Origin of the sequence: Arthrobacter sp. CDRTa11 (assembly GCF_026427775.1) — a bacterium.
GTDB lineage: Bacteria > Actinomycetota > Actinomycetes > Actinomycetales > Micrococcaceae > Arthrobacter.
Genome location: NZ_CP044532.1, coordinates 4,800,247 through 4,856,519, shown reverse-complemented (window position 1 = coordinate 4,856,519; position 56,273 = coordinate 4,800,247). Strand labels below are relative to the sequence as shown.

Below are 56,273 nucleotides of genomic sequence, written 5' to 3'. Positions count from 1 at the left end.
CCGGCCCAGGATTTCCTCCTCAATCCGGCGCGCCTCGGCGTCGACGTCGGCCTGGCTGGTGCTCTCCGGAACCGGCGGCTGGCCTTGCGCGGCTGGCCCTGTATCCACGGGTGGGGCAATGGCTGTTTCTCCCCTGAGTTTTTCGTAGGCAGAGATGTTGTCCACAGCAGTGCCGTACTTGGTGAGCAGCGCAGAGGCGGCCACCGTGCTTTTGACGAGCTCGTCAGTGCTCGGGCCCATCACGGATTCGGGTGCACGCAGCCGGGTCAGGGCCACCGGCGTCGGGGCGCCTTTCTCGTTCATGACGGTGATGACTGCCTCACCGATCCCTGCAGAGGTGAGGGTTTCTTCAAGGTCGTAGTCGCTGACCGGAAAGGTGGAAACAGTGGCCTTGAGGGCCTTGGCGTCCTCAGGGGTGAAGGCGCGGAGGGCGTGCTGGATGCGGTTGGCAAGCTGGCCCAGGACGGCGGCGGGCACGTCCTTCGGAGTCTGGGTGACAAAGAAGATGCCCACCCCCTTGGAGCGGATCAGCCGGACGGTGGTGGTGATGGCGTCCAGGAAGGCTTTGGAGGCGTCGCTGAACAACAGGTGGGCCTCGTCCAGGAAGAAGACCAGCTTGGGCTTGTCCAGGTCGCCGGCTTCAGGCAGGTCTTCGAAAAGGTCCGCCAGCAGCCACATCAGGAAAGTGGAGAAGAGCATGGGCTTGGTCTGCAGCGTGGGCAGCTCCAGGCAGGTGACCACTCCGCGGCCGTCAGGGGCTGTCCTGAGGAGCTCCGCGGTGTCGAATTCCGGCTCGCCAAAGAATTTCTCCAGGCCCTGGGCTTCAAGATTCACCAACTCGCGCAGGATCACCCCGGCCGTGGCCTTGGAGAGGCCGCCGAGTTCCTCCAGCTCGTCCTTGCCCTCGGCGGACGTCAGGAACTGGATCACCGAGCGGAGGTCCTTCAGGTCAATGAGTTCCAGGTTCTTCTTGTCCGCGAAGTGGAAGACCAGCTGAAGGCTGGATTCCTGGGTGTCGTTGAGTTCCATCACCCGGGACAGCAGGATGGGGCCGAAGGAGGTGACGGTGGCCCGGACGGGGATCCCGTTGCCGTCGCCGCCGAGGGCGAGGAACTCGACGGGAAAAGTCCTGCCGGCCCACACCTGCCCGATGCTGTCGGTGCGGGCTGACAGTTTCCCGCTTCCGGTGGCTGCCGTCGCCAGGCCCGAGAGATCCCCTTTGATGTCCGCCAGGAAAACCGGTACCCCTGCAGCTGACAGCTGCTCGGCCATCATGTGCAGGGTGACGGTTTTGCCGGTGCCGGTAGCTCCGGCCACCAGGCCGTGCCGGTTCATCATGGCCAGCGGCAGCCGGACCTGGGCATCCTTGTGCAGCTCACCGTCGATGATGGCCGCGCCGAGCTCGATGGTGGCACCTTCAAGGGTGTAGCCCTGCTGGATGGTGGCAACTTTTTCCGCGGTGGTCTTCTTCGCCATGCCGTTAGCTTAGCGGCGGCGGCGCGAGTTGATTGGTGAAACTTTCCGGAACAGGAACAGCCGTGTTCCGGGACGAAACCAAGTAGTGCCCGGCGGGGGCCTCCAGAAAACGAGTACTCGCGGAAAAAAGTCGAGTGGCGACTACGCGTGTGGGAGAACCATGCCCGCGCCTACGGTGAGACCACGTCGCGTCCACGGTTGGTCGCATTTGCCATGAGGGAGGGCCTTCCATGAAGTATTCAGCGGGTAGTCAGTTAGCCGGGCCGGGGAAAAGATTCCGGCGTGCGGGATTGAGGGGGGCGGCTGCAGTTGCTGCCGGATCCCTCCTCCTGGCAAGCGCCGGTGTGGTGTATGCGGACCAAATCCATAACACCCTTGATGCCGGTATTGATGCCGAGGCGGAAATCATGCCGTTGAATGCAGGCGGGGCGACCGGCGCCACGACGCTGGCTCTCTTCGCCACTGGCGAGGATGGCAAGAACGGTTGCAACCTCACGGGGCAAAACACCCTAACTCTCGGCCTTTCCTCCGGTGACGAGGGCGTAGCTACGGTGTCACCTTCGGAAGTAACCTTCACTTCGTGTGGATTCACCCAACCGCTCACCATCACGCCACTCACCGCCGGTTCGACCAGTGTGACGGCCAGGATCATCAGTAACTCCACCACCTATACGTTCGACGTCCTTCCTGCCAGCTTCACCGTCAACGTCACAGCCCCTGCCCCATCGAACGAGGCTCCCGTCCTGTCCATCAGCGGTGTCACCGCCGGGGCCTCCTATGACAAGGGCTTCGTTCCCGCCGCATTATGCGACGTATCCGATAAGGAAGACGGCGACAGTTCCTTCCCCGCAACCCTCGGCGCCGTCATCGGCGATGACTCTGCTGGCGGAATCGGGACCCAGGAAGCAAGCTGTGAGTACATCGACGATGGCGGACTCAAGGCCTCAAGCTCGGTGACCTACAGCATCGTTGACGCCACCGCCCCGGAGATCAGTTACACGCTCAGCCCCGCCACGGCAAACGGGCTGGCGGGCTGGTACCGGACGGCTGTGACCCTCACCTGGAGCGTTACTGAATCCGATTCGCTCAGCACACTGCGGCTGGACGGCTGCGACAACCTGACCATCTCAGCTGACCAGCTGCCCGCCAATTACACCTGCACGGCAACAAGCAGCGGCGGCACCAGCGGCCCGGTCACCGTGCCCATCAAGAAGGATGGAACCGCCCCCTCCGTCAGCTACACGAGCGCAACGGGAACCGAAGGCAACGACGGCTGGTACACCTCCAACGTGAACGCCCTGTTCACTGCTACGGATGCAACGTCCGGCCCGGCCTCCGCCACCCAGACTGTGACCTCCAGCGGCGAAGGCTCCACAATCGCCGTCCAAAGTCCCGCTTTCACGGATAACGCAGGCAACATGACCGCTGCCGGTGCTGCTTCGCACTCGTTCAAGATCGACAAGACAGCCCCGGTGGTTTCCTACACCTCAGCTGCCGGAACGGTGGGAACCAACGGCTGGTACAAGAGCGACGTCGAGGCCACCTTCACGGGGACCGATGGAAGCTCGGGCCCGCTGTCCGCAACGAAGGCCGCAACCTCGGCTACGGAAGGGGCCTCGGTCCTCATCGAGAGCCCGGCGTTCGAGGACGTGGCCGGCAACAAGACCCCCGCCGGTGCCGCCAGCCAGGCTTTCAAGATCGACAAGACTGCCCCCAGTGTTGCGTTGAGCTCCACGGTGGCCACCGGCTACTTTGGATCCACGGCACCGGCACCGGAGTGCGTCGGCTCGGATGGACTGTCAGGCCTGGCAAGCTGTGTGGTCACCGGCTACGAAACCAAGGTGGGTAACCACGTCCTCACGGCCACCGCGACTGACCTTGCCGGGAACACCGCCACGGCAACCCAGAGGTACAGCGTCCTGGCCTGGACCCTGAAGGGCTTCTACCAGCCGGTGGACATGAATGGAGTCCTCAATACGGTCAAGGGTGGAAGCACCGTACCGGCAAAGTTCGAAGTTTTTGCCGGTGATACCGAGATTACCGACCCCAGCAATATGGCCTTCTCGATGGCCAGGATCACCTGCTCGCTGGCTCTTCCTCAGGACGACATCGAAACGACCGCCACTGGCAGCACGTCGCTTCGGTATGATGCCACGGCCGGGCAGTTCGTCTACAACTGGAAAACGCCCACCGGCGCCGGCACCTGCTATCAGCTCACCATGAGGACACCTGACGGCAGTTCCATCAGCGCCAACTTCAAGCTGAAGTAGGCGCTGGCACTGTTGCACGGAAGGGGTCCGGCCGAATAGGCCGGGCCCCTTCCTTCGTTCGCGAGGGGTGTGACACCCGCCGCACTCGTCAGAACTGGGCGGCCTGCAGAAATATCCGGAGTACCGGCGTCGTTGTCCACAGTGTGCCCGGCCGCGAACTGGCCGGCAGCACTACGCAACGCATTTGAAAGGCCGGCACCGACGTGACTCTTCCCCTCTCCATTCTTGATCTGGCAACCATCGGCAAAGGCCAGACGGCGGCGGAGAGTTTCGCGGGCAGCGTGGCCATGGCGCAGCGTGCCGAGGAGCTGGGCTACCGGCGCATCTGGTACGCCGAGCACCACAACATGTCCTCGATCGCCTCCTCCGCCACCAGCGTGCTGATCGCCCACGTGGCGGCGCACACCGAAAGCATCAGGCTGGGCGCAGGGGGCATCATGCTGCCCAACCACTCGCCGCTGACCATCGCCGAGCAGTTCGGCACCCTGGAGACGCTGCACCCCGGGCGCATCGACCTTGGCCTGGGCCGCGCCCCCGGCAGCGACCAGAACACCATGCGCGCACTGCGCCGGGACCCGATGTCCGCCGACAGCTTCCCGCAGGACGTCCTGGAACTGCAGGGCTACCTCACCGGCCCCACCCGGATCCAAGGCGTGGAAGCAACTCCCGGCAAGGGCACCAACGTGCCGCTGTACATCCTTGGCTCCTCGCTGTTCGGCGCGCGCCTTGCTGCCCAGCTGGGCCTGCCCTACGCCTTCGCCTCCCATTTCGCGCCCAACGCACTGCAGGACGCCGTGGCCCTCTACCGCCGGGAGTTCAAGCCGTCGGCCCAGTTGGATGCGCCGCATGTAATCGCCGGCGTCAACGTGATTGCTGCGGACTCGGCATCCGCCGCCCAAGAAACTCTCCAAGCCACCAAACGTGCCCGCGTTTCGCTGTTCTTCGGCGCCGGACGGGAGTTCACCGACGACGAAGCGGACATGATCCTGGACTCCCCGCAGGGGCAGCACGTGGCGCAGATGATGACGTACTCGGCCGTCGGCACCCCGGACGCCGTGATCGAGTACCTGGATGAGTTCGCCAGGCACTCCGACGCCGACGAGCTCATCGTGGCGCACCAGAGCACCGATTTGGCCTCCAGGCTGCAGTCTGTTGAGCTGCTGGCCCGGGCTGCCGGCCTGGCCCGGGTGTAGGTCCGCCACTGAACAACACACTCCGCCGGCGGCGTGCAGCACCTCACGCCGGCGGTGCGTCCCGCCGTCGAACTTAACACGGCGGCAACGGTAGCGACATTCAGGCGAAACTGCCTCCGAGCAGGATGAACAGTGCCCCCTCTGGAGTTCTTTCATGGAATTCCGGGGAGGGGCACCACCCGGTAGCCCGCCAGGAAATCCAGCGGCTGCCTTCCCGGGCCAGGTTCTGCCTTAAGGGGTACATGGATGCCAACGCCTTTGAACCAGACCGTCGCGGACACCGCGCTGCTCACCAAATCCCTGCCGCTGGGCCTCCTGCGGGCCTTCGTGCAGTCGGACGCCGCCGACGACGGGCTGACGCCAACGCTGCTGGCCGAGCTGAAGGTGCTGGCCCGGGTGCCCGGCCTCCTCGTGGCCTGCAACTACGGCGGAACGCTGTGCGACGCGGAGGGCATCTCCACCGAAACACTTCCGCTGGGGAGCGCCGCGATTGCACTGCGGGCCCTGGCAGCCTTGCCCAATACGCATGCCGCCGTAATTTCCGGGCGCTCACTGCGTGACCTTGCCGCCGTGTCCCGGCTCCCGGCTGAAGTGCACCTCATCGGGTCCCATGGTGCGGAAGCGGACATGGGGTTCGCGCACACGCAGTCCTTGGCCACGGAAGCCGCCCTCCAAAGAGCGAGCACCGCACTGTCCGAGGCGGTGGGCTTCCAAAAGGGGATCTGGATTGAACGCAAGCCGGTGGCCGTCTCGGTGCACACCCGGCCTGCCTCGCCCGACGTCGTGCAGGCGGTCACTGACACGGCACGGGAGATCGCCCGCGCCCACGGGCTGTTCTTTATCGTGGATGGCTCGGTGCTGGACCTGTCAGTTGTGGAACCGTCGAAGGCCCCCGCGCTGGAGAGCCTGAGGTCCCGGCTGGGCGCCAGCGCGGCCATGTACGCGGGGGACGCCTACAGCGACGAACTGGCCATGGCTACGCTCCGCGGCCCGGACATGGGCCTGCGCGTGGGCCCGGGGAAGACGGCGGCCGGCCACCGGCTGCGCGACCCCGAATCCTTTGCCCGGGTGCTCGCGATCCTTTTTGAACTGCGCCGGGCCTGGCTCTTCGGTGAGGACGCCGTGGGGCTGGAGCGGCATTCAATGATTGGCAACGGGTCCTCCACCGCCCTGGTCACTCCTGACGCCAAAATCTGCTGGATGAGCCATCCGCTGCCCGATTCGGGCTCCCTGTTCGCCCACATCCTGGGTGGGGACGCCGCCGGGCATTTCTCGGTTGAACCGGTCAAGGCCTCGCAGGTGCTGGGCCAGCGCTACGTGGACAGCACCATGATCGTGGAGACCCGCTGGGCGGACGTGACCGTGACCGACTACCTCGAACCGGCGCCGGATGGCATCACCAGCCTGGTCCGTGTGCTGTCAGGCACCGGTGCGGCAAAGATCGTGTTTGCGCCGCGGCCGGACTACGCCAACGCCCCCTTCAGCATGGAGGCCCGCGGTGACGAAATCCACGTGGTGGGCACGTCTGACCCCATTATTCTCCTGTCACCCGGCGTCACGTTTGCCATAACTTCGGACGGGCGCCATGCCACCGCCACCGCATCGGTGAACCTGCAGGACGGGCCCATAGTCCTCAACATGCGCTGCGGCGACACCGAGCCGCAGCCCGCAGACCCGGGCGGCGAAACTCAACGCCGCGCCGGGGTGGCACATCACTCCCGCCGCTGGGTGCAGGACCTGGAGCTGCCCAGCGTCAAGCCCTCCCTGGTGCGCCGTTCGGCGCTGGTGCTGCGGGCCCTGGTGCACGCACCCACCGGCGCCGTGCTGGCCGCCCCCACCACGTCCCTGCCGGAAGGCATCGGCGGAACCCGCAACTGGGACTACAGATACTGCTGGCTGCGGGACGGATCCATGACCGTCAACGCGCTGGTGGATCTGGGCTCAACGGCGGAGGCCGCCGGCTTCCTCGACTGGCTGGGCCGCATCCTGGAGAACGCGCCCGGCCCGGAATGGCTGCACCCGCTTTACTCCGTGACGGGGGCGCCCTTATCCACGGAAGCCGTGATCGACAGCCTGCCCGGCTACGCCGGTTCCCGTCCGGTGCGGATCGGGAACGCCGCCGACCACCAGGTCCAGCTGGACGTTTTCGGCCCTGTCGCCGACCTCATCCACGCCCTCAGCGAGCGGGAAGGCGCGCTCGCCGATGACCACTGGGAGCTGATGGTGCAGATGGCGGCAGCCGTGCTGGCCCGCTGGCACGAGGCCGACCACGGCATCTGGGAGGCGCGGCGGGCGCCCCGCCATCACGTGTATACCAAGGTCATGTGCTGGGTGACCCTGGACCGTGCACTGCGCACGGCCGCCCGTCATGGCAGGGCGCCGGAACCGTCCTGGGCTCCCACGGCCTCCCTGATCCGGGACGAGGTCCTGCGTGAAGGCTGGGATGACTCCGCGCAGTCCTACACCGTCGCCTACGACAGCCCGGACCTGGACGCCGCCGTCCTGCACATCGGGCTCTCCGGCCTGCTGGACGTAAACGACCAGCGCTTCCTCGACACCGTCACCGCCGTCGAACGGGAACTGCGGGTAGGGCCCACAGTCTTCCGGTACAGGTACGACGACGGCCTGCCGGGCCTGGAGGGCGGCTTCCACATCTGCACCACCTGGCTCATTGAGGCGTACGTGGCGGTGGGCAGGATCGAGGAGGCCTGGGATCTTTTCGACCAGCTGGTGAACCTTTTTGGTCCCACCGGCCTGCTGCCGGAGGAATACGATCCCGGCACCGAAACGCATCTGGGGAACCATCCCCAGGCTTATTCGCACCTTGGATTCATCCGCTGTGCCAGGATCCTGGACGGGCATCAAGGCAAAAAGTAGTCGGCTTTCAGGTCCGGTACCTAGAGTGGAGGTAACCGGACGCTGCCACCGAGACGAGACCACCAGATGACTGCCCAAGCCCAAGGAGTGGGGTTCCGATCTGAACGCGGCCCTATTCTCATTGCCCTGATGCTGGCCACCGGCCTTGTGGCCATTGACGCGACCATCGTGGCCACGGCTGTCCCCTCCATCGTGGATGACCTCGGCGGGTTCTCGTCGTTTCCGTGGCTCTTCTCCGCGTACCTGCTGGCCCAGGCCGTCTCCGTGCCCATCTACGGGAAGCTGTCCGATATGGTTGGCCGCAAGCCCATCATCCTGGCCGGAATCAGCCTCTTCCTGCTGGGCTCCGTGCTCTGCGGCATCGCCTGGAGCATGCCGGCGCTGATCGCTTTTCGCGCCCTGCAAGGCCTGGGCGCAGGGGCGGTCCTGCCCGTGTCCATCACCATCGCAGGAGACATCTACTCCCTTGAGGAACGCGCCAAGGTCCAGGGTTACCTCGCCAGCGTGTGGGCCATATCCTCGGTGGTCGGACCGAGCCTGGGCGGCATTTTCTCCTCCCTGGGCCTCTGGCGGGGGATCTTCCTTGTCAATGTTCCGCTGTGCATCCTGGCGGGCTGGATGCTGTTGCGGACCCTGCACGAGAACGTCCAGCGGGCCAAACACCGCGTGGACTATCCCGGCGCGGTCCTCCTGGCCGGTTCTCTCAGCCTGCTTATCCTTGGCGCGCTTGAAGGCGGCCAGGCGTGGGCCTGGGATTCGCCGCTGAGCATCGGTGCTTTCGCCATCGGTGGTGTCCTCCTGATCGTTTTCGTGTTCGTTGAGCGGCGCGCGGCAGAGCCCATCCTCCCGCCGTGGGTGGTGTCCCGGCGCCTGCTGGCCTCCACAGCCCTGGTTTCCTTCGGCGTGGGATCAATCATGATTGGGCTGACGTCCTATGTGCCCACTTTTTTGGACGGGGCACTGGGCACATCCCCGCTGGTGGCCGGCTTGGCTCTTGCCGCCCTTACGCTCGGCTGGCCGATCAGTGCCTCGCAGGCCGGAAAGCTCTACCTTCGGATCGGGTTTAAGTCGACGGCCCTGATCGGCATCACAGTCACCATCCTCGGTGTGGCGATCCTGGCCCTCACTGCGGCGACTCCCAACGTGGCGCTGATCGCAGTCAGCTGCTTCGTCGTCGGATTCGGCCTCGGGCTGGTGGCCACGCCCACACTGATCGCGGCCCAGTCAAGTGTTCCGTGGAACGAGCGCGGCGTGGTCACCAGCACCAACCTCTTCGCGCGCTCCATTGGCAGCGCGCTGGGTGTTGCCGTCTTCGGAGCCGTGGCCAACGCCCTTTATGCCGGCACCCCGCCCGAAGCCGCAGGCGAGCACACCGTTGTGGTCGCCTCAAGTGCTGTCTTCCTGGCAGTCCTTGCCTGCGCGGTGCTCAGCATCGGCGCGGTGGCGGCAATGCCTGCCACGTCCCCTGGCAAAGCAGCCCCTGCCAAAGGAGACCACGTCAAAGCAGACTCCGTCAAAGCAGACCCCGGAGTGCAGGCCGAGGGGAATGAGGGGGCCGGCGATGCTGAACCGGATGCGGCCAGGCGCCGCACGCAGTGACCAGCTGCAGCAGCCAGCGATCAGCTAACGCAGTGACCAGCTAACGCGCCGCGGAGAAGATCGTGGGAGCAGTCCGTGTGCCGGTGGCCAGGTCAGCCAGGATCCTGCCGATCACCGGGGTGAATTTGAAGCCGTGCCCTGAGAACCCGGCACCAATAACCACCGGGCCGATCCGGTCCAGGACGAAGTCCTCATCCGGAGTTGTGGTGTAAGTGCAGCTGATGGCCTCGAACGAGTCCGCATCCACGCCGGGCAGCCACCTCCGGGCATAGTCCTGCAGCGCCGCCAGCTGCCGGGGTTCGGGTTGGAATGACCTCCTGTCCGGGTCCACCACAGGTCCCACGCCGTGCCAGCCCGCCTTGATCCCTTCGCCCGGGGTCTGCATCCCATAGACGGGGGAGTACCAGTCCTTGTAGGCCGCCCCGCTCCCCGGATAATGGTTGAACCCTGGCCACACAGCATGAGGGTCAGCAATACCGAAGTGAACCGGCTGCTCCTGCGTGACCCGGAGCCTGGGCAGCCTCAGCTGCGAAGCGCTGGTGGCACCGGCCAACAGTTTCTCCGTCCAGCCTCCCGCCGTCACTACTGCCTGGGCAGCCGTGACGGTCTCTGTGCCGGCGTCGGAATCCAGGGTGAGCCGGACGCCGTCGTCCACTATCTGCAAGTCCACCACTTTGGTGTGGTGCCGGATTTCGGCTCCCCGCGCCCCGGCGAGCTGCTGGAAAACCGGCAGGGCGGCCTCGGGGTTGAGTTGGCCGCCATCCGGCATGTAGAGCACCTGCTGGTCAAACCGGATCCCGCTCCAGCGTTCGGAGGCGGCGTCAACGCTGAGGAAATCGGCCCGGATTCCGGCCTCGGAGAGAGCAGCCTGTATCTCGGAGAGCACGGGATCCGGCCCATGGCTGACGATGCCGGTTCGGGTGAGGAGCCGCTGGCCGCTCTCCTGCTCCAGCTCGTCCCACAAGGCCAGTGATTCGGCCAGCATGGCCACATACTCGGGGCGGTGATAGCCGGGGTTGAGGTTGCGGGTGGCTCCGTGTGAGGCGCCCTTGAGATGGCCGGGTCCGAACTGTTCCAGCAGCGTGACCTGCCGGCCCCGGCGGGACAGGGCCCAAGCGGCAGCTGATCCCATGGCACCTCCGCCGATCACAACGGTATCCAGGATTGTTCCCATCAGTCCTCCAGGTGCTCAGGTGCTTGGGTGCTTGGGTGCTTGGGTGTTTGACTGATCCACTGCTCAGGTGAGCAGTTGGGCGAGCCCGATCATGGCGGGCACAGCCACCACGGTGGTGATCAGCACGGTGTCCTTGGCCACGATGAGGCCGGTTTTGTAGCGGCTGGCGGCAACAAAGACGTTCTGCGCCGTGGGGAGTGCTGAAATGACCACCACGGCGAACAAAGCGTGGCCTTCCATCCCCAGCGCAAACTTGGCAAACAGGTAGGCGATGCCAGGCTGCACCAGCAGCTTGAAGCCGCTGGCCAGCAACGTATCCAGGCGCCGTCCACCCACAGCCTGCAGTGGCCTGGACCCGTTTAGGCTCATGCCAAAGGCGATAAGCATGGCCGGAATGGCTGCGCCGCCAATCAGGTGGATGGGTTCCATCACCAGGGCGGGGACCTGCCAGCCGGTTCCGGCCACCACCAGCCCCAGGGCCGAGCCCACAATCATCGGATTCTTCAGGATCATCACCACAAAGCTCAGCGGTGTGGCCCGGTGCGAGCTTGTGCTGGCATCCAGGATCATCAAAAACAGGGGGCTGAAGAACGCCAGCTGGAAGATCAGCAGGGGTGCCACGTAACTGGCATCTCCCAGGACATAGACGGCGATGGGGATGCCCAGGTTGGCCGAGTTGACCAGGGATGCAGCCATGGACGACATCAGGGCTTCGGGCAGCGGGCGCCTGAGCCAAAATTTGATGATCGCGAAAAAGACCATGGCGGACGCGAAGGCAGCCACGGCTGTCACCAGCAGGGGCTCGGCGAAGACCTCCTGCAGGCGGGCCTTGCCGAGCGTTTCAAACAACAGCGCAGGGCTGGCCACAAAAAACGTGAGTCCGCTGAGGACCTGCCGTCCGTTCTCGCCCAGGAGGCGGCGCCTGCCCACGAACCAGCCCACCAGGATGATGACCCACACCACAAAGAAGCCCGAGAGTACGCCTACCAAGGAATGGCCTGTGGAGCGCAGGGGCAGGGTTTACCGGGACTCACGCTCCGGACTACAGGGTGGCGTTGTTCAGTGCGAAAGGAGGCCGCATCAATCCGGGCGTCAAGCCTTCGGCGGGATCATTGCCCAACTGGATAATCTTGTTGTCCTGGTCAACGTGGACAACCCGTGGCTGGTACGCCCTGGCTTCCTCGGTGGTCATCGCGGCATAGGTGATGAGGATGACGACGTCGTTCTCATGGACCAGGTGCGCAGCGGGTCCGTTGATGCCGATGACACCGGAGCCGCGCTCGCCGGCGATGGTGTACGTTTCCAGGCGCGCGCCGTTTGTGACGTCCACAATGGCCACGAGCTCGCCGGGGAGGATGTCGGCAGCATCAAGCAGGTCCAGGTCGACGGTGACCGAACCTACGTAGTGCAGGTCCGCGTGCGTGACGGTGGCCCGGTGGATTTTGGACTTGAACATTGTGCGATTCATAACTTGCCTAGTCTAGCGCCGGGGTCCGGATCGCGCTGTGACGCAGGAAACACAGGCGCCCGGCTATAACTGGCCACCTGCAAAGGCGGCGGGAAGGCGTGAGGTTGCTACCCGGCGTCGTCCGATTTTGCGACGGATTCGGCAGTCAGGGCGAGCATTTCGCGGGCAGCCAGGATGGCGGGCCTGCTGGCGCTGGCGCGCCTGACAGACGTGAAAATGGTCCTGAACGGGTTGGCCGGCAGCTCCAGCAACTGCGCCGTGGTGCCCCGCCCGGTCCAGACCAGGTCCGGCATCAGGGCCACGGCGTTCCCCGACTCGATCAGCCGGATCTGGGCCTGCAGGTCAGCTGTTTCAAACCGTACGTCGGGTTCAAAACCGGCGCTGCGGCACGCCTGCTCAGCCCAGTGCCGGGATGCTGCACCCCTGGGCTCCATCACCCATGCCATGTCCGCGGTGTCCTGGAGGGACGTGATCGGCGGCCGGCCGGCAGCCTGCGGTGGAACCGCCAGCCTGATGGCGTCAGTAGTCAGTTTGATGCGGTCCAGTTCGGGGTAACGGGGAGCGGCGTGACCCGGATACTGTTCGGCGATCACCAGGTCGAAGTCCCGGGCCCACGTTTCATGCAGCGCTGTTTCTGGCTCCCGCTGGGTCATCTCGATCCGGACCTCGGGGTAGGCGGTGGACATCCGGGACAGGGTGTCCGGCATCAGGGCCAGGGCCGCAGACTGGAAAACGGCGATCCGGACAGTGCCGGTGACTGTGGTCAGCGACGCTGCCAGGTCCGCCTCCGCCTGCTCCAGGGTCTCCAGCAACTGCGCGGTGTGGGCCACCAGGACTTCCGCCTGCGGAGTCAGCTGCACGCGGCGCCCCGTCTTCCGGAGCAGCTCCACGCCGGCCTCTTTTTCCAGGAGGGCCAGCTGCTGGGACACTGACGACGGGCTGTATTGGAGCGCCTCGGCCACTTCCGCGAGGGTGCCCCGGATCTGCAATTCACGGAGCAGCCGGAGCCGCCGGACGTCGAGCATGTGCTGGTCCTTCTCACGAATGGATATTTAGGCTAATCAATACCGGTTAGAAATAGTCACTTTATCTAATGCAATTGCGCTTGCATACTGTTGGGGTTGAGTTATCCCCGTCACAGGCCACGCACCGGGAGCCTAGATGGGGCCCCACCCAAGCAGGAGTTCCTGATGAGCACAAGAGATTTGACCCAGTCGATCATGCGGCGAAAGCCCCTGAACGACATCGAAGAAGAAAACAAGCACAGCGGGCTTTTTAAATCGCTCGGCCTCTGGCAGCTGACCGCTATCGGCGTCGGCGGCATCATCGGCGTCGGGATCTTCTCCCTTGCCGGGCTGGTCGCAGCAGGCAACGAAGACACTCCGGGTGTGGGGCCCGCCGTGCTCATTTCGTTCCTGATTGCAGGCCTGGCGTCGGCGGCCGCGGCGCTGTCATACGCGGAGTTCGCGGGCATGATCCCCCGTGCCGGATCCGCCTACACCTACGGCTACGTGGCTCTGGGTGAAGTGATCGGCTGGTTTATTGGCTGGGACCTGCTGCTCGAATACATCGCGATCGTGGCGGTGGTGGCCATTGGCATCTCCGGTTACTTCGAAGCCTTCCTTTCCGGCCTGGGAATTCACCTGCCCACCTGGATGGCGTCGACGCCGGATGAAGGCAAGGGCGGCATCATCAACATTCCCGCCATCCTGGTCTGCCTCCTGGTGACGTGGATCCTGAGCCGCGGCACAAAGGCCTTCGGCCGGTTTGAGTTGGTGGCCGTGGCCATCAAGGTAGTTCTGATCCTCTTCATCATCGGCCTTGGCGTCTTCTACATCGACACCAACAACTACAACCCGTTCATGCCCAGCGGCTTTGGTCCCGTCCTGGCCGGCTCTGCCACTGTCTTCTTCGCTGTCTTCGGTTACGACGCCATGAGTACGGCGGCCGAGGAAGCCACTGACGGCAAGAAGCACATGCCCAAGGCCATCGTCCTGTCCCTGATCGTGGCCATGCTGCTCTACGTTGCAGCAACCCTGGTCCTCACCGGAATGCAGAACTACAAGGACATCGACCCGGCTGCAGGCTTCGCTTCAGCCTTCACCAGCGTCGGCCTGCCTGTGATTGCCACCATCATCTCCGTGTTCGCCGTGCTGTCCATCCTTACCGTGATGCTGACCTTCCTGCTGGGCGTCACCCGCGTCTGGTTCTCCATGAGCCGCGACGGGCTGCTGCCGGGCTGGTTCGCCGGAACCGACAAGCACGGCACCCCTCAGCGCGTCACCTGGATTGCCGGAATTTCCTCGGCCCTGCTGGCCGGCGTTTTCCCCATCAAGGCCGTGGCCGACCTGACCAACATTGGTATCCTGGCCGCGTTCGTGGTGGTCTGCCTCGCCGTCATCGTGTTCCGCTACAAGAGGCCTGATGCGCCCCGGACATTCCGGCTGCCGTTGATGCCCTTCATTCCGGCCTTCGGCGTCCTGGCCTCTGCCCTGCTCATCTGGCAGCTGCCGGCTGACACCAAATGGCGGTTCGGCGTGTGGCTCATCATCGGCCTGGCCATCTACTTCTTCTACGGCCGCAAGCACTCTCTGATGAATCCCAACAGCCCGCGCCACGCAGAGGCCGAGGAGATGCACCGCCCCGTCGGCTGACCGACCCCAGGACGCTCTCTGACTTCCTGCAGGTATTTCGAAACGCTCTCTCACTTCCTGCAGGTTTCCACAGACGCTCTCTCAGTTAACGCGCATTTTGGACGAGCCCTCTCTCACTGTCCGTGGGGGAGGGCTCGTCCTATTGTGCGCTGGTTGGATTGGCGTCGTGACCAGCGGACGTGAGAGAGGGTGGCCTGAAAACCCACAATAAGTGAGAGAGCGTTGCCCCAAAACAGGCCAAAGGTGAGAGGGCGTCTAAGGGATTTTCTGACCGTTCGGACTGGAATTAATTACATTGGCTTTTCTAACCTGTATTGCTCAGAAAACATCGCTTTATCTTATGTGATCCAAGGCTCATACTGATGAGTAAGACCCCTCCGGACCAAGGAAAGAACGAGTACCAGCCATGACCAACATTGCAGTGAAGACCGGTGTGAATGCCGGCTCGGCCAGCTCCCCCACGCATGCAGATGTGCCGGAGGCGAAGGCGCTTGCCCAGGAGAGCATCGCGTTGGTGCGCCACTGGCTGACAGAGGCCTCGAAGGTGCCGGTGGACGCTTCCGCGGAGCAGCTTGCCGGCGTGCTCAAGGACCCCAACGGCCTGGAATTCACCGTGGGGTTTGTGGACGGCGTAGTCCGCCCTGAGGACATCCACGTGGCGGCCCGGAACCTCGCAGCCCTGGCCCCCAAGGTCCCCGCCTTCCTTCCGTGGTACATGCGCAGCGCAGTCCGCGTGGGCGGCACCATGGCCCCCGTCCTTCCGCAGGTTGTTATTCCGGTCGCCCGGCGCGTGCTCCGGGAAATGGTGGGCCACCTGATCGTGGACGCCACCGACGCCAAGCTTGGCCCGGCCATCGCGAAGATCCGCAAGGACGGCATCAAGCTCAACGTGAACCTCCTGGGCGAGGCCGTCCTGGGTGAACATGAAGCTTCCCGCCGGCTCGAAGGCACCCATACGCTGCTGGCGCGTCCGGATGTGGACTACGTGTCCATCAAGGTCTCCTCCACCGTGGCGCCGCATTCACCCTGGGCCTTTGACGAGGCCGTGGAGCACGTGGTGGACAAGCTCACCCCGCTGTTCGCCAAAGCAGCCTCCTTCCCCAAGGCCAAGTTCATCAACCTGGACATGGAGGAATACAAGGACCTGGACATGACCATCGCGGTGTTCACCCGGATCCTGGACAAGCCCGAGTTCAAGAACCTCGAGGCCGGCATCGTGCTGCAGGCCTACCTGCCGGACGCGCTCTCCGCCATGATCCGGCTGCAGGACTGGGCGGCCGAACGCCGTGCCCAGGGCGGCGCGCCCATCAAAGTCCGTGTGGTCAAGGGCGCCAACCTGCCCATGGAACAGGTGGAGTCCTCCCTGCACGACTGGCCGCTGGCCACGTGGGGAACCAAGCAGGATTCCGACACCAACTACAAGCGGGTCATCAACTACTCCCTCCACCCGGAGCGGATCCGCAACATCCGGATCGGCGTTGCCGGCCACAACCTCTTTGATATCGCCTTTGCCTGGCTTCTGGCCAAGCAGCGCGGTGTGGAGTCGGGCATCGAGTTCGAGATGCTGCTGGGCATGGCGCAGGGCCAGGCGGAGGCCGTCAAAAAGGACGTCGGCTCGCTGCTGCTCTACACCCCGGTGGTGCACCCGGCCGAGTTCGACGTCGCCATCGCCTACCTGATCCGCCGCCTGGAAGAGGGCGCCAGCCAGGACAACTTCATGTCGGCAGTCTTCGAACTGAGCGAGAACGAATCCCTGTTCGAGCGTGAGAAGCAGCGCTTCCTGGTCTCCCTGGAAAAGCTCGACGACGCCGTCCCGCTGCCCAACCGCCGGCAGAACCGCAGCCTGCCGCCGCAGCCGCTGCCGCACGATTCATTCAAGGACACCCCCGACACCGACCCGTCGCTGCCGGCCAACCGGGACTGGGGCCGGGCCATCCTGGGCCGCGTCCCCACATCCTCGCTCGGCAACGCCTCCGTTCAGGCGGCCACCATCACCGATGAGGAAACCCTCAACACCGTGATCGAAACTGCAGTGGAAAAGGGCAAAGCCTGGGGTGCCCTCTCCGGCGACGAGCGCGCTGAAATCCTGCACCGGGCCGGAGACGTCCTGGAGGCCCGCCGCGCGGACCTGCTCGAGGTCATGGCCAGCGAAACCGGCAAAACCATCGACCAGGGCGACCCCGAGGTCAGTGAAGCCGTGGACTTCGCCCACTACTACGCCGAGTCCGCGCGGAAGCTGGAAAAGGTCGACGGCGCAACGTTCGTCCCGGCCAAACTCACCGTGGTCACTCCGCCGTGGAACTTCCCTGTCGCCATCCCCGCAGGGTCCACCCTTGCAGCGCTCGCCGCCGGCTCCGCCGTCGTGATCAAGCCTGCCAAGCAGGCCTGCCGCAGCGGTGCCGTGATGATCGAGGCGCTGTGGGAAGCGGGCATCCCGCGTGACGTGCTCACCATGGTGCAGCTGGGCGAGCGGGAACTCGGGAAGCAGCTGATCTCCCACCCCGCCGTGGACCGGGTGATCCTGACCGGCGGCTACGAGACGGCCGAGCTGTTCCGCTCCTTCCGCAAGGACCTGCCGCTGCTGGCCGAGACCAGCGGCAAGAACGCCATCATCGTCACCCCCAGTGCTGACTTCGACCTGGCCGCCAAAGACGTGGCCTACTCCGCCTTCGGCCACGCCGGGCAGAAGTGCTCCGCCGCTTCACTGGTGATCCTGGTGGGCTCGGTGGCAACATCCAAGCGGTTCCGCAACCAGCTGATCGACGCCGTGACATCCCTCAAGGTGGGCTACCCGCAGGACCCCACCAGCCAGATGGGACCCATCATCGAGCCGGCCAACGGCAAGCTGCTCAACGCCCTGACCACCCTCGGTGAAGGCGAAAGCTGGGCGATTGAACCCCGCAAGCTGGACGGCACCGGCAGGCTGTGGAGCCCGGGCGTCCGCTACGGCGTCAAGCGCGGATCCTACTTCCACCTCACCGAATTCTTCGGACCCGTGCTGGGCGTCATGACGGCGGATACCCTGGAAGAGGCCATCGCGCTCCAGAACCAGATTGAGTACGGCCTCACCGCAGGGCTGCACTCGCTCAACTCGGACGAGCTAGCCACGTGGCTGGACACCATCCAGGCCGGAAACCTGTACGTGAACCGGGGCATCACCGGCGCCATCGTGCAGCGCCAGCCCTTCGGCGGCTGGAAGAAGTCTGCCGTAGGTCCCGGAACCAAGGCCGGCGGCCCCAACTACCTTGCAGGCCTCGGCGACTGGATCAGCAAAGAAAGCTCGCTCGGTTCACGGGTCACCAACCCCGGTGTCCGCCGGATCATCAACGCGGCCGGGAGTGCCGTGGAGCCTGCCGAGCTGGAATCCCTGCAGCGCGCCGTGGCATCCGATGCCCGGGCCTGGGCGGACGAATTCGGTACCGCCAAGGATGTCTCCGGCCTGAGCGCGGAGCGGAACATCTTCCGCTACCGGTCTCTGCCGGTAACCGTGCGCCTCTCCGAAGGTGCCCCGCTGGTGCACTTGGCGCGGACTGTGGCCGCGGGCGTTCTGGCAGGCTCAAGGCTCACCGTTTCCACCGCCGTCGAACTTCCCGCCCAGCTCCGCTCGGTGTTTACGGGACTTGATATTGACGTGACGGTGGAGTCCGACGCCGGCTGGCTGGCAACGGCTGCCCGGCTCGCCGCCGCCGGCAAGCTGTCCGGAGCCCGGATCCGCCTGATCGGCGGGAACTCCATCGCGCTGGCGGAAGCGACAGAGGGCCGTCCCGACCTGGCGGTTTACGCCCATGAGGTGACCGAATCCGGACGGGTGGAGCTGCTGCCGTTCCTCCATGAGCAGGCCGTCAGCATCACCGCACACCGCTTCGGAACCCCGAATCACCTCTCGGACGCGCTCATCTAGCCGCACTCATCTAGCCGATCAGCAGAAAGAGTCAGCGCACAACAAGGCCGGGCGGCCACCATATGGTGGCCGCCCGGCCTTATTGCTGATGCACTTGTTGCTGATGCACTTGTTGTCTTAGCAGCTGGCCCGCGCCGGATGCGCCGGGCTCAGGAAACTGTGGAAATTAGCCCAGGTACCAGCCTGGGGGTGTCCACGACGCGGGAACGCTATGGGCGGAGAAGTCTTCGCAGCGGGTGCACGTGTAGGCAACCTCGCCGAGTGTCCTTACTGCTCCGTCGCGCCGGAAGACAGGCGGGACGTAGGACTCAAGGTAGATAAATTCGTCGGTTCCGCACTTTTCGCAGGTGGGCTTGCCGACATATTCGGACTCAACGGCGATGCCGGAGCCGAGGCTTGAATAGCGGGTAGTCAGCGGGCGCGCCGAGTTGAGGGGGCGTGCGTGTGCTGTGTGGAATTGGGTGTTCTTGGCTGTCGTCATTGGCTGCCTATCTCGAGCACAGCCAGCCCATGGGCGGAGGGCGTGCTCGTGTTGTTGAACCGGCCCTCTGCTTGACCATGGAAAACCAGCATAGATTATGCGGGCTTCTTGTTCAATGGTTTTGCTGACCCCCGCGGCCGGCCCGCCGAGGAGCACGGTTTCAGGCGGACTTTTTCAGGGTCCGGCCAACGATGGCCTGCGTCAGGGCGTCAATCACCTCGGCGTTGGCCAGCGGGTTGCGGATCAGGGTGAAGTCGACGTCGCCTACGGGCGGAAGGTCGAAGCGGCGGGTGATAATTTTCAGGTCCTCCGGGACCAGCGACGACGGCATGACGGCAACGCCAATGCCTGCACGAACTGCCGCCAGGACACCGCTGATCTGCCGGGTGGTGCACGTGATCCGCCAGGTCCTGCCGTGCGATTCCAAGGCGTCGATGGCCAGCTTCCGGCTGAGGCTGGGGGACGGGTAGGCAATCAGGGGCACCGGGCTGCCTGGCTCCAGCAACGTCTGCTCCAGCCCCACCCAGGAGAACGAATCGTGCTGGACAACTGTGCCGTCCTTGGCCCCGGCCACCCATTTCACGAACACCAGATCCAGCTGGCCGGCGTTGAGTTTTTTGTAGAGCTGATCGCTCTGGCCCACCGTCAGCTCCAGGTTGATCTGCGGATAGATCTGCCGGAACTCGCGCAGGATCCGGGGCAGCCCGGTGATGGCAAGGTCGTCGGCGGTGCCAAAGCGCAGGCGGCCGCGCATGGCTGAGCCGGAGAAGTACCGCGACGCGGCGTCATGGGCGGAGAGGATGTTTCGGGCGAAGCCGGCCATGGCGTCGCCATTGTCCGTGAGCCGCACATCGCGGGTATCCCGGGTGACCAGGACGCGCTTGGCAGCCGCCTCCAACTTCCGCACGTGCTGGCTGATGGTTGGCTGGGCAAGGCCAAGCCGTTCCGCTGCTTTGGTGAAGCTCAGGGTCTCTGCGACGGCGAGGAAAGAGCGGAGCTGGGCGGGTTCAAACACGGTGGACTCCGTTCGGCGAAGGGGTCTGGAGCTGGGCGTCAAAGCAGTGGCATTACGTTTCACTATGCGAGTTATAGGCGCCATAAGGCTGCATAATCACGCTGGACCAGCTTAGCGTTAAGGGCATCCCAGCCCGCCCACTTCCTTTGAGGACACCCCTGTGGCACCCCCACCGCCGTCGTCGGCAACAGTCAGCCAGCCCATCATCGACTCCGCTTCCGCCCAGACCCAGCCCATCGCCGTCGTCAGCGAACGCCTGCCCTGGAAGCACACGTTCATCTCCCTGAGGGTTCCGAACTTCCGCATCTTCGCCATCGGGCACTTCGTGGCCGTCATCGCTGTCTGGATGCAGCGCATCGCGCAGGACTGGATGGTCCTTGAGCTCTCCGGCTCGGTCACCGCCGTCGGCATCACCGTTGCCCTGCAGTTCATGCCGTCACTTTTCCTGGGGCCGTGGGCCGGGATGATGGCGGACAGGTTCGCCAAGCGAAAGATCCTGATCGTGTGCCAGTGCATGGCCGCAGTCCTGGCCGCTGCGCTCGCTGCCCTGGCCCTCAGCGGCGTGGTGGAGGTCTGGCACGTCTATGTCATCGCACTGGTGCTGGGCCTGGTCACGGTGCTGGACCAGCCCGCGCGGCAGGTCTTCGTGAACGAGCTGGTGGGCCCCAAGTATCTACGCAACGCCATCAGCGTCAACTCCACCACGTTCCAGCTGGGTGGACTGATCGGCCCTGCGCTGGCCGGAATCCTGCTCACCGCCGTCGGCGCAGGCTGGGCCTTCGCGGCGAACGCCGTGGCATGCTGCTCCACCGTGACCATGCTGCTGCTCCTTCGGAAGGACCAGCTGTATGTCAGCACTCCGGCGCCAAAGCGTAAAGGGATGCTCCGGGAAGGCCTGAAGTACGCGCTGAGCAAGCCAACCATTTACTGGCCGTGGCTGATGGCAGGGTTCATCGCCGTCTTCGCCATGAGCCTGCCGGTGCTGCTGGCAGCTTTCGCTGACCACGTGTTCGACGTCGGCGCCGGGGGCTACGGCCTGCTGAATGCACTGGTGGCGCTGGGTGCCCTCTGCGGTGCCATTACCTCCACCCGCCGCCGGCAGCTTCGGCTCCGGTCAGTGGTGTTCTGCGCCGGCATGTACGGCCTGATGCTGTGCCTGGCTGCCCTGGCCCCGTCGATGCTGTGGTTCAGCGTGGTGATGGTGCTCTCCGGCTTCTGGTGCCTGATGTTCCTGACCGGCTCCAACCAGCTGGTCCAGATCAGCTCCAACATGGGCATCCGCGGCCGCGTCGTGAGCCTGTACATCATGGTGCTGATTGGCGGCCAGGCCATTGGCGGTCCCATGCTGGGCTGGATCGCCGAACATGCAGACCCGCATGTGGCGCTGCTCGTTTCTGGCGGTGTGCCGGCGCTCGCGGCACTCACAGTTGGTGTTGTCCTTGCCCGGAAAGGCGCATTGAAGCTGCGGGTGGACCTGAAAGACCGCCGCCACCCGGTGCAGATAGTCAGCCGGCCTGCTGCGGCCTAGTTGGGGGCCCCGGCTGCCGGTGGGCTACGCCGGCAGGTGTGGGTACTCCGCCTGGCGTCGCTGGAAATCCAAAATGTCCTTGTTGAGGATCACGCCGTCGCGTATTTCGATGGCGCGCGAAATGGTTTCGTTCCCGTCCCATGCTTCGGGACCGGCGGTGACGGTCTCCAGGAAGGGCAGCAGCGCTTGGCTGATCTCCCAGCTGGAGGAGTTCCAGAGGTAGGACGGGCTGTGGTCCACGGCGTAGTAGTCGATGTGATCGCCCACCGTAAACATGGGTTCGGCGAACGTGGTGGAGCGTGCCCAGCTGAAACCCATGCCCTCGTCGCAGGAAACGTCAATGATCAGGCTTCCGGGGCTGAATGCGCCAAGGTCCTCTGTCCGAAGGTAGGTGAGCGGGTTGTTGGGGTCCTGCAGCGTGCAGTTGACCACGATGTCGCTCTCGGCCAGGAAGGGGGCCAGCGGAACCCGTCCCCGCTCGGTGATGACTTGGCTTAGGAAGGGGGCTTCGTCGTCGTGATCAAACTGCACAATGTTGACCGAGTGGATAGGCGCGCCCACCGCGGCAACTCCGCGGTTGGTCAGCACCTGGACATCGTGGATGCCATGGGCGTTCAAAGCCGTGACGGCGCCCCGGGCCGTGGCGCCAAAACCGATCACCACGGCATTGAGCCGCCGGCCGTAGTCGCCTGTGGAACCCGTGAGCGCGAGGGCGTGCAGGACGGAGCAGTAGCCCGCCAGCTCGTTGTTCTTGTGGAAAACATGGAGGCCAAAACCGCCGTCGCTGGCCCAATGGTTCATGGCCTCAAACGCAATCAGCGTGAGCTTCTTGTCGATGGCAAGCTGCGTGACGGCGCGGTCCTGGACGCAATGCGGCCAGCCCCAGAGGACCTGGCCGTCGCGCAGCTCCGCCAGGTCCGCCGGCTGCGGTTTGGGCAGGAGAACGACGTCGGCCTCTGCCACGAGGGTTTCCCGGCTCACCATGCTGCCCACGAGGGTGGAGATGTGGTCATCCGAGACGCCGAAGCGCTCGCCGTAACCGTGCTCCACCATGATCCGCTGGCGCAACTCGGGCGCGATCCGCTCAAAGTGCAGTGGATGGATGGGCAGGCGGCGTTCGTCCGGTTTTCGGGTCGAAGCCAGAACGCCCAGGGTCAGTTGGTTTTGTTGTCCGGTCACTTCTTTTTGGCGGCCTTCGACGTGATGTCCAGGGAGCTGGCCGGCGCGGCTGCGGCCCTCTTGTCTGCTCGCTTTTCCTTGATGGACTTGCCGGCTTTTTTGGATGCTGCTTGACGCGGGGACTTGTCAGCCATGATTGCTCCTGTAGCGGAACCGAAGGGGTTCCTGACTTCGAACGATACACCGCGGTACCTAACGACTCGGCTGGCCGGGCGAGTTTCCATGCTCGCGCGGGGCTGCGTCTCTTGCCGACCCCCGTTTCCGGTGTGAAAATGGCGCTCTGGGCACTGTGTGGGGCAGGCCTTCTAAAAGTACGGGAACAGCAGTATGGGATCCATCGTCATTGAAAACACCCTTCTCATCCCCTGCAGCCGCGCCGCGGTCTACGCCTTCTGCGTCGACGCCGGGGCGCGCTCGGAAGTCCCGGGGCAGGAGAACCTCGTGCCGGAGTTCGTGGATCTGGACCCTGAGCGTTCGTGGACGGAAAAGCTGGATGGTCGGAACGAAACCATCACCTGCTCGTACGTGGTTTATCCCGTGGCGGACAGTACCAGGATGACGGTGAGCGCTGAGTACACGCCCAAGGGGCTGGGCCGCCTGCTGCCCGGGGCAAAGGAAGGCAGCTACCGCAAACAGGAGGAGGCCAGGCTAGCCGCGCTCAAAAAGGCAATGGAGCGGAGGGTCAGGCAGGAGAGGAAATCCTAGGAAGCATTGGAGCGGCTGACGGGAATCGAACCCGCGTATCAAGCTTGGGAAGCTAGCGCTCTACCATTGAGCTACAGCCGCGTGGCCCCGATTTGCGCGGGGCAGAACTTAGCTTAGCGCACATGGACGGCTGCATCAGCCAACCCTGTATCCGGTGTTCGGCGTCCGCATGGATGGACGTCAGCTTCATGGGCCGCGTCATCCAGTAACTCTTCAATAACGTCCCGGCATGTGGCTAGGTCGGGCCCGAAAGCACTGGCTAGTCTGAACCGGATAGCTGCGGCGTCAGGGGGGTGGAGCGGGCTACAACGGCTGGCCCGACGTCAAACGAAGGATTCCCATGGCATTTGCAGAGCACGAGGTTTTCATCCGGCGTGACGCGATGGCCGTTTACACCTACCTGATTGACGGAATGAACCTGCCCCAGTGGCGCGAGGGGATCCGCACCATCAGCCTGGCCTCCGGGGCGGCCGGCACCAAAGGCGCCGTCTACCAGCAGACCATCTCCAGCCGCTCCGGACGGCTTGTGGCGAGTGACTTCGAGATCACCCAGGCCCGCCCCGGCGCAGAGATTCAGTTCCAGGTCATCAGCGGACAGGCCCGGCCCGCGGGCGGTTACTACCTCAGCACCGAACCCGAGGGAACCAGGGTGAGGTTCGCCCTGGAGTTCCAGCCCAAAGGCCTCATGGGCCTGATGAGTGCCATGATCCAGCGGACCATGAAAGCAGAAGTCACCCAGCTGGAGCGCCTAAGGGACGTCCTGGAACTCCAGGCCGCCGCCTAGGCTTTCAGGGTGCGCGGATTCCGCTATTGCGCGAGCCGCTGCCCCGTCCAGCTCCCGGTGATGTTCGACGGCGCCGCGAGGCTTCCGGTGCTGAGGTCCCAGTACTGCACAACGTCGTTAGCCCGCCGCAGCGCCACCCCTGTGGAGTTCAAGCCGGTGGCATCCTTCAGGGGCCGCATCCCGGTAACATCCTGCCAGCCTGTGGCCACCGTGGGACGGCCCTCGGCTTTGGGAGTCGGTATCCCTCCACCACGATAGAGCTGGACCGCACCGTCCGTCCGCAGGGCCAGCAGGTCCTGGAAGCCGTCGGCGTCGTAGTCCACCATGGCCAGACGCCTGGCCACGACCCCGCTGGCGATGAGTGTCCGGGCCGCCATATCGGCTAGGCCCCTGTTTGGATAGAGGAAGAGATTTCCTTCGGCGTCCAGGGCCAGGACCTGCGGCAGACGGTTGTTGGCGCACCAGCCGCCGACTGCCAGCGTCAACGGTGCCCAGCCGGACTGCCCTAGTGTCACCGGAGCCTGGAAGCCTCCGCCGGCCACTCCGGCATGCAGCGTCAGCCGCCCGTCCTGCCATTGAGTGAGGAGGTCATAGGTGCCGTCACGCTCCCAGTCTGTAATGAACACTTCCTTGGCAGTCCCGAAGCCGGAACCAATGACCTTGGCCGCTCCAAAGGCCCGGTTCCCGGCGGCCGGCCGGTTGAGGAGTTGCCCCGAAGAGTTGATCGAGATCAGGTCCGCCGGGCTGTTGATGGCGGCGCTGGCCAGGTCCAAGGTTGGCGGCATGTGCTTGACGGCAGGATCGCAGACGGTGGGGGGAAGAGTAGGTTGCGCCGGGGCGCCGCCGGGGGAGTTGGTGGTGCCTGCCGGCAATGTGGTGTAGCCGAAGAAGTTCACCACACCCCAGATTTTGTACGTGCGGTCAGTGTAGGTAATCCCGGCGCCCATGACATTGAACCGAGGATCGAGCAGCATGGCGTTGTGGCCGGGGGAACCCTTCCACCACTCCACAAGCATAGCTGCGTCACGGTCTGTGCGGATGGCGATGACCTCGCCGGCACCGTTGTTCGGGTTCAGTGCACGGGGGTCGGTCCAGAAACTCGCACGGTGCTCAATGACCTCGCGTGAGGCAATGCTGTCGGACCATTCCTGGGCCATCCCGGCCACCGTGGCGTGGTACTTCACCGGCGCTAGGCCCCTGGACGCCCGGTATTCATTGATTCTGTTGAACACTGTGAGGATGGCCGCGGCGTTGTTGTCAGGCACCAGTGCCTCAGCGCCCGGCGGAGTTGTGGCGGACTCTGCTCCCGGCACGGGAGGCGCCGCCGGAGCTGTTGCCGGGGCCGTTGGTGAGGCGAGCTCAGCGTCCGGCGCCCAGAGCGGTGGGATCCAGGGAACGTCCGGGGCTGGCTCCTGGGTAGAAGCAGGGAGCGGTGCAGTTTCCCCCGTGGGTGCCTGGCCGGTGGGTGCTTTCGTTGCAGTCCCCGTTACAGGAACCTCTACCGGCGCTGCGGGCCGAATGCCCGGTGCCACGGCAGGTTCCACGGCCGGTTCCACAGCCGGGGGGAGTGCGGACCCGACTGAACTGTCCCCGGCAAGGGAGGCGCCGGCGTCGTTCATGCCGGGCTTGGGCGGGGCGCCCAACTGGCCCGCCGCCCCTGCCGGGTCACCCGCCGGTAAAGGTGCGGACGGCAGCACCGCTGATGAGGAGACCAGCAGGAGTGCGCAGAGAGCACCAACAAGAGATGGCGCCAAAAATCTATTCACAACATCCCCAGCTCTGTTGGGCCATCCGGGAGACCATCCGGCGCCTCTGTATCTGAGGCCACATTAGCCCCACTAGGCGACAGCAACAACGAAAAAATATAAGTGTGGATAACGCATGCGGTACTTTGGGAGGCGTGCTGATCTCTGACCGCGATATTCGTGCCGAAATAGACTCCCAACGGATTGTCCTTGAACCGTACGATTCCGCGATGGTCCAGCCGTCGTCGGTGGACGTCCGGATCGACCGGTTCTTTCGGCTTTTCGACAACCACAAGTACGCGCACATCGACCCCGCGGAAGAGCAGCCCGAACTGACCCGCCTGGTGGAGGTCGAAACGGGCGAGCCCTTTATCCTGCACCCCGGTGAGTTTGTCCTGGGCTCCACCTACGAGACAGTCACGCTGCCCGATGACATCGCCGCCCGGCTCGAAGGAAAGTCCTCGCTCGGCAGGCTGGGGCTGCTGACTCACTCCACGGCCGGGTTTATCGATCCCGGCTTCTCCGGCCACGTGACGCTGGAGCTGTCCAACATGGCCACCCTGCCTATCAAGCTGTGGCCGGGAATGAAGATCGGCCAGCTGTGCTTCTTCCGGCTGACCTCGGCCGCCGAGCACCCCTATGGCTCGGGCCAGTACGGCAACCGCTACCAGGGCCAGCGCGGACCCACCGCCAGCCGCAGCCACCAGAACTTCCACCGCACCTCGATTTAGGGCTCCCGGCTCTCTCGTTCGCGAGGGGTGAGATCCCGGCGCTTAGGTTCCCGCTTACCGCCTGTGGAGTCTCATGACTTAATGGACACTTCTGTCTCAGGACATCGTGGACAGTGTGTCTCAGGACTTCGTGGACACGGGGGCGAGGTTTGCTCGCGTTATGAGCAAATTCAACCCGGATATCAAGATCCGGCACTTGGTGGCGACTTGGCCCGAGGACGCCCCGCGGGGTGCGGTGACGCTGTTCTGCCGGCCCCATGGGGTTTCCAGGGCTTGGTTCTACAAGGTCAGGGCCGCGGCCGTGGATGCAGGGCCGATCAAGGCCATGGAAACGGACTCCACCAAGCCCAGGACGAGCCCGTCTCAGGTCGGTCCCGGAACGGTTGAATTGGTCCTGTTGACGAGGGAAATCCTGAAGCAGTCCGGCTATGACCACGGACCCTTGAGTGTGGCAGCGAAATTACGCCGTCAAGGGTTCGTACCTCCCTCTCGCGCGACCCTGGCCCGGATCTTCACCAGGGCAGGGGTGGTGGTCCCGGAGCCACGGAAGAAGCCACGCAGCGCCTACCGCAGATTCGTCTATCCGGAGCCCAACGGGTGCTGGCAGATTGACTCGACCGAGTGGCTTCTGGCCAGCGGCAGGAAGGTCGCAATCTTCCAGATTGTCGATGACCACTCACGTCTGGCGCTGGCTTCCCTCGTCGCCAGCGGTGAGACGTCCGAAGCGGCCATCCGGGTCGTGAAAACTGCCATCGCACGCCACGGAGTCCCTCGGAAATTCCTGTCCGACAACGGCGCAGCATTCAATCCCACACGGATGGGACGGACCGGCGCCCTGGTGGAATACCTGAAGTCCCCCGGTGTCGAGCCGATCACCGGCAAGCCGTACAAGCCCACCACACAGGGGAAGAACGAACGTTTCCACCGGACCCTGCACCTCTTCCTGAACAAGAGACCTCCGGCTGCCACGATGGAGGTGCTCCAGGCCCAGATCGACGTGTACGACCGCTATTACAACATCGAACGCGAACACCAGGCTCTGGCTCCCGGGACCACTCCGATCGAGGCCTGGAACGCGACCGCGAAAGCCGAGCCGCCACAGCCTCCGGCACCGGAAGCCATCACGGCCTCAGCGCGCCGCAGTGTCCGCCGAATCGCCAATCTCAGAGGGGAAGCAACCGTTGTGGGCACCCGCTTCAGGCTCGGCAACGAATACATCGGCCAGGAAGTTCACGTCCTCTACGACGACGAAACCATCATGTTCTTCGACTCCCGCGGAACAGAAATCATCACCCACCAGCGCCCGCCAAGACTCACGAACTACGTCGGCAACAACAAACCCCGCGGATTCATGGCCACCCAATCGTCAACGAAGTCCTGAGACATCAACTGCCCACGATCTCCTGAGACATGAAGTGTCCACGAGGTGCTGAGACATGACACTCGCTCTTACCGCCGAGATGTCACTCCTCGCTGCGGGCAGGGGGCGTCAAGGCGAGGTTCGGAACGGAAGGGACGGCGAAAGTGCGAGGCTCGGAGAGGCGCGAGTAGCTTGCGTGCGCCGTTAGGCCTGGGCAGGCACGGGCAACGGGCGGAGGAACGGCCTGACCAGGGGCTCCACGTAACGGGCCGCCAGCGGACCGATGATCGCCATAAGCAGCACGTAGGCAGTGGCAAGGGCGGCCAGTTCACCAGTGACTACCCCGGACGCCACAGCCAGCCCGGCAATGACAATAGAGAATTCGCCGCGCGCAATGAGGGCGGCGCCGGCACGGTACTGGCCGGGACGGGCGATCCCTGCGCGTTTGGCTGCCCAGACTCCGGTGACCATCTTGGTGATGGCCGTGACCAAAGCAAGGATCAGCGCCCAGCCGAGCACGGGAGGGATGGAGTTAGGATCTGTATTCAGCCCGAATGCCACAAAAAAGATGGCCGCGAAAAGGTCCCGCAGCGGCTCAAGGATCCTGGTGGCGCTGTGCGCGGTGGCCCCGGAAATGGCGATGCCGAGCATAAACGCCCCCACCGCCGCCGAAACCTGCATGGCGGAGGCAAGCCCGGCAACCAGCAGCGCCAAACCCAGGAGGTTGAGCAGAAACACCTCTGAGTTCTCACTGTGCACCGCCTGGGAGACCCGGTGACTGTGCCGCAGTGCCACCATCAGAACCACCGTGACCACCGCCAGGGAGATGCCCACCGTGGTCAGCCCGCCCCAAAAACTCACCCCGGCCAGCGTGGCCGTGAGAATGGGGAGGTAGACCGCCATGGCCAGGTCTTCGAACACCAGGATGGACAGCACCACCGGCGTTTCGCGGTTACCGATCCGGCCCAGGTCCGTGATGACCTTCGCGGCGATCCCGGAGGAGGAAATATACGTGACGCCGCCCATCACCATTGCCCCCACCACGCCCCAGCCCAATAGCAGAGCGAGTCCTGCCCCGGGTGCGAAATTCAGTACGAGGTCCAGAACACCGGCCTGCCACGAACGTCGGAGGCCTGTAAACAATTCCGCTGCCGTATATTCCAAGCCCAGCATAAGCAGCAGCAGAATCACGCCGATCTCGCCCGAAAGGTGCGAGAACTCCTTCATTCCTTCGAGCTCAACAATTCCCCCGGCGCCGAAGGCGAGGCCGCCCACGAGGTAGAGGGGGATAGGGGACATTCCGATCCGTCCGGCCAGCCTGGCCAACAGGCCAAGGCAGAACACAACGGCCCCCAGTTCAATGAGGGTCAGGGCCAGCGGGTCCATAGCGCTCAGCCGTTGCGCAGGATATCGGCTGCTTGGTCCAGGCCTTCTTGCGTACCTACTGCGACGAGCAGGTCACCCGAATGAAGTACGACGTCGGGCCCCGGCGACGGGAGCACCTCGCCTTCGCGCATGATCGCCACTATCGAGACCCCGCAGCGCGTCCGGATACACGCCTTTCCCATGGGCTGGTTTTGGAACGGGGAGTCCGGTGCAATGGAGAACTGGCGGGTCACGATGCCAGGGACGTCCTTGTGTTCCTCTGTCAGTTTCAAGACAAGGTGCTGCCCGCCCAGGAGGTTGCCCAGGGTGGCTGCCTCATCTCCGGTCAGGGGGATTGACGCCTGGCAGGTATCGGGATCGTCCCAGGTGGAAACAATGAGTTCCGTCTGGCCTTCCCGGAATTCCACCACGCCGATACGGCGGCCGGAAGCCGTCATGAAATCCTTCCGCCGGCCCAGGCCGGGGAGGTCCGTCTCGTCCACGTTCATACACTAAGCCTAGTCCGCCGGCCGGCATTTATGGCGGCGCCGCGGGGCAGGCGGGCGGCAGGTCTCAGCGGGGGCTTAAGTGTTCGTTCGCGCTAGGCTGCGGGGACCACTGCGATAGGGGCTTTGTCCGGAGACTTCACCGGCAGCAGGACCAGAAGCCCTGCAAGGAGAACCACCATGATGCCCAGGATTCCCCACCGCTGCGCCTCGCCGGGGGCCACCAGGGGCGTGGCCACTGCGATGCAGAGGGTGAACAGGGCGGGGGCGAGGAAGCTGACGGCACGCCCGGTGGTGGCATACAGGCCAAAGAGTTCGCCCGACTCGCCGTGCGGAGCCAGCCGGGCCAGATAGGCCCGGGACGAGGACTGCGCAGGGCCCACGAAGAGGCACAGGAACAGCCCGAACACCCAGAACGTGGTGCTGCCGGCCCAGGCCAGGCCAAAGAACACGTAGTCGCCGTTACCCAGGACCAGGATCATGGTGCCTGCGATGAGGAGTCCCACCAGCGAGCCGACGATGACAGCTTTGGGCCCTGCCCGGTCATCCAGGAACCCGCCAATGACTGCTCCGATGGCGGCCACAACGTTGCCGAAGATCGCGAAAAAGATGACCTGGGGCAGTTCAAAGCCGAATGTCCCCGCAGCGATGATTCCGCCGAAGGTGAAGACTGCTGCCAGCCCGTCGCGAAACACGGCGCTGGCGAGCAGGAAGTAGATGGTGTGCGGGCTCGTGGCGTAAATGGCCTTGATCCGGCGGAAGAGCAGGCGGTAGGAAGCGATGAATCCCAGCGGCTTGGCCTGTTTGGGCCGCGGCAGTTCGGGAACCGCGAAAAGGACAGGCAGGGCGAAGATGAAGAACCAGAGTGCGGAGAAGACCGCCACCAGCCGGATGTTCAGGCTGTTCTCCGTGGAGGCACCGAACCAGTCGAAGCTGGGCTGGACGAACAGCTGCAGGACGATGAGCAGCGCCACGATGCCACCCAGGTACCCCATGCCCCAGCCGAATCCGCTGACCTTGCCAATGTTCTTCGGGGTGGAGATCTGCGCCAGCATGGCGTTGTAGTTCACGCCTGCGAACTCGAAGAACACGTTGCCTAGCGCGATGAGTGAAACGCCCAGCAGCAGGAACTCCGGCCGGGGAAACACAAAGAAGCACAGCGCGGTCAGAATCGCGACGGCGGCAGTGTTGACCCCCAGCCACAGCTTCCGGCGTCCGCCGATGTCAGAACGCTGCCCAGTAACAGGAGCCAGAAGGGCGATGGCAACTCCGGCCACAGCCAGCGCGCCGCCAAGAACAGCCGAGGCCCGGTCTTCGCCGCCGAACGCATTCGACGTCAGATACACAGTGAAAACGAAGGTGGTCATCACAGCGTTGAAGGCAGCAGATCCCCAGTCCCACGATGCCCAGGCGAGCACGCGGCCCTTGCCTGTGGCGTGGTTCCCGGACTCGAGTTCCGATGGCGGCTGCATGGCCTCGGGAGCGCTGGCGCTGTTCATAGGCTGAATCGTATCCGCCCGTGGCGAACATCAGGCGGAGGATATCCCGGACACCCGGCTTTGGGATGCCGGCAGCGGCGGCCGCGGGAAAAACTGCCAGGTGCGTCTTGATAAACTGTGGGCACCGAATCTTACCGATGCCGCCCTCACCCATGACCGCCTGCCCTGACTTTTGATAATCGAATGCCTGACGTTGCGGAGATACCAGTGATCACAGTTCTTGCCGTGCATTTCACGGTGGCTGCTGTGACGCCCTTCCTCTTCAGGCGGTGGGGCCGGAACGCCTTTTACGCACTGGCGGCTGTGCCGGGCTTATCGTTCGTCTGGCTGCTGTTCCAGCACGGTGCTGTTTACTCAGGTGCCGGGTCATCGGGTGCCGGGGCGGTCGCCGAAGTCTTCCCATGGATTCCAGGGCTCAAGCTTGAATTCGCGTTCCGGATGGATGCCCTTGCCTGGGTGATGTCGTTGCTGGTGCTGGGCGTTGGCGCCCTGGTCCTTGTTTACTGTGCGAGGTATTTCAAGAAGAAGGACCAGGACCTGGGCGGTTTCGGCGCGCAGCTCCTGGCATTCGCGGGCGCCATGTTTGGGCTGGTGGTGGCGGACGATCTGCTGCTGATGTTTATCTTCTGGGAACTCACCACCATCCTGTCGTACCTGCTGATCGGCTTCGCCCGCACCAGGCTTGCGGCGCGGCGCTCGGCGCTGCAGGCGCTGATGGTGACGACGGCGGGCGGGCTGGCCATGCTGGTGGGCCTGATCATGCTGGGCTTCAGCGCTGGAACCTACCGGATCTCCGCCATCCTGGAGCAGGCCCCCGCCCTGGTTTCCGGGCCTTCCAGCGCGGCGGTGGCGGCCGCCGTCGTACTGATCCTGGTGGGTGCCATCACCAAATCGGCCCTGGTGCCGTTCCATTTCTGGCTGCCGGGCGCCATGGCCGCCCCCACGCCGGTGAGCGCCTACCTGCACGCGGCTGCCATGGTGAAAGCGGGCGTCTACCTGGTGGCCCGGCTTGCCCCCGGGTTTGCCGAGACCGCGTATTGGCCGCCAATCGTGCTGGGACTGGGCCTGGCCACCATGCTGGTGGGGGGATACCGTGCGCTCCGCCAGACCGACATCAAGCTCATCCTTGCTTACGGCACCGTCAGCCAGTTGGGATTCCTCACCATGGTGGTGGGGCTGGGCACCCCCGACGCCGCGCTGGCCGGCCTCGCGATGCTGCTGGCCCATGGGCTGTTCAAGGCCACCCTGTTCCTGGTGGTGGGGATCATCGACCACCAGTCCGGCACCCGCGATGTACGCAAACTCTCGGGCGTGTTCAGCTCCTCTCGGGCCCTGGGCATCGTCGCTGGAATCGGCGCCGCGTCTATGGCCGGAGTCCCGCTGCTGGCAGGGTTCGTGGCCAAGGAATCGGTGCTTGAGGCCTTCGTTCACCATGCAGGCGGCGGGGACCCGTGGGGGATGCTGGTGCTGGCCGGAATTGTGCTGGGCTCGGTCCTCACGTTCGCTTACAGCGCCCGCTTTATGTGGGGTGCGTTCGCCACCAAACCGGGCGTCGAGCCGACACCGTTCAAGGCCATCCGGCCTTCTTTCATAGCGGCGCCTGCCCTGCTCAGCCTCCTCACCATCGCTTACGGTGTCTGGCCGGCGCCCGTCGATGGCTGGATCCAGCCCTACGCCGCGCTGTTCGCCACGGCCACGCCCGACGCCGGCATACCGGCCGCGGAGGCAGGTCACCTGGCGCTGTGGCATGGCTTTACTCCTGCCCTGGGGCTCACGGCTGTCACGTTTGTCCTGGGTCTGGCCATGTACTACGGCCGGGACCTGGTGGCACGGGCCCAGTCCTTTGTCCCCGGCTGGATAGACGGTGACCGTGCCTACCAGCACACCGTCGGGGCACTCGATGACGTGGCCGTCTGGATCACCGGGCGCACCCAGCGTGGTTCGCTCTACTTTTATCTGGCCGTCATCCTCACTGTGGCTTTTGCGCTTCCGATGACAGCACTGGTCCTGGCCAACAAGCCGCTTCCGGAGGGCCTGTACTTCATTGACCCCAACTCGCCCCTGCAAATCGTGGCAGGCGCGGGCATCGTGATCGGCGCCCTGGCAGCGGTGAAGGCCAACAAACGCTTCCTGGCAGTGCTGATGGTTTCGGTGACCGGCTACGGGATTGCGCTGATGTTCGCGCTCCAGGGCGCGCCGGACCTGGCGCTCACCCAGATGCTGGTGGAAACCATCATCCTGGTGGCGTTTGTGCTCGCCATGCGCAGCCTTCCGGCCGAGCTGAGGGACCGGACCGGCGGCAAATACCGCGTGGTGCGTGTCATCATCGGGCTCGCATTCGGAACCACCATGGTTTTCGCCGCCATCTACGCCATGGGCGCGCGGGTGGCCACCCCCGTATCCCTGGAATTTCCGCGGCTGGCCTACGAGGGCGGCGGCGGGCTGAACATCGTCAACGTGACCCTTGTCGATATCCGCGTTTGGGACACCTTCGGTGAGATTTCCGTCCTTGCCCTGGCCGCCACCGGGGTGGCCAGCCTCATTTTTGTCCGCGGCCGCGGCGACGGCATCCGGATCTCTTCCACCGTGGCGGCGGGCTCCGTGGGCCGCCGCACGGGAGTGGATCCCGGATCACGCGACGCTGCGGCGCTGGCCATCAGCCGGAAGTTTGCCGCGTCCACCCGGGATGCCTGGATCGTGGCAGGGCGGACGCTGGCACCGGAGCGTCGGTCCATCATCTTTGAAGTGGTAACCCGGCTGATCTTCCACTCCATGATCATTTTCTCGCTCTACCTCCTTCTGGCGGGCCACAACTTCCCGGGTGGCGGTTTCGCCGGGGGCCTTACTGCGGGCCTTGCGCTCACCATCCGCTATCTTGCCGGTGGCCGCTTCGAGCTGCGCGAGGCTACCCCCATCAGCGCAGGGACGCTTCTGGGGATCGGGCTCGCGACGGCCGCCGCGTCCGGCGTCGTGCCCCTATTGCTGGGTGGCCAGGCGTTCCAGACGGCAATTATCGAGCTGTGGCTGCCGGTGTTCGGTGACATCAAATTCGTCACCTCCACCATCTTCGACATTGGCGTTTACATCGTGGTGATTGGACTGGTGCTGGACGTGCTGCGCAGCCTGGGCGCCGAGATCGATGAACACTTCGAAGAGCAGGCGGCGGCGCCTGCCGAGGACGGGGAACCGGTGGATGTCGCCGCGGGAACAGCCGGGAAGGGTAAGGCATGAGCGTTAACCTGACCCTGCTCATCGTCATGGGCGCCCTGTATGCCTGCGGCATCTACCTGATCCTGGAACGCAGCCTCACCCGGGTGCTGCTGGGACTGATGCTTCTGGCCAACGCCACCAACCTGCTGATCCTTGCCACCGGCGGGTACGCAGGGCTGGCGCCGCTGTACAACAAGGACACCCCTGCCCAGGACTACAACGACCCCCTTCCCCAGGCACTGATTCTGACCTCGATCGTCATCTCGTTCGCCGTGACGGCCTTTATGCTCGGCATCATCTACCGCACCTGGGTACTTGCACGGCAGGACGAAATCCAGTTCGACGTCGAGGACCTCCGCGTGGCGGAAACCCCCAGCTTCGACGCCGAGGACGACGCCGAGATCCCGGTGGAGACCTCAGAATTCCCGCTCACTATGCTCGGCAGCGACGGACGTTCTGTCTCGGACCACGCCACTGACGGTGCCGAGCCAACCATCCAGGCCGGCGGAACACAGATCACCGCCACCGACGCCGCAGCGGAAGAACAGCCCGGATCCCAAAATGTCACCCCCGGCCCCCAAGGAGGTGTGAAGTGAACATCGCAAGCTTTGCCCCGCTCGCCGTCGTCCTTCCCATCCTGGGTGCCGCCCTGACCTTTCTTTTAATCCGGCACTCCCGGGCACAGCGGACTGTGAGCATCTCGCTGCTGTCCATCACGCTGCTGCTGGAGTGCATCCTGCTGGCTTCTGTCTGGGAGGGCGGAACCGCGGCCGTGAACATCGGCGGCTGGCTGCCGCCCTGGGGCATCGTGATGGTGGTGGACCAGTTCTCCTCGCTGATGCTGGTGGTTTCCTCCGCCGTGAGCCTGGCGGTGCTGGTGTACGCCACAGGCCAGGGCATGGCCGACGGCGACCAGGACGCGCCCGTCTCGATCTTCCACCCCACGTACCTGATCCTGGTGGCCGGCGTCTCCAACGCGTTCCTGTCGGGGGACCTCTTCAACCTTTACGTGGGCTTCGAGATCCTGCTGACGGCAAGCTACGTCCTGATGACCCTGGGCGGCACCGGGCCCCGGATCAGGGCCGGCGTGACGTACGTGGTGGTGTCCGTGGTGTCCTCGGTCCTGTTCCTGATCTCCATCGCGATGGTCTACGGGGCCACGGGAACGGTGAACATGGCGGACCTCGCCATCAAGCTCGCGCAGCTGGACCAGGGGACCCAAACGCTGCTGCACGTGATGCTCCTGGTGGCTTTCGGGATCAAGGCGGCAGTGTTCCCGCTGTCCTTCTGGCTTCCTGACTCGTACCCGACGGCCCCCGCGCCCGTCACGGCGGTGTTCGCCGGCCTGCTGACAAAAGTGGGCGTCTATGCGATGGTCCGGACCGAGACGCTGCTCTTTCCCGGGGACACGCTCAACACTCCGCTGATGGTGGCCGCGCTGCTGACCATGATTGTGGGAATTCTTGGTGCCCTGGCCCAGAGTGACATCAAACGTCTGCTGTCCTTCACCCTGGTCAGCCACATCGGCTACATGGTGTTTGGCCTGGCGATGTCCTCGGTGGCAGGCCTCGGCGCGGCCGTCTTCTACGTGGCCCACCACATCACCATCCAGACCAGCCTGTTCCTGGTCACAGGGCTGATCGAACGCCGCGGTGGAAGTTCCTCGGTGGACCGGCTGGCCGGACTCGCCAAGCTGTCTCCGTTGCTGGCGCTCCTGTTCTTTGTGCCCGCCATGAACCTGGCAGGCATCCCTCCGTTCTCCGGATTCCTGGGCAAGGTGGGGCTGATGCAGGCCGGTATTGAGCTGGGAACACCCCTGGCCTTCACCCTGGTCATTGGCGGTGTGGTCACCAGCCTCCTGACCCTCCTGGCCGTGGCCAGGGTCTGGAACCGTGCGTTCTGGCGGAAGCCCTCCGATGCGGAGCATCCGGACCCGGTGCTCCTGGCCGCCCCCGAGGACTCCGACACAGGACGCCGCGCCGGCCGCAACAACGTCACGCTGCTGCCACGCACCATGGTGGGCTCCACTCTTGGCCTGGTCCTGCTGGGCGTTGCGCTGACCGTCTTCGCAGGCCCGCTGTTCAAAGTCTCGGACCAGGCGGCAGAGGACATGCTGGACCGGTCCTCCTATATCCAGGCGGTGCTGGGCGATAACGCTCCGGTGCCTCTTGTCCTGGGCCCCGGGGGTGCCAAATGAGCAGGCGCCGGGTCTCACTGCGCCAGGAGCTGCCGCTCCTTGTCTGGCTTGTTGTTGTCTGGGGTGCCCTTTGGCAGGACTTCAGCCCGGGCAATCTCCTCTTCGGCGCCTTGTTGGCGGTGGTGGTGGCACGGATGTTCTACCTGCCGCCCGTTGAACTCAGCGGCCGCTTTAATCTCCTCTACGCCATTCCGTTCGCCCTGGCTTTCCTTGGCAAAGTAGTGGCAGCAAGCTTCCAGGTCATGTACCTGGCCGTGGTCCGCGGGCCCAACGTCACCAACGCCGTGGTGGCCGTCCCGTTGCGCAGCCACCAGGACCTGATGATGACTGCCACGGGACACGTGATCTCCCTCATCCCGGGGTCGCTGGTGGTGGAGGTGGACCGTTCAACGTCAACTTTGTACATCCACGGGCTCAACGTGAAAAACGCCGAGGATGTGGAGAACCTGCGCCGCGAAGTGCGGGCCATCGAGGCGGGGCTGATCCGCGTCATGGGAACCAGGGAAGAACTCGACGCCGTCCGGCTGGAGGCAGCATGATGCAGACCGTCCTGGCCGTCACGGCAGTTATCCTTTCGCTGGCCGCGGCCGGCGCCATCATCAGGATCGCCCGCGGCCCGTCGCTCCTGGACCGGGTGCTGGCGTCCGACGTCCTGCTTGCCATCATCGGGGCAGCGCTGTGCATTGACATGGCGGTGAACCGGCACCTGAACAACCTCATGCTGTTGGTGGCCCTGTCCATCATCGGCTTCATCGGCTCGGTGACCGTTGCCCGGTTCGTGGCGGACCGGAGGGAGCAGCCCCATGACTCCTGACCCCAGCATGCTGGATAGCATTATCGACGCAGTTTCCGCGGTGTTTATGGTGGTGGGCGCACTGATGTCCCTGGCCGCCGCCGTCGGGCTCTTGCGCTTCCCGGACCTGATGAGCAGGATGCACGCGGCCACCAAACCGCAGGTGCTGGGCCTGTTCCTGCTGCTGGCGGCCATCGGGCTGCAGCTGCGGACGTGGTGGGTGTGGCCCGTCCTGCTGGTGGCGTGGATTTTCCAGCTGCTGACCGTGCCGGTGTCCGCGCATATGGTGGGACGCGCCGGGTACCGCACCAAGCACCTGCACAGGGAACTGCTCAGTTCGGATGAACTGGAGGCTGTGGTGCAGCGAGCCGCCGCCAAAGCCGCCCACGAGGACGCTTCCGACGACGCCCCCCGGGACTAGGAGTTATTGTCCATTTACGGCGGGTTCACGACTGGCGAAGTCGCCGCAAATGGACAAAAACTCCAGGGGGTGGAGGGCTGTTAGACGATGTCCTTGCTCTTCGCGAAACGGGTGATGGCGCGCTGGGTGCCTCGGTTGGCGAGCACCTGGATGATGGTGCTGACCGAAGCGGAGATGAGCGCAAACGTCAGGGCGGAGCGAAGGCTGGTAGGAGTATCTTCGTGCCTGCCCGTGGGTGCCTTCCTGCCTGTGGACTTTTCCCATACGGCGTTGACCACCTTGGTGCCGACAAATCCGGCGCCGAGGCTAACGGCGGTGCCAATCAGCTTGATGAAGAGGTTCATTCTGGAGACTCCTTGCGGGCGGAAAAGGGACTGCCCCTAGCCTAGCGTCAGCTGACCGGGAGGCTCCTGGATCACGCGGCGGTTCGCTCTCAGCATGGGTATGGCCAAGCAGTGAAACAGGCTGATTGTCAGGTTATCTTGGGAAAAACCCGTTCCGGCAATGGTGCCGCTGAAAGACAGGCGATCAAAAAATGGCTGCTGGGAATCCTCAGGCTTCGGCCGGACACGTCGTTCTGCTGGGTGACTCCATCCTGGACAACAAGGCATACGTCGACGGCGGTCCCGACGTCCTCACGCAGGTCCGGGCTGAATTTCCTCCCGGCTGGAAAGCCACCCTGCTGGCGGTGGACGGGGATGTGATTTCCGGAGTCCTGCGACAGCTCAGTTCCCTGCCCCGCAATGCCACCCATCTGGTGGTCAGCGTCGGCGGCAACGATGCACTGGGCTTTGCCTACCTGCTCGAATCGCCGGCCAGCTCCGTCGCAGAAGCCCTGAGCCTTTTCAGCAGCGCCCAAGAGCGGTTTGCCGCGGACTACGACCTGATGGCTGAAGCCGTCTCAGCCACTGGAATCCCCGCTGCGCTCTGCACCATCTATGACACTCCCGCCTCCACTCCACAGCACCGCATCATCAAGACCGCCTTGGCGTTTTTCAACGACTGCATCAGCCGCACGGCATTCTCTCGGGGAATGTCGCTGATAGACCTGCGGCTGATCTGCAACGAGGAGGGCGACTACGCAAACCCTATCGAACCGTCCTCCCAGGGAGGCGCGAAAATCGCCCGGGCGGTTGCCGCCGTCGTGGGTCTTCAGGGTGGTTCCGTTGAATGCAGGGTCATTGCCCGCTGACAAGCCGGTCTTCCAGCTGTTGCTGGTTATCGGGCTCCCAACGGAGCAGGTCTCCGGGCTGGCAGGAGAGTACCTCGCACAGTGCCTCCAGGGTTGTGAAGCGCACCGCCTTGGCCCGGCCGTTCTTGAGCACAGCCAGGTTGGCGGGCGTGATCCCGACCCGTTCCGCGAGCACACCAACAGGCATTTTGCGTTTAGCGAGCATCACATCAATATCCACGATGATGGGCATCAGATGACCTCGTCCAGCTCTGTCCGCAGGTGCTGCGCCTCCACATCCCGGGCCACCGCCTGGGCGAGCAGCGTCCGAAGTACCAGGACGATGAGTGCCGCACCCGCAATCAGCAGGGACGCCCCGCAGATCAGCAGAACGATGCCCGGCGCCGCGTCCCCCGGCGCGAGAAGGACGGCAATCCCGAACACCAGGACGGATGCCGCCGCGACGGCAGCAAAAATGATGTCCACGTACCGGAAGGCACCATGGGAGAACACTGTTCCCCGCCGCACCATGGTCAGCAGGCGCCACACGCAGACAAGGGTGACCTGTACGGTCATGATGCCCAGGACCACAATGGCGAGGAGTGGAATCCGAACGCCGACCAAGTCCGCTCCGGCCTCCTCCAGGTCAACCGCCAGCAGCGGCACCATCCTCACCTGCACGAACAGCGAGCCGGCGAGCGCCAGGGCGAGGACTATGCGCAGCGCAAGGATGGTCAGTTTTCCCATCGGAATCTCCTTCAGTATCGAGTAACAATGAAAGTCTATCGATAAACGGTAGATTTGGCCATCGCGCTTTCGCCGTGACATAGCGAACGTTGCGCCTATTTCCGGCCGAGCGCTTCCAGTGCCTTGAACAAGGCCGCGGACCCGCCCTCCAGAAGATCAACGGGGCGGGCGCCTGAGAGGACGGCCGAAGGGGAGACCATCCAGGCCGTGAAGTGGTTGTGCGGAATCTTTAGGGCCATGGCCCGCTGAAAAAGGTCCAGGACGGTGGGGTGGACAAGGCCGCCGGCGAGGAACTGGAATCCCGGGCAGTAGGTACCCTCCCCGATGAAGACGCGGACCACCTGCTGCATCACTGGTTCAGGGTCCTCCATAAGCTCAGAGAGCCGGCGCTGGACCTGTTCCAAGGAGGGCAGCGTGAATTCCGTTCTGATTGCGGCCCATGTCTGGCTGCTAATCGGCGGCCAGTTGGATCGCACTCCGCCTAACAGCCCTCGGCTGTGGACTCCAGGAACCACTGCCTGGAAGGGTGTTCGCGGCGCAGGGTGAAAATGCGGACGGCAGAGGTTGATCCCAGGCGCACCTGGACACGCCAGTACTCGATCTCCTCGAGACCGTCGCTGCCGCCAAACCACTGCACGGGTTCGCCTCCTACCGGCCAGATATTGCCTTGGTACCGCACGGCCAGAGGCTCGCCTGCAAGGTTGAACCTGACATCAACGGCGGTGTCCACGGCTGTTTCATCAGCTGTAACTGTCACGGCTTACGTACTCTCCCAATTCCCGGTTGCTCAGGATCCCATAAAGGAATCCTAGAACATATATTCGTATTAGTTTCCAATGCGTCCTCCCCGTGACCTGCGGTTTTACCGCGCGGACAGGTGACCCCAAGGCCTTGGGAGGTAAACGGACATCAACCATAGGAAACGGCGTAAACAACGCTCTGGAGAGTATGGGGGAGGGGTCTGACAAACACCGAAAAGTGGTGCCCAGCCGGCTATTGATGGCGTTGGTCACCGTGCGGACCAAAACCCCTTTCCCCAGCCGTCCCGAACCATCTGGCCGTTGCATCCCCAAGGCCAGATTCTGTTCCGTTACCCACCCAGGCCACGTGCCCGTCCGGCCGGATCAGAACGGCCGACGGGGCAGGGATCTCCCCGAGCACCGGCAGCTCCCAGGAGCCGTTGTACCGGGCATCAACCAACTTCAGCCAATCCGGCCGGGGGACAGTGTCAAAGGCGCCCGGCACACCGAGATTCAGCAACAGAGGCCGCGCGTCGTGCAGCAGCGAATAGACCGTCAGTGGCCCATCCTGAGTGGAAAGGTCGACGTCCGGGATCCGACGTCCTAGAAGCGCATGTCCCTCGCCGAGGCTGTAATGGACGTCCAGGCCGGACTGCATCCCGGCGAACCGCTTGCGAGGCTCCTCCATTGCGAGGAGCTCAGAAATAACCTCGCCTGCTGCCTTGATCCGCGGGTCCGGGCGGCGGAGCGCGGTCTGGGCCATGGTGTTGCGCAGCACCCGGGCAGCCACGGGGTGGCGCTCTGCGTGGTAGGTGTCCAGGAGCGTTTCTGGCGCCCGCCCCTTGACCACCAGTCCCAGCTTCCACCCGAGATTCACCGCGTCCTGTACCCCGAGATTAAGGCCCTGTCCGCCGTCGGGTGCATGCACGTGCGCGGCATCGCCGGCCAGCAGGACCCGCCCGGCGCGGTAGGCAGCGGCCTGCCGGGTCATGTCTGTGAACCGGGAAATCCAGATCGGGCTGTGGGCCCCGTAATCGGTGCCGCAGGCGGCTTTCAGCGCCGTTTTGAGATCCGCCAGTTTTGGTTCCGTTGCCGGGCCCACGTGTTCCTCTGTCACCATGACTCCCACCGGTCCGGTGTCCGGGTAGACAACTTTGCCGTCCACGATTTCGTACTCCCGCCGGCCAAAGGAGTGGATGCCAAAAGCATTCTGGTGGACGCCGAACTCCGGCTTTCCGGTCATCTCCACCTCGGCAATGAGGGCGCTGGTGGTTGGATCCCAGCCCGGGAAATCGATGCCGGCCGCTTTACGGACCAGGCTCCGGCCGCCGTCGCACCCCACCACATAGTTTCCGCGCCGGATCCGGCCGTCTGCGAGGTGGAGGTCGACGCCGGAGTCATCCTGCGCGAGGCCTGTCACCTCTTCGCCGCGGTACACGGTCACAGCCAGCTCCTCCACCCAGGCTGCCAGCAGGCGTTCGATATGGTTCTGCCACAGGCCAAGTCCGTAGGGATGGCGGGTGGGAAAATCGCTGATATCCAGCCGCGTAGCCGCGAACCCGGCCACCTGGGCCACTTGCCCCGCGGAGATGAACCGTTCGGCGATGCCACGCTGATCCAGGACTTCGATGGTCCGGGCGTGTAGGCCGCCCGCCCGTGCCCCCGCAAGGTACTGGCTGGAGCGCCGTTCCACAATGGCCGCATCAACTCCAGCCAACGCCAGCTCCCCTGCCAGCATCAACCCCGTCGGGCCCCCGCCCACGATCAGGACCTCATGCTCACTCATAGCCGTACTCCCGTTCTCCTTGTCGAAGCCTCTGCGATTATCCTGCCCCGACCAGGCCTTGCGGCAAGCCCCACCCCGGGCGATACATTGGAAATGGAGGGAGTGCGCCATACCCGCAAAGCCATGGCAGGGCTCAGCCCCCGTGTGCCGGACGCTAAGCTGATGGCACGGCCACCGAAGGGGGATTCATGCGTCGCCGTATGACATTCATTGTTGTTGCTGCCATCTTCATTGGAGCTGCCACGGGATGCGCAGAACCCGCCAGCCTCGACCTGGACGCGGCGCAGACCACCGTGGAGTACAGCTTCCGCGATAGTTCCGTCCCGCCCCCTTATCACCGCAGCTACGTCATCAAAGCTTCGGAGACGGAAGCCAGCATCACTGTTGACTCCTACGGGGACGTGCTTCGCCAGGAAACAGCCGCGATGCCGGCTGAAACATGGGCCAAGGTCCTTGAGTCGGCGGAAACCCTGCCCCGGCGCACCCACAACATGCGCACACCAAAACCGGGCTGCGCGGGCGGCACTGGTTCAAGGATCATGGTCCGGGACTCCGGCCGGGAGCAGTACTCAAAGTCGGTAGAGAACTGCGGTGGCGGATCAGACCAGCCGTTGAGGGAAACGACGGCACCCCTTGAAGACCTGTTTGACATGAATGACCTGCTCAAAGAGTCATTTGGCGAGGAATATTAGGAGTGCGGAACTGCCCCGAGGCTACTTCGGCTGCATCGACGCAAGGATTTCCCGCAGAGCCTCGACCACCAGGTCGTGGTCCTGCTGCTGGGGCAACCCGGACACCGTGACGGTGGCCACCGCGCCCACACCGGCCACATACAGCGGGAAGGAGCCGCCGTGCGCGGCGTACCGGGACTCGTCGAACCAGCCCTGGTCCTCGATCCGGCCGCCGTGCCGCCGTCCGCGGAGCCCCACCAGCAGGGACGGGACCTCATAGCGGGCGGCCGTGCGCTGCTTCGCCCGGATCCAATGTTCGTTGTCGGGTGTGGCCCCGTCCAGGGCCACGTGGAAAAGGACCTGTTCGCCCTTGGTGATATCGATGGCGATGGGCAACCGCCGGCCCTTGCCCAGTTCCACCAGGAGCAGTCCGAGGTTGAGGGAATCGTCCCTGGTGAATCGCGGGAACTGCAGCTCACTGATCTCGGCCTCGATCCGGGAAATCAGCGCCTCGAGCGATCCTTCCGGCTGGCTAACGGCGGAGTCGGGATCAAACACTGTCACAGGGGAGGATTCGGCAGTCATGGCCCACAATCTACCCCGCCCGCGGTGTAAACTGGACCACGCCCACAAGGGCAGATTTATTTACGACAGGGGAGCGCCGCCGTCGGGCATCACTGGCTTTGCCAGGGAACCGCAGGTGGGCGCTGAGAGTGCGGACAGCCGCAGACCCTCGAACCTGATCCGGTTAGTACCGGCGCAAGGGAGTCGAGTTCTCGAAGTGTCCGGCAGGGCGGCCGATGCCGCGCGCCGGGGTGCACTTTCCCCTCCTGTTCCTCAGGAGGACCATTATGACAACTGCAACAATCAAGAAGACCGGCAACACCTGGCGTGTGGTGGACATCGTGGTGGCCGCCCTCATCGCCATCACCGGCGGCGTGATCTTCTGGGCCTGGTCCCAGGGCGCCGGAATTGTCTCCGCCCCCATGAACGCCGTCTACCCGCCGCTGACCGGCCTGATCGCCGGTGGCTGGATGATCCCGGCTGTACTCGGCATGCTCATTATCCGCAAACCGGGCGCTGCCATCTTCTGCGAAACCGTGGCCGCCACGGGCGAGCTCATCATGGGATCGCAGTACGGCGCCACGGTGCTGATCTCCGGACTCCTGCAGGGCCTGGGCGCCGAACTGGTGTTCTTCCTGCTCGTCTACGGCAACTTCAAGTTCAAGTCGTTCCTGCACCAGAAGTTCAACCTCATCGCCGCGCTGCTGGCCGGTGCCGCCGCCGGGCTCTTCTGCGGCCTCAACGACTCCTTTATGCCGTGGGGCTGGAACGTCACCTATGAAGCCGGCGACAAGCTGGCCTACATCCTGTTCTGCACCCTCTCCGGCGCCATCATCGCCGGCGCCCTGTCCTGGATCGCCACCCGCGGCCTGGCCAAGACCGGCGTCCTGAGCTCCTTCGCCTCCCGCAAGGCCGCTTCGGAGCCCGTCTTCAACTAATGACAGCTCCCGACGCCGGCGCTTCAGCTGCGCGGCCCGCTTCAGTTTCCGCCCGGGGCTGGGGCTGGCGGCACGCCGGCCGCTCCACACCCGCCGTCCGGGGACTCGATCTGGAGATCGGCCCCGGCGAGCGGGTCCTGCTCCTGGGCCCCTCCGGCGCAGGCAAGTCCACGCTCCTGCACGCCCTCGCCGGTGTGCTGGGGGATGAAGAGGACGACGCCGACGAGTCGGGTTCGCTGCTCATTGACGGTTCGGCTCCGCGGGAGCGGCGGGGCCGGGCCGGGCTGATGCAGCAGGATCCGGAAACGCAGGTGGTGCTCTCCCGGCTTGGTGACGACGTCGCCTTTGGCGCCGAGAACCTGGCGGTGCCCCGGAAAGAGATCTGGCGGCGCGTCCATGAAGCACTTGAGGACGTGGGGCTCCGGGGTTCCGGCGGGCAGGATTCAGCCGGGCAGGCTTCCGGCGGGCTGCCGCTGGACCACCCGACGTCGGCCCTGTCCGGCGGGCAGAAGCAGCGCCTCGCGCTGGCCGGCATCCTGGCTATGCGGCCGGGGCTGATCCTGCTGGACGAACCGACCGCAAACCTGGATCCCGACGGGGTACTGGAGGTCCGGGACGCGGTGGGCCGCTGCCTGGATAAGACCGGCGCCACCCTGGTGGTGGTGGAGCACCGCGTTTCCGTCTGGAAAGACCTGGTGGACCGGATTGTGGTGCTGCAGCCGGGATCTGACTCGGCGTCCGCAGTCCTGCTGGACGGGCCTCCGGACCAGGTGCTTGCAGATGCCCGGGACATGCTGGCCGGCGCCGGCGTCTGGGTGCCCGGCTACGTCCCTGCCACGCGGGCCCGTAGTTCGCCGGGTTCGGGCGGACTTCTGCTGGCCGCCGAGGAACTGGCAGTGTCCCGCGAACGGCCCCGCCGCCGCGGCTTCACGACCATTGCGCCGGTGCCGGTCCAGCAGGGGATTTCCGCGCAGGTCCGCGAGGGGCGCGCGCTGACCGTGACGGGCCCCAACGGCTCCGGGAAATCCACGTTCGCGCTGACGCTCGCCGGGCTGTTGGCCCCTGTCCGCGGAAAAGTTTCTGCCACTGTGGAGCTGAGCCGCGGCGCGGGGATCGATCCGTTCCGCTGGAAGGCCAATCAGCTGATTTCCCGCGTGGGCACCGTGTTCCAGGAGCCCGAACACCAGTTCGTCACCGGGCGCGTCCTGGACGAGCTGATGTTCGGTCCCCGCCACCTGGGACACGGCGAGGAGCGCGTCGACGACCTGATCGAACGGCTGCGCCTGACCCACCTCGTTGAGGCCAATCCGTACACCCTCTCCGGCGGTGAAAAGCGCCGGCTCTCCGTGGCAACGGTGCTGGCAGCCCACCCCAAGGTCCTGGTGCTGGACGAGCCAACGTTCGGCCAGGACGCCAACACGTGGGCGGAACTGGCCTCGTTCCTTTCCGAACTGCTGGACGCGGGAACGGCAGTTGTCTCTGTGACCCATGACCAGGAGTTCAGCGCGGTCCTGGGCGGAACAGAGCTGCGGCTTGGCCCTGCCTCCCAAGGCGACGCGCGGCTGGAAGCGGGTGCCGCATGAGGACGGCCCTGAACCTCCGCGGCAACCACGCTCTCCTGACCCGCGCCAATCCACTGGCGAAGTTTGCGGCCGTCTTCCTGATCACGCTCGTGCTGGCGCTGTCCATTGACTGGGTTTCCGCCACCACGGCGCTGGTTGCCGAGCTTGCGCTCTTTCCCTTGGCCGGACTGACGCTGCGCGTCCTGTGGCAGCGGGCCTGGCCCCTGATTCTCGCCGCGGCCGTGGGCGGCTGGAGCACATCGATCGTGGCAGCGGACAGCGGTGCTGTACTGCTCGACGTTGGGATCTGGTCCATCAGCGAGGGTTCACTTCAGTTGGGGATCGGATTTATGCTGCGCGGCCTGGCCATTGCGCTGCCGGCCATCTTGCTGATGACCTGCACGGATCCGACCGACCTCGCCGATGCGTTGGCCCAGAAGGCGAAGCTGCCGCACCGTTTTGTCCTGGGCACGCTGGCCGCCATGCGCCTCGTGGGGCTCATGGCGGAGGAATGGCAGACCATTGGCATGGCGCGGCGTGCGCGCGGTGTCGGCTCGCAGGGAAGTCCCCTCCAAAGGCTGCGTGCCACATTGGGCCAGAGTTTTGGCCTGCTGGTCCAGGCAATCCGGCGCGCTTCCCGGCTGGCGGTCACCATGGAAGCCCGCGGCTTCGGCGGCGGGCAGCGGACCTGGGCCCGTGAATCCACCTACTCCCGCCTGGATGTCTGGGTGCTGCTGGGCGGAGTTCTCATTGCCGCGGGTGCTGTGCTGGCCGCGGCGGCCTTGGGGACTTGGAGCTTTGTCTGGCGCTAGCCTGGGCTATCGGGGCCCGCAGCCGAATGGCAGGCCCGCCTCAGGTGCAGGAATAGTTGTAGTCGTAGCCGCCGTACACGAACTGGGTCAGGGTGACTTTGCCGCCGGCCGTGAGCGGGGGCCGCGAACAATTGGCCTTTGCTCCGCGTTCCGTGCTTGCTCCGGCCAGCCAGCTGGGCAGGGAGTACAGGCTGCTGGAGCTGCTGACTGGACCAACAATCTGGTTCCACTGCACGCTGCTGGAGTAGATGCCCACCTCCGCGCCGATGCTGCGGAAGAAGTCTGTCATTCCCTCCAGGACGGCCCGGTTGGCTGCCCTGTTGGTGGACCAGCTGTTTTCGGTTTCCACGTCCAGCCACCACCGGTATGACTCAGGATCATCGATGCCGCGGATGTACGCGTCGTCATAGGCCTTGGCGTAGCCGTACATATAGGAGCAGGCCTCGGAAACTTTCCCGCTCTCGCATGCGCCGTAGGGGTTCCGGACAGCCGAACCCTCAGGATAGTCGTTGTTCAAAGGCCACCAGGAGCCCGCAAGCGCCGGATTGGCGGTGTTCACGTAGAGGGCCACGGCGGGCTGGTCCGGATGCCACGACGACGTCCTGGCCCATTCGAGCTGTTCGGCCAGGCAGGGGTTGGTGGTGTTCGCCCGTCCATTGTTGACGCCGACGATCGCGAACGCCTGCCCCTTGGGAAGGGGCCTGTTGCATTGGGGCCATGACACGTCATTGCCCAAGGACTGATGGACACCCTCTCCCGGCGAAGGCGCTGCACCGGCCGGCGGGGCCCACGCCAGCATCATGACGGCAGGCAGGCAGAGGGCCAAGCCCAGCGACAGCAGCAATGACAGCAGCGACGGTACGTGCGTCGGAGCGCGTGCTGCTTTTGTGCTTCTGTGCATGGATGACACCAACCTCTGGACCTGGAAGTCCGTAGGTTTTAGTGTGCTCCGCAGACTTGTAAGGGGTCAAGGCCGGACCGGGGCGTGAATGCAATTATCGCACGAGGCGGGTATATCCAACGTTTTGTATCACGGATTGTATCTGCTCGCCGGGGATATCTGGCAAAATAACTCATTTGTGATATATTTTGGTCATGACTCAGGAAACTGCTGACCACGTCGCTGCCACCCTTCGCGATGCCCGCAACGAGAAAGGCTGGACCCAAGGCCAGCTTGCCGCAGAGCTCGGAACAAGCCAAAGTGCCATCGCACGGATGGAACAGGGCAAGCAGAACCTCAGCCTCAAAATGATCCAGCGGCTGGAGGTCATCTTCGGCCGCAGCATCGTCAACATCGGAAAACCCCAGATGACCCACCTGAGGGTTGAGGGCGGCCACACCCTCTCGGGGGCAGTTGACGTCAACAGTAGCAAGAACGCCGGTGTGGCCCTTCTCTGCGCCAGCCTGATCAACCGCGGCACCACCATCCTTCGGCGGCTGGCCCGGATCGAGGAAGTCAACCGCATCGTTGAAGTGCTCAGCAGTATTGGCGTCGAATGCACCTGGCTCAACGACACTGACCTCCGGCTCCGCCGCCCCGCCGTGCTGGATCTGGCTGAGATGGACGTGGAGGCGGCGCGCCGCACCCGGAGCGTGATTATGCTCCTTGGGCCGCTCCTGGACGAAACGTCTGAATACCGGCTTCCCTACGCCGGTGGCTGTGACCTGGGGACCCGGACCGTGGAGCCCCACATGCAGGCCCTTCGTCAGTTCGGGCTCTCGGTGGAGGCGACTTCGGGCTTCTATGCAGTCAAGGCACCGGCCCCGGATGAGCTCTCCCGTTCCTTTGTGCTGACCGAGCGCGGCGATACCGTCACGGAAAACGCCATCATGGCCGCTGCCCACCGGCGTGGCACCACCGTCATCCGTAACGCCAGCCCGAATTACATGGTGCAGGATCTTTGCTTCTACCTGCAGATGCTGGGAGTGGAGATCGACGGCGTGGGGACCACTACGTTGAGGATCACCGGCCAGGAGCAGGTAGACGTCGACATCGAATACTTTCCGTCCGAGGACCCCATCGAGGCGATGAGCCTTATCACCGCCGGCATTGTGACCAACTCGGAGGTGACCATCTGCCGCGTCCCCATCGAGTTTATGGAAATCGAGCTGGCCACGCTGGAGCACATGGGCCAGCAGTTGGAGATCTCCGGGGAGTACATGGCCCGCAACGGCCGTACCCGGCTGGTGGACGTCACCACCAAACCCTCCGAACTCCACGCCCCCGAGGACAAGATCCACCCGATGCCCTTCCCGGGCCTGAACATCGACAATCTGCCGTTCTTCGCGGTGATCGCAGCCAACGCCAATGGCCAGACCCTGATTCACGACTGGGTGTATGAGAACCGGGCCATTTATCTCACCGAACTCAACAGGCTCGGCGCCCAGGTACAACTCCTGGACCCGCACCGGATCTACGTCACCGGTCCTACCAGGTGGCGCGCGGCCGAGGTTGGCTGCCCGCCCGCGCTCCGCCCGGCTGCCTGCCTGCTGCTCGCTATGCTCGCGGCGCGCGGCGTCTCCGAGCTGCGCAACATTTACGTGATTGAGCGTGGCTACGAGGACCTTGCCGAACGGCTCAACACCATCGGCGCCAAGATTGAATACTTCCAGGACTGACAGGTCCTAGGCGCGAGCGGGCACTTAAGCACCCCTTGGCGGGCGCGAGCGGGCACTTAAGCACCCCTTGGCGGGCCCAAGCGGACACATAAGCACTCGTTCGCGTTTCGTCATGATGCCTGTGTCCGAGGTCCAACTCCGGCGGGTTGCAGCAGAATATAGACATGCGCACATTCGGCGTCGAGGAAGAACTCCTGATCGTTGATCCGGAGACGGGGGAACCCCTTGCGCTCGCCGACGCCCTGCTGTCCGGGCGCAGGCTCGCAGCAGATGATTCCCCGCGTGATCCGCATGCCCTGGAAACCGAAGACAAGACCGCCTTCGACGACGAGGACATGGGTTTGAGCGCCGAGCTGAAGCTTGAACAGATCGAGACCCAGACCCGGCCTTGCCTGGAATACGGCGAGCTGTTGCGGCAGATACGCGCCGGGCGCCGGCTGGCGGACCAGGCTGCCCGAAAGAACGGGGCCAGGGTAGCGGCCCTGGCCACATCGCCGCTTGCCTCCACCACCCACACCACCCCGGATCCGCGGTACGCCCGGATGCTGGAGCGTTTTGGCCTGACCGCCCAGGAACAGCTGACCTGTGGCTTCCACGTCCACACCTTCATCGAGTCCCCCGAGGAAGGCGTGGCCGTGCTGGACAGGATCCGGGACAAGCTGGCGGTACTCACCGCGCTGAGTGCTAACTCTCCCTTCTGGAACGGCATGCCCACCGGGTTCGAAAGCTACCGTACGCAGGCCTGGAACCGGTGGCCGACGTCCGGCCCGTCCGGCATCTTCGGAACCTATTCGGCGTACCGGCGGCTGGTGGTCCGACTGCTGGACAGCGGAGTGATGCTGGATGAAGGCATGATCTACTTCGATGCCCGGCTGTCCAGGAACCATCCCACGGTGGAGGTCCGGGTGGCCGATGTCTGCCTGCGGGCCGAGGACGCGGCCCTGATCGCCGTGCTGGTGCGGGCCATGGTGGAGTCAGCCAGCCGGGAGTGGCACGCCGGCGTCGAACCCGCCCCTGTCCCTACTGTCCTGCTGCGAATGGCCGCGTGGCAGGCAAGCAGCAGCGGCCTGGGCGGCGAACTGCTGGACTTCGGCACTTTCCGGCCTGCCCCCGCCCACGACGTTGTCCGTTCCCTCGTGGATTATCTTGCTCCCGTACTCACGGAACAGGGTGAGCTGGGGCTGGCACGCCAGGGCGTGGAGGACGTCATCTCCCGCGGCACCGGCGCCGCCGAACAGCGCAGGGTGCGCGACGCGGTGCTGGAAAAGGCAATGACAGACAAAACAGCAGCCGACGACGGCGGGCTGGCCGCCGTCGTCGCAAAGGCCGTGGCGATCACCATGCGCGGAGCCTCCGGCTCCCCAGAGGAGGACGATGCGCCGGAGCTCCTGCGGGTCCGCCTGTCCTAGCCAGGCTGCCCCCGGGAACTGGAAGCGCGACAGTCAGCGCGAACAGGCAGATAATGCCCACAAAAAGCGAAAAACAGGGCATTATCTGCCTGTTCGCGCCTGAGCCGAGGGGTCCTGGCTGCTGGCGGCAGGCATCACGGGTTCTTCGTAGCGCATCAAGTGCACGCCCACCGCGGACTCCACCATGTAGAAGACAAAGGGCGGAATGTCCTTGGTTCCTGCCAGGATTGCGCCGAACACGGGAGCGCTGGCAGCTGCCGCAATGCCCGTCCAGGATTTCACTGGTGAAAGCATGAGCCCGGCGCCCAGTGCCGCCAGGGCGCCGATGTGCAGGCCGGAGTATGTCAGGAATGGCCAGTTCGCGCCGCGCCGGTAGGCGAACTTCTCCAGGTCCGAAGCGCGGTCAGCGAGGGCAACAACGAACAGCGGCGCACCCGCCATTAGGGCAGCTGCCGCCGCGGAGGCAAGGCTTCTGGACGGGCCGGATCGGACGGCCTGGGCGAAGCGGACGAATCCGACGGGAACCGCGGCGGTGCCGGCCGCGGCCAGGAACTGCCCGGCAACCCAGAGGCCGGGGCTGCGCTGGAGCATCGCCAGCCTGGCCGCCGGGTCCTTGGTGGCGTGCACCATACCCACGAAGGAGATCCCCACTCCCCAGCAGCAGCTTGCCGCAACAATGACGGCCCCCGCCTTCTGGTAAGGCCTGTTGCCCTTGGTTGTCTTTTTCGCGGTCATGGCTGGCTCCCGGTCCGGCGGATGCGTGGCCCAGCTACATCGCGGTGGTGACCATGAAGCTACGCCGCAGCCCCGCCGCGGTCAACAGGGACCGTCAAGAGCCCACCGCCAGGCGCACTCCGAGCGACAGCATCACCACGGCGATGAGGCCGTCGAGGACACGCCACGACGACGGCCGGGCAAAGAACGGACGCAGGCCCCGTGCCCCGAAGCCCAAGGCGCTGAACCAGGCGATGCTGGCGGCGATGGCCCCGGCCCCAAACCACCACCGCAGGTCCTGCGCCTGCTGATTGGCCACCGACCCCAGCAGCAGGACTGTATCCAGGTAGACGTGCGGGTTGAGCCACGTCAGGGCCAGCACTGTGGAAATTGCCGCCCCGGCACCGAGGGCATTCTGTTGACCCGACGCCGTCAGGGCTCCAGGGCGGATGGCCCGCTTGGCTGCCAGGGCGCCATAAGCGACCAGAAACGCCGCTCCCGCGTACCGTGCAACCTCAACCACCACCGGACTCGCCTCCACAAGAGCTCCGATTCCCGCGATGCCGGCGGCGATGAGCAGGGCGTCCGAGACGCCGCAGACCAGGACGACGGCCGCCACATGCTCGCCCCGGATGCCCTGCCGGAGGACAAACGCGTTCTGGCTGCCGATGGCAACGATGAGGGCCAGCCCCGTGCCGAAGCCGAGCGCTGTGGTGGTCAGAAGTTCAGTCAGATACATATGCTCCAACGTAAAGTGACCCTTACAGTTAATCCAGCTAAACATTCTTAGGAATAGTAAGGAAAGCTAATGAGAAGCTTCCAGTTGGAGCAGTTGCGGACCTTTGCTGCCGTGGTGGATGAGGGGACGCTTGAGGCCGCTGCGCGGAGCCTGATTGTCACGCCGTCTGCCGTTTCCCAGCGGCTGAAAGCGATGGAGGATGCGGCAGGGCAAATCCTGCTTCAGCGGACCAACCCCGTCCTGCCCACGGCGGCAGGTGCGGCGGTCCTGCGCTTCGCCCGCCAGGTACGGCAACTGGAATGGGACGCCCGGCGCGAGCTCGGCGACAGCAGTGACAGCGCGGGCGCGCCGATTCCCCTGGTGGTGAATGCAGACTCGCTGTCCACGTGGTTCCTGGCGGCGCTGGCAAGCCTTCCCGCCGACGTCGGGGCCTTTTTTGAACTTCACCGGGAGGATGAACAGCACTCCGCGCAGCTCCTGCGCACCGGGGCCGTGATGGCAGCTGTGACGGCTACGCCGGAGCCGGTCCAGGGCTGCAAAGTGGAGCCGCTGGGGGCCATGAGATACCGGGCCGTGGCCAGCTCCGGTTATGTCCGGCGCTGGTGGCCGGACGGGCCGGACCTTACCGCCGGAAGTGCGGCACCGGTGATGGATTTTGACCGCAAGGACGAGTTGCAGGGTGGCTTCTTCCGGGCGCTGACCGGCGCTGAACTGACCGCGCCGCGGCACTACGTGCCGTCGTCGGCCGAGTTCGCCCAGGCCATCCGGCTGGGGCTGGGATGGGGATTGTTGCCCGAGCAGCACTGCCTGGCTGATATCCGGAACGGCGAACTGGTGGAATTGGCGCCTGCGCATCCTGTGGATGTCTCGCTGTACTGGCAGCGCTGGAAGATAGACTCCCTGATGCTCAACCAGCTAACTGCCGCGGTCCGCGAGGCCGCGACCCGACAGCTCCGCCAGCCACAATCCTGACGCCAGTCCCAGGCAGATCGCGAACAGGCAGATAATGACGCAATAATCGCCCTTTGGGGGCATTATCTGCCAGTTCGCTCGTGGGGAGGGCCTGAAGTGTCCGTTCGCGCGGAGGAGTGCGGCCGCCAGGCCGGCATGGAATACTCAGGCGCGTGACGTCGTCGTACTCTTTTCACGCCAAACTGTGGCATATCCCGGAAGAAGCGGGTTGGCACTTCCTGACTCTCCCCGTGGACATTGCAGAGGACGTCCGCGATGACGCGGGCTCGCTCAGCAAAGGCTTCGGATCCATCAGGGTCAGCGCCGAAATCTCCGGCCACACCTGGCAGACGTCGCTCTTCCCGGACAGCAAAAGCGGTTCTTACCTGCTGCCCGTCAAGAAAGCCGTGAGGGACGCAGCCCGGATCAGCGCCGGTGACGACGTGGCGGTGCGGTTCGAAGTCCACGGCGTGGATTAGAGGGCAACGTCAGATCTGCTTGAGCGCCCGCTCCAGGTCGCCGATCAGGTCATCCGCGTCTTCGAGGCCCACGGACAGCCGCACCACGCCGTCGCTCAGGCCAATGGCGGCACGGCCTTCGGGACCCATGGCGCGGTGCGTGGTGGTGGCCGGGTGGGTGATAAGGGACTTGGCGTCGCCGAGGTTGTTGGAGATGTCGATGATCCGCAGCCCGTCCAGCAGCGCAAAGGCGGCCTCCTTGCCCGAGCGGCCGGCCGTCGTCGCCAATTCAAGGGTCAGCACGGTGCCGCCGGCCTTCATCTGCTTGGCGGCCAGCTCATACTGTGGGTGGGACTTCAGCAGCGGGTATTTGACCCAGCTGACCGCAGGCTGCTGCTCCAGCCATTCGGCCAGCCTCAGGGCGGTGGCGGAGGAGTGGTTGACGCGCAGCGCCATGGTCTCCAGCCCCTTGGTGAGGACCCAGGCGTTGAAGGCGGACAGCGAGGGTCCGGTGTGGCGCATGAGCTGCTTCACGGGGCCGTCGATGAATTCCTTGGTGCCCAGGATCGCCCCGCCCATGACACGGCCCTGGCCGTCGATGTGCTTGGTGCCGGAGTAGACAATGACGTCCGCGCCCAGCTGGCCGCAGCGCTGCAGCAGGGGAGTGGCAAAGACATTGTCGACGACGACGGTGGCACCGGCCGCATGCGCCAGTTCGCTGACTGCCGCGATGTCCACGATTTCCTGCATCGGGTTGGACGGCGACTCGAAGAAGACGGCGGTGGTGGGCTGGGACAACGCGTCACGCCACTGGTCCAGGTCCGGGCCATCCACAAAGACGGTCTCCACGCCCCAGCGCGGCAGGATCTCGTTCAAAATCACGAAACAGGAACCGAACAGCGAGCGGGCCGCAACCACGCGGTCACCGGCAGCCAGCAGGGCACCCAGGGCGGTGAAAACGGCGGACATTCCCGACGCCGTCGCAAAGCATGCCTCGGTGCCCTCGAGGAGGCGGAGCCGTTCCTGGAAGGTGGCTACGGAGGGGTTGCCGTAGCGTGAGTAGACAAAGCGTTCGTCCTCGCCGGTGAAGGCGCGTTCGGCGGCGGCGGCCGATTCGTAGACGAACCCGGAGTTCAGGAAGACCGGCTCGGCGGTCTCCTGGAAATTGGTGCGGTCCAGCCCGCCGCGGACTGCCTGGGTGTCAGGGCTCCAGCCGGCGGCATCTTCGTTGAATGTCACTTAGTTCGTTCCCAGATTCGTAGGCAGGCCGCGGTTCTTCCAGCCATTGACGGTGCGTTCGCCGTAGCGGTCCGGCTCGCCTTCAAAGCCCTCAAGGACGTTGTAGGACGTGTAGCCTGCCTGGGTGGCGGCGATGGCTGCAGCTATGGACCGGGCCCCGGAGCGGCACAGGAACACCAGTTCGGTGCCGGCGTCCTCGGGTGCCTGTTGTGTCAGGTCAGTGATGAAATCGGGGTTGGGGATGCCGCCCGGGAACGTCCACTGGATGAAGAGGGGATCGTTGTCCGTTGCCTTGGTGTCCGGGATGCCAATATGCGCCCATTCGCCCTCAGTGCGCACATCCACCAGGATGGCGCCCTGCTCCAGCTTGGTCCAAGCTTCCTGCGGGGTGAGGTCTCCTGCGTAGCTCATGCGTGGCCCTCGCCGTCGAATTCGAGCTCTTCCCCGGCAGTTTCGAGATCGTCCACGGCAGTGGCGACGGCGGCATCCGCGGAGGCGATCGCAGCCGGGAGGACCAGGGCCTGCGCCACGATCACGCTGCTGCCGTTAAAAGTTGCGGCCGGGCTGCCGTGCAGGACGTAGCCCTCCTCCAATGCGGTTGAAATCCGCTCACAGAAGGAGCGGTCATCCGGCCCCGTGATCAGTCGGTAGGACAGCTTTTCTTCTGTGGCAGGTGCGTCTGTCACGACGGATCTCCTTCTCTCACGCTTGCAGCTCGAATTTTTCGATATGCCGAGTATTCACCTGAGGCACCCCGCCGCGAAAGGAGGGTTGCCGACCGGCCAGTCAGGGCTTGGCGCCGGTACTCATTACTGCCCAAAAACGTAACACCTGCCCCGCCGCCCCGCACCGCCGCCGTCGTCATGTTGCGTAACCAACGCCATGCCGGACAATCACGGTATGGGGAAACAGCAGGATATGGCTAAACGCTCTGTACGGAAACACTGTGTGGGGAAACAGCGGGAAGGCCGTCAGTGCTGAGCGCGCAGCGCCTGACCGCGGGCGTGATGGCTGTTGCCTCC

Annotated in this window: 52 protein-coding genes, 1 tRNA gene, 1 pseudogene and 2 riboswitches (2 of these 56 only partly in view); of the genes and pseudogenes, 27 read left to right on the top strand and 27 right to left on the bottom strand. The window is 64.7% G+C overall.

The features are described from left to right. Window positions 1-1,476 carry the 5' portion of a helicase HerA-like domain-containing protein gene (locus F8G81_RS22185; RefSeq protein ID WP_267276782.1) on the bottom strand. Its footprint begins 240 nt before the window's first position, so the window shows 1,476 of its 1,716 coding nt (coding positions 1-1,476); its start codon is at window positions 1,474-1,476; its stop codon lies off the left edge, out of view. Window positions 1,477-1,766: 290 nt separating this feature from the next. Between F8G81_RS22185 and F8G81_RS22180 the strand changes: the two genes are divergently transcribed. The 4 genes from F8G81_RS22180 to F8G81_RS22165 all read left to right on the top strand — a co-directional run bounded on the left by F8G81_RS22180 (window position 1,767) and on the right by F8G81_RS22165 (window position 9,415). Then, window positions 1,767-3,746 (top strand): PxKF domain-containing protein, encoded by a 1,980-nt coding sequence (locus F8G81_RS22180; protein WP_267276781.1) that lies wholly within the window; start codon window positions 1,767-1,769, stop codon window positions 3,744-3,746. Between the two features lie 203 nt (window positions 3,747-3,949). Next, window positions 3,950-4,939 (top strand): LLM class flavin-dependent oxidoreductase, encoded by a 990-nt coding sequence (locus tag F8G81_RS22175; RefSeq protein ID WP_267276780.1) that lies wholly within the window; start codon window positions 3,950-3,952, stop codon window positions 4,937-4,939. A 246-nt stretch (window positions 4,940-5,185) separates the two neighbouring features. After that, a complete protein-coding gene (locus tag F8G81_RS22170) occupies window positions 5,186-7,816 on the top strand; it encodes a trehalase-like domain-containing protein (RefSeq protein WP_267276779.1) in 2,631 nt (876 codons plus the stop codon). A gap of 66 nt (window positions 7,817-7,882) precedes the next feature. Then, window positions 7,883-9,415: an MFS transporter gene (locus F8G81_RS22165; protein WP_267276778.1), complete on the top strand. Its 1,533-nt coding sequence runs from the start codon at window positions 7,883-7,885 to the stop codon at window positions 9,413-9,415. Between the two features lie 40 nt (window positions 9,416-9,455). Here the strand turns inward: F8G81_RS22165 and F8G81_RS22160 are convergent, their stop codons facing one another. From F8G81_RS22160 to F8G81_RS22145, 4 genes are all read right to left on the bottom strand, one after another. Then, window positions 9,456-10,589 carry an FAD-dependent oxidoreductase gene (locus tag F8G81_RS22160; protein ID WP_267276777.1) on the bottom strand — a complete coding sequence of 378 codons (1,134 nt, stop codon included), beginning with the start codon at window positions 10,587-10,589 and terminating at the stop codon, window positions 9,456-9,458. Window positions 10,590-10,652: 63 nt separating this feature from the next. Continuing rightward, a complete protein-coding gene (locus tag F8G81_RS22155) occupies window positions 10,653-11,579 on the bottom strand; it encodes an AEC family transporter (RefSeq protein WP_267276776.1) in 927 nt (308 codons plus the stop codon). A gap of 52 nt (window positions 11,580-11,631) precedes the next feature. Continuing rightward, entirely contained in the window at window positions 11,632-12,057 is a 426-nt protein-coding gene (panD, locus tag F8G81_RS22150; protein WP_267276775.1) for an aspartate 1-decarboxylase, read from the bottom strand. A 107-nt stretch (window positions 12,058-12,164) separates the two neighbouring features. Next, window positions 12,165-13,082, bottom strand: a complete 918-nt coding sequence (locus F8G81_RS22145; protein WP_267276774.1) for a LysR substrate-binding domain-containing protein — start codon at window positions 13,080-13,082, stop codon at window positions 12,165-12,167. A 165-nt stretch (window positions 13,083-13,247) separates the two neighbouring features. Here F8G81_RS22145 and F8G81_RS22140 point away from each other — a divergent pair, with 165 nt between their 5' ends. Both F8G81_RS22140 and F8G81_RS22135 read left to right on the top strand, forming a co-directional pair. Then, window positions 13,248-14,711 (top strand): amino acid permease, encoded by a 1,464-nt coding sequence (locus tag F8G81_RS22140; protein WP_267276773.1) that lies wholly within the window; start codon window positions 13,248-13,250, stop codon window positions 14,709-14,711. A gap of 406 nt (window positions 14,712-15,117) precedes the next feature. Further along, a complete protein-coding gene (locus F8G81_RS22135) occupies window positions 15,118-18,612 on the top strand; it encodes a bifunctional proline dehydrogenase/L-glutamate gamma-semialdehyde dehydrogenase (RefSeq protein WP_267276772.1) in 3,495 nt (1,164 codons plus the stop codon). 166 nt (window positions 18,613-18,778) lie between these two features. Here the strand turns inward: F8G81_RS22135 and F8G81_RS22130 are convergent, their stop codons facing one another. Then, window positions 18,779-19,093: a hypothetical protein gene (locus F8G81_RS22130; protein ID WP_267276771.1), complete on the bottom strand. Its 315-nt coding sequence runs from the start codon at window positions 19,091-19,093 to the stop codon at window positions 18,779-18,781. A gap of 160 nt (window positions 19,094-19,253) precedes the next feature. Next, a complete protein-coding gene (locus tag F8G81_RS22125) occupies window positions 19,254-20,108 on the bottom strand; it encodes a LysR family transcriptional regulator (protein ID WP_267276770.1) in 855 nt (284 codons plus the stop codon). A gap of 160 nt (window positions 20,109-20,268) precedes the next feature. On the opposite strand from F8G81_RS22125, the gene F8G81_RS22120 reads away from it, so the two are divergent. Continuing rightward, a complete protein-coding gene (locus F8G81_RS22120; RefSeq protein ID WP_267276769.1) occupies window positions 20,269-21,636 on the top strand; it encodes an MFS transporter in 1,368 nt (455 codons plus the stop codon). A 24-nt stretch (window positions 21,637-21,660) separates the two neighbouring features. Here the strand turns inward: F8G81_RS22120 and F8G81_RS22115 are convergent, their stop codons facing one another. Further along, on the bottom strand, window positions 21,661-22,815 hold the full coding sequence (locus F8G81_RS22115) for a N(5)-(carboxyethyl)ornithine synthase (protein ID WP_267276768.1): 1,155 nt from the start codon (window positions 22,813-22,815) through the stop codon (window positions 21,661-21,663). Beyond that, window positions 22,812-22,949 carry a hypothetical protein gene (locus F8G81_RS22110; protein WP_267276767.1) on the bottom strand — a complete coding sequence of 46 codons (138 nt, stop codon included), beginning with the start codon at window positions 22,947-22,949 and terminating at the stop codon, window positions 22,812-22,814. Before F8G81_RS22110 ends, F8G81_RS22115 begins: the two co-directional genes overlap by 4 nt. Window positions 22,950-23,142: 193 nt before the next feature. Between F8G81_RS22110 and F8G81_RS22105 the strand changes: the two genes are divergently transcribed. Continuing rightward, entirely contained in the window at window positions 23,143-23,520 is a 378-nt protein-coding gene (locus F8G81_RS22105) for a hypothetical protein (RefSeq protein WP_267276766.1), read from the top strand. 7 nt (window positions 23,521-23,527) lie between these two features. Here the strand turns inward: F8G81_RS22105 and F8G81_RS22100 are convergent. Beyond that, a tRNA-Gly gene (locus tag F8G81_RS22100) sits at window positions 23,528-23,601 on the bottom strand. A gap of 259 nt (window positions 23,602-23,860) precedes the next feature. On the opposite strand from F8G81_RS22100, the gene F8G81_RS22095 reads away from it, so the two are divergent. Next, window positions 23,861-24,304, top strand: coding sequence for an SRPBCC family protein (locus F8G81_RS22095; protein WP_267276765.1), 444 nt, complete (start codon window positions 23,861-23,863; stop codon window positions 24,302-24,304). Between the two features lie 23 nt (window positions 24,305-24,327). Here the strand turns inward: F8G81_RS22095 and F8G81_RS22090 are convergent, their stop codons facing one another. Next, the gene (locus tag F8G81_RS22090) at window positions 24,328-26,058 is read right to left on the bottom strand and encodes a CAP domain-containing protein (RefSeq protein WP_323809220.1); all 1,731 of its coding nucleotides are present in this window, start codon (window positions 26,056-26,058) and stop codon (window positions 24,328-24,330) included. Window positions 26,059-26,204: 146 nt separating this feature from the next. Between F8G81_RS22090 and dcd the strand changes: the two genes are divergently transcribed. Next, window positions 26,205-26,780: a dCTP deaminase gene (gene dcd / locus F8G81_RS22085; RefSeq protein WP_267279327.1), complete on the top strand. Its 576-nt coding sequence runs from the start codon at window positions 26,205-26,207 to the stop codon at window positions 26,778-26,780. Between the two features lie 235 nt (window positions 26,781-27,015). Further along, a pseudogene (locus tag F8G81_RS22080) lies at window positions 27,016-28,187 on the top strand (DDE-type integrase/transposase/recombinase). Between the two features lie 157 nt (window positions 28,188-28,344). On the opposite strand, the gene F8G81_RS22075 reads toward F8G81_RS22080, so the two are convergent. The 3 genes from F8G81_RS22075 to F8G81_RS22065 all read right to left on the bottom strand — a co-directional run bounded on the left by F8G81_RS22075 (window position 28,345) and on the right by F8G81_RS22065 (window position 31,510). Further along, window positions 28,345-29,526, bottom strand: a complete 1,182-nt coding sequence (locus tag F8G81_RS22075) for a cation:proton antiporter (RefSeq protein ID WP_267276764.1) — start codon at window positions 29,524-29,526, stop codon at window positions 28,345-28,347. A gap of 5 nt (window positions 29,527-29,531) precedes the next feature. Next, window positions 29,532-30,014, bottom strand: a complete 483-nt coding sequence (locus F8G81_RS22070) for a cation:proton antiporter regulatory subunit (protein ID WP_267276763.1) — start codon at window positions 30,012-30,014, stop codon at window positions 29,532-29,534. A 92-nt stretch (window positions 30,015-30,106) separates the two neighbouring features. Beyond that, window positions 30,107-31,510 (bottom strand): MFS transporter, encoded by a 1,404-nt coding sequence (locus F8G81_RS22065; protein ID WP_267276762.1) that lies wholly within the window; start codon window positions 31,508-31,510, stop codon window positions 30,107-30,109. A 207-nt stretch (window positions 31,511-31,717) separates the two neighbouring features. On the opposite strand from F8G81_RS22065, the gene F8G81_RS22060 reads away from it, so the two are divergent. From F8G81_RS22060 to mnhG, 6 genes are read left to right on the top strand one after another with little or no spacing between them, the layout of a single operon-like run. Beyond that, entirely contained in the window at window positions 31,718-34,741 is a 3,024-nt protein-coding gene (locus F8G81_RS22060) for a Na+/H+ antiporter subunit A (RefSeq protein WP_267276761.1), read from the top strand. Continuing rightward, the gene (locus F8G81_RS22055) at window positions 34,738-35,316 is read left to right on the top strand and encodes a Na(+)/H(+) antiporter subunit C (protein ID WP_267276760.1); all 579 of its coding nucleotides are present in this window, start codon (window positions 34,738-34,740) and stop codon (window positions 35,314-35,316) included. Before F8G81_RS22060 ends, F8G81_RS22055 begins: the two co-directional genes overlap by 4 nt. Then, window positions 35,313-36,917, top strand: coding sequence for a Na+/H+ antiporter subunit D (locus F8G81_RS22050; RefSeq protein WP_267276759.1), 1,605 nt, complete (start codon window positions 35,313-35,315; stop codon window positions 36,915-36,917). The genes F8G81_RS22055 and F8G81_RS22050 overlap by 4 nt, the downstream gene beginning before the upstream one ends. Further along, window positions 36,914-37,456, top strand: a complete 543-nt coding sequence (locus F8G81_RS22045) for a Na+/H+ antiporter subunit E (protein ID WP_267276758.1) — start codon at window positions 36,914-36,916, stop codon at window positions 37,454-37,456. The genes F8G81_RS22050 and F8G81_RS22045 overlap by 4 nt, the downstream gene beginning before the upstream one ends. After that, window positions 37,453-37,731, top strand: a complete 279-nt coding sequence (locus tag F8G81_RS22040) for a monovalent cation/H+ antiporter complex subunit F (protein WP_267276757.1) — start codon at window positions 37,453-37,455, stop codon at window positions 37,729-37,731. Before F8G81_RS22045 ends, F8G81_RS22040 begins: the two co-directional genes overlap by 4 nt. Beyond that, window positions 37,721-38,131, top strand: a complete 411-nt coding sequence (gene mnhG, locus F8G81_RS22035) for a monovalent cation/H(+) antiporter subunit G (RefSeq protein WP_267276756.1) — start codon at window positions 37,721-37,723, stop codon at window positions 38,129-38,131. The genes F8G81_RS22040 and mnhG overlap by 11 nt, the downstream gene beginning before the upstream one ends. A gap of 80 nt (window positions 38,132-38,211) precedes the next feature. Here mnhG and F8G81_RS22030 read toward each other — a convergent pair whose 3' ends face one another. Beyond that, window positions 38,212-38,475 (bottom strand): DUF4235 domain-containing protein, encoded by a 264-nt coding sequence (locus F8G81_RS22030; RefSeq protein WP_267276755.1) that lies wholly within the window; start codon window positions 38,473-38,475, stop codon window positions 38,212-38,214. A gap of 191 nt (window positions 38,476-38,666) precedes the next feature. Here F8G81_RS22030 and F8G81_RS22025 point away from each other — a divergent pair, with 191 nt between their 5' ends. Continuing rightward, the gene (locus tag F8G81_RS22025) at window positions 38,667-39,323 is read left to right on the top strand and encodes a GDSL-type esterase/lipase family protein (protein WP_267276754.1); all 657 of its coding nucleotides are present in this window, start codon (window positions 38,667-38,669) and stop codon (window positions 39,321-39,323) included. Here the strand turns inward: F8G81_RS22025 and F8G81_RS22020 are convergent. From F8G81_RS22020 to F8G81_RS22000, 5 genes are all read right to left on the bottom strand, one after another. After that, on the bottom strand, window positions 39,310-39,555 hold the full coding sequence (locus F8G81_RS22020) for a helix-turn-helix domain-containing protein (protein ID WP_267276753.1): 246 nt from the start codon (window positions 39,553-39,555) through the stop codon (window positions 39,310-39,312). The genes F8G81_RS22025 and F8G81_RS22020 overlap by 14 nt on opposite strands. Next, complete coding sequence (locus tag F8G81_RS22015; RefSeq protein ID WP_267276752.1) at window positions 39,555-40,049, bottom strand: DUF2975 domain-containing protein; 495 nt, start codon at window positions 40,047-40,049, stop codon at window positions 39,555-39,557. Before F8G81_RS22015 ends, F8G81_RS22020 begins: the two co-directional genes overlap by 1 nt. 95 nt (window positions 40,050-40,144) lie before the next feature. Next, window positions 40,145-40,453, bottom strand: a complete 309-nt coding sequence (locus F8G81_RS22010; RefSeq protein WP_267276751.1) for a hypothetical protein — start codon at window positions 40,451-40,453, stop codon at window positions 40,145-40,147. Window positions 40,454-40,530: 77 nt separating this feature from the next. Then, window positions 40,531-40,806 carry a hypothetical protein gene (locus F8G81_RS22005; protein WP_267276750.1) on the bottom strand — a complete coding sequence of 92 codons (276 nt, stop codon included), beginning with the start codon at window positions 40,804-40,806 and terminating at the stop codon, window positions 40,531-40,533. A 236-nt stretch (window positions 40,807-41,042) separates the two neighbouring features. Beyond that, window positions 41,043-42,575, bottom strand: coding sequence for an FAD-dependent monooxygenase (locus tag F8G81_RS22000; protein ID WP_267276749.1), 1,533 nt, complete (start codon window positions 42,573-42,575; stop codon window positions 41,043-41,045). A gap of 188 nt (window positions 42,576-42,763) precedes the next feature. Between F8G81_RS22000 and F8G81_RS21995 the strand changes: the two genes are divergently transcribed. Then, window positions 42,764-43,267, top strand: a complete 504-nt coding sequence (locus F8G81_RS21995) for a hypothetical protein (RefSeq protein ID WP_267276748.1) — start codon at window positions 42,764-42,766, stop codon at window positions 43,265-43,267. A gap of 21 nt (window positions 43,268-43,288) precedes the next feature. Here F8G81_RS21995 and F8G81_RS21990 read toward each other — a convergent pair whose 3' ends face one another. Beyond that, window positions 43,289-43,831, bottom strand: a complete 543-nt coding sequence (locus F8G81_RS21990) for a heme-degrading domain-containing protein (protein ID WP_267276747.1) — start codon at window positions 43,829-43,831, stop codon at window positions 43,289-43,291. Between the two features lie 57 nt (window positions 43,832-43,888). Then, window positions 43,889-44,030, top strand: a riboswitch (TPP riboswitch). Between the two features lie 67 nt (window positions 44,031-44,097). Between F8G81_RS21990 and F8G81_RS21985 the strand changes: the two genes are divergently transcribed. Genes F8G81_RS21985 through F8G81_RS21975 form a run of 3 tightly spaced genes read left to right on the top strand, consistent with a single transcriptional unit; the run spans window position 44,098 to window position 47,122 of the window. Beyond that, the gene (locus F8G81_RS21985) at window positions 44,098-44,748 is read left to right on the top strand and encodes an ECF transporter S component (RefSeq protein ID WP_267276746.1); all 651 of its coding nucleotides are present in this window, start codon (window positions 44,098-44,100) and stop codon (window positions 44,746-44,748) included. After that, complete coding sequence (locus tag F8G81_RS21980) at window positions 44,748-46,331, top strand: ABC transporter ATP-binding protein (RefSeq protein WP_267276745.1); 1,584 nt, start codon at window positions 44,748-44,750, stop codon at window positions 46,329-46,331. Before F8G81_RS21985 ends, F8G81_RS21980 begins: the two co-directional genes overlap by 1 nt. Then, window positions 46,328-47,122: an energy-coupling factor transporter transmembrane component T family protein gene (locus F8G81_RS21975; RefSeq protein ID WP_267276744.1), complete on the top strand. Its 795-nt coding sequence runs from the start codon at window positions 46,328-46,330 to the stop codon at window positions 47,120-47,122. Before F8G81_RS21980 ends, F8G81_RS21975 begins: the two co-directional genes overlap by 4 nt. Window positions 47,123-47,162: 40 nt before the next feature. Here F8G81_RS21975 and F8G81_RS21970 read toward each other — a convergent pair whose 3' ends face one another. Next, a complete protein-coding gene (locus F8G81_RS21970) occupies window positions 47,163-48,023 on the bottom strand; it encodes a hypothetical protein (RefSeq protein ID WP_267276743.1) in 861 nt (286 codons plus the stop codon). A gap of 194 nt (window positions 48,024-48,217) precedes the next feature. Here F8G81_RS21970 and F8G81_RS21965 point away from each other — a divergent pair, with 194 nt between their 5' ends. Next, window positions 48,218-49,741: a UDP-N-acetylglucosamine 1-carboxyvinyltransferase gene (locus F8G81_RS21965; protein ID WP_267276742.1), complete on the top strand. Its 1,524-nt coding sequence runs from the start codon at window positions 48,218-48,220 to the stop codon at window positions 49,739-49,741. 164 nt (window positions 49,742-49,905) lie between these two features. After that, a complete protein-coding gene (locus tag F8G81_RS21960) occupies window positions 49,906-51,150 on the top strand; it encodes a glutamate--cysteine ligase (RefSeq protein ID WP_267276741.1) in 1,245 nt (414 codons plus the stop codon). Window positions 51,151-51,231: 81 nt separating this feature from the next. On the opposite strand, the gene F8G81_RS21955 is transcribed toward F8G81_RS21960, so the two are convergent. Beyond that, window positions 51,232-51,885 carry a hypothetical protein gene (locus F8G81_RS21955; protein ID WP_267276740.1) on the bottom strand — a complete coding sequence of 218 codons (654 nt, stop codon included), beginning with the start codon at window positions 51,883-51,885 and terminating at the stop codon, window positions 51,232-51,234. A gap of 94 nt (window positions 51,886-51,979) precedes the next feature. Next, a complete protein-coding gene (locus tag F8G81_RS21950; RefSeq protein ID WP_267276739.1) occupies window positions 51,980-52,603 on the bottom strand; it encodes a LysE/ArgO family amino acid transporter in 624 nt (207 codons plus the stop codon). A 69-nt stretch (window positions 52,604-52,672) separates the two neighbouring features. On the opposite strand from F8G81_RS21950, the gene F8G81_RS21945 reads away from it, so the two are divergent. Both F8G81_RS21945 and F8G81_RS21940 read left to right on the top strand, forming a co-directional pair. Further along, complete coding sequence (locus F8G81_RS21945) at window positions 52,673-53,575, top strand: LysR family transcriptional regulator ArgP (protein WP_267276738.1); 903 nt, start codon at window positions 52,673-52,675, stop codon at window positions 53,573-53,575. 230 nt (window positions 53,576-53,805) lie between these two features. Then, a complete protein-coding gene (locus F8G81_RS21940) occupies window positions 53,806-54,033 on the top strand; it encodes a DUF1905 domain-containing protein (protein ID WP_267276737.1) in 228 nt (75 codons plus the stop codon). Window positions 54,034-54,042: 9 nt separating this feature from the next. Here F8G81_RS21940 and F8G81_RS21935 read toward each other — a convergent pair whose 3' ends face one another. The 3 genes from F8G81_RS21935 to F8G81_RS21925 are packed head-to-tail and all read right to left on the bottom strand — an operon-like array spanning window position 54,043 to window position 55,937. Then, entirely contained in the window at window positions 54,043-55,251 is a 1,209-nt protein-coding gene (locus tag F8G81_RS21935; RefSeq protein WP_267276736.1) for an O-succinylhomoserine sulfhydrylase, read from the bottom strand. Next, window positions 55,252-55,662: a rhodanese-like domain-containing protein gene (locus tag F8G81_RS21930; RefSeq protein ID WP_267276735.1), complete on the bottom strand. Its 411-nt coding sequence runs from the start codon at window positions 55,660-55,662 to the stop codon at window positions 55,252-55,254. Beyond that, entirely contained in the window at window positions 55,659-55,937 is a 279-nt protein-coding gene (locus F8G81_RS21925; RefSeq protein WP_267276734.1) for a DUF1737 domain-containing protein, read from the bottom strand. Before F8G81_RS21925 ends, F8G81_RS21930 begins: the two co-directional genes overlap by 4 nt. A gap of 13 nt (window positions 55,938-55,950) precedes the next feature. Next, window positions 55,951-56,065, bottom strand: a riboswitch (SAM riboswitch). A gap of 160 nt (window positions 56,066-56,225) precedes the next feature. On the opposite strand from F8G81_RS21925, the gene F8G81_RS21920 reads away from it, so the two are divergent. After that, a protein-coding gene (locus tag F8G81_RS21920) for a hypothetical protein (protein ID WP_267276733.1) crosses the window boundary here: on the top strand, window positions 56,226-56,273 show its 5' end (the start). The gene runs 429 nt beyond the window's last position; the window shows 48 of its 477 coding nt (coding positions 1-48); it begins with the start codon at window positions 56,226-56,228; the stop codon falls past the right edge of the window.

What these genes read in the sequence shown, in the direction of transcription:
- F8G81_RS22170 (WP_267276779.1), top strand. Translation starts at nt 5,186, where the DNA reads ATGCCAACGCCTTTGAACCAGACCGTCGCGGACACCGCGCTGCTCACC.
- F8G81_RS22165 (WP_267276778.1), top strand. Translation starts at nt 7,883, where the DNA reads ATGACTGCCCAAGCCCAAGGAGTGGGGTTCCGATCTGAACGCGGCCCT.
- F8G81_RS22160 (WP_267276777.1), bottom strand. Translation starts at nt 10,589, where the DNA reads ATGGGAACAATCCTGGATACCGTTGTGATCGGCGGAGGTGCCATGGGA.
- panD (WP_267276775.1), bottom strand. Translation starts at nt 12,057, where the DNA reads ATGAATCGCACAATGTTCAAGTCCAAAATCCACCGGGCCACCGTCACG.
- F8G81_RS22145 (WP_267276774.1), bottom strand. Translation starts at nt 13,082, where the DNA reads ATGCTCGACGTCCGGCGGCTCCGGCTGCTCCGTGAATTGCAGATCCGG.
- F8G81_RS22140 (WP_267276773.1), top strand. Translation starts at nt 13,248, where the DNA reads ATGAGCACAAGAGATTTGACCCAGTCGATCATGCGGCGAAAGCCCCTG.
- F8G81_RS22135 (WP_267276772.1), top strand. Translation starts at nt 15,118, where the DNA reads ATGACCAACATTGCAGTGAAGACCGGTGTGAATGCCGGCTCGGCCAGC.
- F8G81_RS22130 (WP_267276771.1), bottom strand. Translation starts at nt 19,093, where the DNA reads ATGACGACAGCCAAGAACACCCAATTCCACACAGCACACGCACGCCCC.
- F8G81_RS22110 (WP_267276767.1), bottom strand. Translation starts at nt 22,949, where the DNA reads ATGGCTGACAAGTCCCCGCGTCAAGCAGCATCCAAAAAAGCCGGCAAG.
- F8G81_RS22105 (WP_267276766.1), top strand. Translation starts at nt 23,143, where the DNA reads ATGGGATCCATCGTCATTGAAAACACCCTTCTCATCCCCTGCAGCCGC.
- F8G81_RS22095 (WP_267276765.1), top strand. Translation starts at nt 23,861, where the DNA reads ATGGCATTTGCAGAGCACGAGGTTTTCATCCGGCGTGACGCGATGGCC.
- F8G81_RS22075 (WP_267276764.1), bottom strand. Translation starts at nt 29,526, where the DNA reads ATGGACCCGCTGGCCCTGACCCTCATTGAACTGGGGGCCGTTGTGTTC.
- F8G81_RS22070 (WP_267276763.1), bottom strand. Translation starts at nt 30,014, where the DNA reads ATGAACGTGGACGAGACGGACCTCCCCGGCCTGGGCCGGCGGAAGGAT.
- F8G81_RS22065 (WP_267276762.1), bottom strand. Translation starts at nt 31,510, where the DNA reads ATGAACAGCGCCAGCGCTCCCGAGGCCATGCAGCCGCCATCGGAACTC.
- F8G81_RS22055 (WP_267276760.1), top strand. Translation starts at nt 34,738, where the DNA reads ATGAGCGTTAACCTGACCCTGCTCATCGTCATGGGCGCCCTGTATGCC.
- F8G81_RS22045 (WP_267276758.1), top strand. Translation starts at nt 36,914, where the DNA reads ATGAGCAGGCGCCGGGTCTCACTGCGCCAGGAGCTGCCGCTCCTTGTC.
- F8G81_RS22040 (WP_267276757.1), top strand. Translation starts at nt 37,453, where the DNA reads ATGATGCAGACCGTCCTGGCCGTCACGGCAGTTATCCTTTCGCTGGCC.
- mnhG (WP_267276756.1), top strand. Translation starts at nt 37,721, where the DNA reads ATGACTCCTGACCCCAGCATGCTGGATAGCATTATCGACGCAGTTTCC.
- F8G81_RS22030 (WP_267276755.1), bottom strand. Translation starts at nt 38,475, where the DNA reads ATGAACCTCTTCATCAAGCTGATTGGCACCGCCGTTAGCCTCGGCGCC.
- F8G81_RS22025 (WP_267276754.1), top strand. Translation starts at nt 38,667, where the DNA reads ATGGCTGCTGGGAATCCTCAGGCTTCGGCCGGACACGTCGTTCTGCTG.
- F8G81_RS22020 (WP_267276753.1), bottom strand. Translation starts at nt 39,555, where the DNA reads ATGCCCATCATCGTGGATATTGATGTGATGCTCGCTAAACGCAAAATG.
- F8G81_RS22015 (WP_267276752.1), bottom strand. Translation starts at nt 40,049, where the DNA reads ATGGGAAAACTGACCATCCTTGCGCTGCGCATAGTCCTCGCCCTGGCG.
- F8G81_RS22000 (WP_267276749.1), bottom strand. Translation starts at nt 42,575, where the DNA reads ATGAGTGAGCATGAGGTCCTGATCGTGGGCGGGGGCCCGACGGGGTTG.
- F8G81_RS21995 (WP_267276748.1), top strand. Translation starts at nt 42,764, where the DNA reads ATGCGTCGCCGTATGACATTCATTGTTGTTGCTGCCATCTTCATTGGA.
- F8G81_RS21990 (WP_267276747.1), bottom strand. Translation starts at nt 43,831, where the DNA reads ATGACTGCCGAATCCTCCCCTGTGACAGTGTTTGATCCCGACTCCGCC.
- F8G81_RS21985 (WP_267276746.1), top strand. Translation starts at nt 44,098, where the DNA reads ATGACAACTGCAACAATCAAGAAGACCGGCAACACCTGGCGTGTGGTG.
- F8G81_RS21980 (WP_267276745.1), top strand. Translation starts at nt 44,748, where the DNA reads ATGACAGCTCCCGACGCCGGCGCTTCAGCTGCGCGGCCCGCTTCAGTT.
- F8G81_RS21975 (WP_267276744.1), top strand. Translation starts at nt 46,328, where the DNA reads ATGAGGACGGCCCTGAACCTCCGCGGCAACCACGCTCTCCTGACCCGC.
- F8G81_RS21970 (WP_267276743.1), bottom strand. Translation starts at nt 48,023, where the DNA reads ATGCACAGAAGCACAAAAGCAGCACGCGCTCCGACGCACGTACCGTCG.
- F8G81_RS21965 (WP_267276742.1), top strand. Translation starts at nt 48,218, where the DNA reads ATGACTCAGGAAACTGCTGACCACGTCGCTGCCACCCTTCGCGATGCC.
- F8G81_RS21960 (WP_267276741.1), top strand. Translation starts at nt 49,906, where the DNA reads ATGCGCACATTCGGCGTCGAGGAAGAACTCCTGATCGTTGATCCGGAG.
- F8G81_RS21955 (WP_267276740.1), bottom strand. Translation starts at nt 51,885, where the DNA reads ATGACCGCGAAAAAGACAACCAAGGGCAACAGGCCTTACCAGAAGGCG.
- F8G81_RS21950 (WP_267276739.1), bottom strand. Translation starts at nt 52,603, where the DNA reads ATGTATCTGACTGAACTTCTGACCACCACAGCGCTCGGCTTCGGCACG.
- F8G81_RS21945 (WP_267276738.1), top strand. Translation starts at nt 52,673, where the DNA reads ATGAGAAGCTTCCAGTTGGAGCAGTTGCGGACCTTTGCTGCCGTGGTG.
- F8G81_RS21930 (WP_267276735.1), bottom strand. Translation starts at nt 55,662, where the DNA reads ATGAGCTACGCAGGAGACCTCACCCCGCAGGAAGCTTGGACCAAGCTG.